The sequence below is a fragment of the Bacteroidales bacterium genome, from assembly GCA_014860575.1.
In the GTDB taxonomy this organism is placed as follows: Bacteria; Bacteroidota; Bacteroidia; order Bacteroidales; family JAAYJT01; genus JAAYJT01.
In genome coordinates, this window is sequence record JACZJK010000028.1 from 57,672 (window position 1) to 115,342 (window position 57,671).

Consider the following 57,671-nt stretch of genomic DNA (forward strand, 5'->3'; position numbering starts at 1 on the left):
CGCCACCGCTGGCATTTACAGTCCAGATATCACCTGCATAAACGAATGCGATAAGATTTTGGTTGATGTCAGGGAAACGGAGCAGGCGGGCGTCATCCATAGCCTGCAGCATCATTGTAAGGCCGAAGAACAAAGCAACAGCCAGTAGTTTCTTAAATGGTTTTTGCATGATGAATTAGATTTTTAAAAACTGGGTGCAAAATAGGAAGAATAAATGATATGGCGGATTTTTCAAGTAAGTCATCAGCGAATGGACGTATTTTTCAGCTCACTGTTACAAGCAATCAACATCGGAAAAGCAAGGAGATTTTAAGATTTAATTCATGGTTTGGTTGCAATCACCATCACCGGCCAGTGATCGGAAGGCAAAATGCCTTTGTACGATTCCATCAACACCCTGTATTGCTGAACCTTTAAAGTAGGGTCAAGCAAAATATAGTCAATACGCTCACTTTGATGTGCATAATTGAACGCATTATAAGTACCAACCGGGCCTGTCCTGTGTTCGGCTTCATAAAACGGATCGGACAACAAATCTTGCTCCATCAGCCATTTGTAAGGCTCATCATCAGGCCCGGTATTCAGGTCGCCCATCAGGATAAGGTGTTTGTGGGCAGCGCGTTGTTCACGTAGAAAATTAGCGAGTAATTTAATACTGTTCAGTCTTGCAGTTTTTCCGATGTGATCAAAATGGGTATTGATCACAAGCAACAATTCCTGCGTTGTGCGATCCGTCATTGTTGCCCAGGTTGCGATGCGCGGCAAAGCTGCATCCCAACCAACTGATATTTGTTCAGGCGTATCTGATAGCCAGAATGTGCCGGATTCGGAAAGAGAAAACCGGTCAGTCCTGAAAAACAATGGCGAATATTCCCCTGCTATTTTCCCATCGTCCCTTCCAACACCAATCCGCGTGTAGGTGGGCAAATCTTTTTCAAGATCCAACACCTGCTGATGCAATACTTCCTGAAATCCGATAATATCCGGATCAAGCTCAAAAATCTGATTAATCACCAAAGGATTCCGGGCCGGCCATGTATGAGGCGCATCGGCGGGATTGGCAAAGCGGATGTTGTAAGTCATCAGCTTTAACTCCTGGGCATCTGAACTAACAATTTGTAAGATGCCAGCAAGCAATAGTATAAGTTTTCTGAAGTGTTTCATGTGAACCTTTTTGCTTACAAAAATCATAAATGTTTTCCATTAAGTCTAAATTTGCCCAAAGCTTTCAAATATGGAATTAAGAGTTAAAGCGGTTGCTTTCCGGAATGCCCCACCCGAGTTTATTGAAAATGGCTGTAAGACACTAAAGGAAACCTTTCCCGAAATTGCTATCCGCTTTGTCAGCGATAGTCCGGATGTAATATGGTTCTTGAGTGGCGGTTCGGAGCAGGATGCCATTAAATCAATGGCTTCAGGAAAGTATTATTTGTTACTGTCAGATTTTCAAAACAATGCCTACGCTGCTGCAACCGAAGTAAAAGCATGGGCTGATTCCGTACAATTGACGGCTCAGCTGGTTTCAATAAAGGAAGCTAAAAAGGATTACCTGCTCCGAACATATCACACGATTTGCACTGCATACCGCAGCTTGCAAGGCAGACAAGCCGGGCTTATTGGCAATGTTTCGCACTGGCTGGTAGCATCTGCATTTCCGCATATCCTTGCAAAAGAGCGGTTCGGAATTAACATCATTCACTTTCTCTTGGAAAAATTGCCTGATTATCTCGGTTTTGAACCAGATGCAGATTTTCTGAAAGTGTTTAAACACAGCGAATATATAAATCTGGAAAAGGAAGCAAGGGTTTATAGTTTTCTGCAAACAATTATCAAAGAAAATCAACTCAGCGGGTTTACGTTGGAGTGTTTTGATATGGTGAACGACCGAAGTGTCACGTCTTGCCTGGCGCTGGCTTTGCTGAACAGCCGTGGCATAGCGGCAGGCTGCGAGGGCGATCTCGTAAGTCTTGCGGGTATGATGCTGGTGCAGGCGCTTACCGGAACAATTCCCTGGATGGCCAACATAGCAAGCATTAATGAAAATACTGTACTGTTTGCTCATTGTACCGCACCATTGAATCTGCTCTCCAATTTTGAAGTCCGCACGCATTTTGAAACTGATAAATCGGCTGCTGTGCAAGGTAACCTTAACATGGAAGAGGTAACGGTTTTTCGTCTGAACCAACAACTCAATAAGGCATTTATAAGTGAAGGGAAAATTGTTTCGAAACCGCGTCATAATTTTGCCTGCCGAACACAAACGGAAATAGAATTACCTGGCGGTGATTTAGAAAAATTAAAGCGTCGCCCACTGGGCAACCATCATCTTATCATTTCCGGTAAACACAGAAACTTACTGGAATTGGCCTGCAGGTATAAACAGATAGAAATAATGCGATAGAGAAAACCAAGCCCTAATGCCGATGTAGGGTTTAAAGGATATTTAAAATACGGTTCAAAGGAATGACAGAATTTACAAGGGATAATTTTATCTGTAATGGCCTCATCAAGGCTGGCGCTGAATTTGAGGAGTGTTTCGGCCAGCATTCAAAATATATTTACGAAGTCTTCAGGGTGCAAGCAGGAATTCCTGTTTTTATAGAAGATCATTTAGACAGGCTGTGGAAAACTGTAGAATTAGAAAATATTAAGCTACCATTTTCCCGAAATACAATGCTGGCGGATATCGTCACACTAATTCAGGCCAATCCAACTGGCGAAGGGAACATAAAAATATTTATCAGTTTGCCAGTCCACAGCCCTATCATCAGACTGGTGTATTTTACCCCGCATCAATATCCATCAACGGAGCAATTTAACACTGGTGTGGCTGTGAGCCTTTTTCGCGCAGAAAGGGGAAATCCCAATGCCAAGGTGATGGACGTTGCACTTCGGAGCGCAACAGACGTGGCGAAAAAGGAAGAAGCTGTTTATGAGGTCTTATTGGTTGACCGTGATGGCTTTATTACTGAAGGCAGCCGCTCAAATGTTTTTTTTATTCAGAACAACCGGCTGATTACCCCGCCCATTGAGTCGGTTCTGCAAGGAATAACCCGAAAACAGATAATGCAGATTTGTGATGAAGAAAGCATTCCTGTTTCAGAGCAAAAAGTTCATTACAACGAATTGAATGTTATGGATGCTGCTTTTATTTCCGGAACATCAAGAAGGGTGCTTCCCGTTGGTCGGATTGCCGGCCTGGCTTTCAACTCTTCCAATCAAGTTATCAGACAGTTGCAACAACTGTTCGAGTTGCGTGTTACAAAATACTTATTGTTGCATAAAAATGATTTTTCAAGCGATCTTTCATCTTCTGGCAATCAATTTCGAACATCCTGGTTCAATGGTATCAAAATGTTTTAAATTTGATGAATTATAAATTACGCAGGACTTCAGTTAACCAGGCTAGGGTCATGATTAATACCATTTAAAATCCATTTTATGAAAACCCGGTATCATTTATTATTGGTGCTGTTCATGTTCACAACAGCATTTGTTTCACAGGGGCAGGTTGTTATCAACGAATATTCAGTTTCTAACCTTCATCAGTTTGCTGATAATTACAGCCATCACGAAGATTGGATCGAATTACATAACACTGGAACCGTAGCTATCAATATTGGTGGCTACTATCTGAGCGATCAGGAAGACAACCCCACCAAATGGCAATTTCCTGCCTTCACTTTGATCCCGGCAAACGGCTACCTGCTTATTTGGGCTTCAGGAAGAAATGAATCTGAAAACGGGCATTTTCATACTAATTTCCGGCTCAGCCAAACGAAAGCCAATCCAGAACATATTGTTTTCTCAGATCCCTCAGGAAGCGTACTTGAAATACAACAATTACAACTTACACAGCTTGGCCATTCAAGAGGAAGGATCACCAATGGTGGTAATATCTGGGGTGTTTTCACCAATCCTACTCCGGGGAGTTCAAACAATATGGCTACACATTTTGAAGGCTATGCATCAAGACCCCAGATGAATTATGAAGCCGGCTTTTATGAAGTCAGTCTTGTTGTAGAGTTAACTACTGAAGAACCTAATGCCGTAATTCGCTACACAACCAACGGAAACACGCCTGTTTCCACATCTCCGCTTTATCTGATGCCGCTTTCGGTGGCATCAACAAGCATTGTGCAGGCTCGGGTATTCAGCAATAATCCTGCAATCTTACCATCGCTGATTGAGTTCAACACATACTTTATCAATGAATCGCACGAATTGGTTGTACTTTCGGTGTCAGCCAATGAGATTTTGTTGTTGCTCAACGGAGATGCCAGCCTTGAGCCTCAAGGAACAATTGAATATTTTAACACGGATGGATTGCGCACCAATGCTGGTTATGGGGAGTTTAACAAACATGGACAAGATTCCTGGGTGCATCCGCAAAGAAGTATTGATTTTGTGATGCGTGATGAAATGGGATACAATCACGCCCTGCAGGAAAAACTGTTCACCCTCTCTGAGCGCGAAGAATTCCAGCGTATAATCATAAGGGCGGAAGGCGATGACAACTACCCGGGCATTGACACATCTGCGCATATGCGGGATGTGCTGATACAAAATCTGGCTCAAAAATCTGGTATGAACCTCGACGTAAGGAAAGGGTCAAAAGCTGTTGTGTATGCCAACGGGCAATATTGGGGAGTTTATTCCATCCGCGAAAAGGTTGATGATCACGATTTCACCAACTATTATTATAATCAGGACAAATTCAACATTCAATTTCTAAAATACTGGGGTTCGCTTTGGGCAGAATACGGCGGCGACAAAGCCCTGGATGACTGGTTCGAGTTCAGGAATCTGATGTTGAGCGGAGATGTGAATAATCCGCTTACTTTCGGTTTTATCAAAGCAAATTACGATTATACAAGCCTGGTAGATTATGTGATCATTAACTCATTTGTAGTATGTTCCGACTGGCTTAATTGGAATGTTGGCTGGTGGCGTGGATTAAGCCCTGATGGATCGCACCATAAATGGGCCTATATTCTTTGGGATGAAGATGCAACATTTGGTCACTATATAAATTATACCGGAATTCCCGGGCAGCATCCTTACGTTTCGCCTTGCTATCCCGAGTACCTTTCCAGTTGGTCCGATCCCCAAAAACACATTGAAATTCTAAATAAGCTCAGGCAAAATCCGGAAGTAGAACAATACTACATTTCACGCTACCTTGACTTGAAAAATACAGCTTTTGTCAAGGAAGATCTTTTGCAGTATGTTGACAGTATGGCTGCCCTTGTGTCGCCAGAAATGACCAGGCATGCCACAAGGTGGGGTGGGAGCTTCCAGCAATGGGAAGACAATGTGCAGAAATTGAGAAATTTCATAGCCAACCGTTGCGATTATCTTGGATCAGGCCTGATGAGTTGCTATGATCTTGATGGCCCTTTCGATTTTACGATTAATGCCGAACCAGCAGGTGTTGGAATGGTTAAACTGAATTCTCTGATGCTGGAAAACTTTCCGTGGAGCGGCGAGTACTATGGCGGGGTGGATATGAAACTTACAGCCATCGCTACAAATACTAGTTATGAATTCGACTACTGGGAACTGGTCAATCATTCCGCTTCACCCGACACCACTGCTGAAGCAATCACAATCAGCCCATCAAACTGGGAAAACATTGTTGCACATTTTAAGCCTAAGTCATTTGCAGATTCTTTGGTAATTAATGAAATCAACTACAGATCATCAAGCAGTTTTGATTCAGAAGATTGGGTTGAATTTTATAATCCTCAGGAATATACGCTTGACATAAGCGGTTGGGTTTTCAAAGATGATGATGATGCCCACTCATTTATTTTTCCGGCATCAACATTTATTGAACCGTTTGGCTACCTCGTGCTTTGCCGCGATACAATCAAATTCAAAGACAGGTATCCGCAAGTAAGTAATTATATTGGAGATATGGGTTTTGGTTTCAGCAGCGATGGAGAACTGATCAGGTTGTATAACCAAGACCAGGTTATTATAGACACGGTTCATTATTTGAATTATATTCCCTGGCCACCGGAAGCAAATGGCGGCGGTTTCACACTTGAGCTGATCCATCCTTCGCTTGACAATGCCCTGCCCGAAAGCTGGATGGCATCACCTTTGCAAGGAACACCCGGCGCAATGAACAGCTTCTTGACTTACGTACCCAATCAACCCGAACCATTTAAAAAAGCATCTTTTGCAGTGATACCAAATCCGGCAACAGACAAGGCTGTTATCTTGATCGAAGCTGACGAACCGATTATACGGGGAAGCCTGAAGTTAATCAACTCTCAGGGTGTTGAAGTACTGCAAATAGATAATATAAGCACGCAGCTAGTTCATATCAACGCCCACAATCTTGCCAGGGGATTATATCTTTTCAGGTTCGTTGACGAACACAGTAAACTGATTGGAAACGGGAAAATAGTATTTCATTAGAAGCCTGGCAAAAGCCTGTCTTAAGCTTGCTTATACTGCGATCACAAGGAAATAATTCTTTTTCCCTTTCTGAACCAACAGATAGCGATTGCTAAGCAGCCCATCTGTGGAAATCATGTGCTGTTCTGAAACTTTTTCCTTGTTGATCATCACACCGCCATCTTTCACCATTCTACGTGCTTCGCCACGGGATGGGAAAATTCCGGTTTTGTCAGCCAGAAACTCAAGTACCTGCACACCGGATTCAATTTCTGATTTCTGAACCTCGCAGGTAGGAACACCTTCAAATACCGATAACAGTGTCTTTTCATCCAGGTTCCTAAGCGTTTCAGTGGTGCCTTTCCCGAAAAGGATTTCAGATGCTTCCACAGCTGCATTGTAGTCTGCTTCGGAATGAACCCTGATGGTGAGATCACGGGCGAGTTCCTTTTGCAGGAAGCGCAAGTGTGGCGCTTCAAGATGTCTTGCGGTCATGGTTTCCACTTCTTCCTTGCTGAAAAGGGTGAAAATTTTCATATACTTTGCCGCATCGGCATCGGAAGTGTTGAGCCAGAATTGGTAAAACTGATACGGAGAAGTTTTTTCCGGATCGAGCCAAACATTGCCGCTTTCGGTTTTTCCGAACTTTCCACCGTCAGCTTTGGTAATCAGCGGACAGGTAAGCGCAAAGGCTTCGCCTCCATCAATGCGGCGGATAAGTTCGGTGCCTGTTGTAATATTGCCCCATTGGTCGCTGCCGCCCATTTGCAAATGGCAGTTTTTAGAGCGGGACAAGTATAGAAAGTCGTATCCCTGAACCAGTTGATACGTGAACTCCGTAAATGATAAACCCGTTGCAGCCTCACCTTCCACGCGCTTTTTAACAGAATCTTTGGCCAGCATGTAGTTGATGGTAATGTGCTTGCCAATATCACGGATAAAATCCAGGAAAGTATAATCCTTCATCCAATCGTAGTTGTTCACCATTTCAGCGCTGTTGGGAAGGCTGGGGTCGAAATCAAGGAATTTCTTCAACTGGTTTTTCAGGCATTCCTGGTTATGGCGCAGTGCGGCTTCGTCAAGCAGGTTGCGTTCCTGCGATTTACCTGATGGATCGCCAATCATGCCCGTTGCGCCACCCACCAGTGCAAGCGGTTTATGGCCGCAGCGCTGAAAATGTTTTAACATCATCACACCCACCAAATGCCCGATATGAAGGGAATCGGCTGTGGGGTCAATGCCCACATAAGCAGTTCCCACCGCTTTTGAAAGGTATTCTTCGGTTCCCGGCATCATGTCGTGGATCATGCCACGCCAGCGTAGTTCTTCAACAAAGTTCATAGAGAAAATTTTTGCAAAGATAGAATTTGAATTTACGATTGACGATTTTGGATTTACGATTTATCCGAACCTGCCACTAACATCTTTACATTCACACTTTCCTATCTTTGTGCTCACAAAAAATTGAATTATGATCCTTGTTACTGGTGGTACCGGCCTTGTTGGAATCCGATTATTGTTTGATCTTGTTGCAGGTCGAAAACAGGTGAGGGCTATAAAAAGAAAATCTTCTTCACTAGTTATGCTTGAGAAGATATTTCATGTGCTAAGCGATCGCGCCGATGAGATGCTTCAACAAATCGAATGGGTGAATGGTGATGTGCAGGATTACCTTTCGCTTGAAGCTGCCTTGCAGGGCGTTGAACAGGTGTATCATTGCGCGGCGGTGGTTTCTTTCGACCCGAAGGACAAGCCCATGATGATGGGCATCAATGTAGGTGGAACTGCCAACGTCGTAAATGCTTCTCTTGCTGCCGGAATTGAGAAATTGGTTTTTGTTAGCTCAGTTGCTGCCCTGGGCCGTGCTGAAGAAAACATCATGATTGACGAAAATGGCGATTGGAGTGATTCAAAAGAAAACTCAGCCTACGCAAAAAGCAAATATGCTGCCGAGCGTGAAGTATGGCGGGGTATGGCCGAAGGTCTTAATGTAGTTATTGTAAACCCTTCCATCATACTAGGACCGGGTGATCCTCATAAAAGCTCGGCAAAACTTCTTTCGACTGCTATAAAGGGCAACCTATTTTATACCGAAGGTGTGAATGCTTTTGTGGATGTACGCGATGTGAGTCGTGCGATGATAGCGTTAATGGAAAGTAATCTTGCGAACGAGCGCTTCATCATCAACCAGGGTAATTATTCGTACCGCCACATTTTCAACCTCATGGCAGAAGGTTTCGGGAAAAAGCATCCCCGCATCGAAGTTAAACCCTGGATGTTTGAAATACTTTGGCGAGTGGATAAATTTCGAAGTGTGATTTCCGGAACATCTCCTTTGATTACCCGCGAAACAGCCCGAACTTCAAGCAAAAAGTATCTTTACAGCAATGAGAAAATACGCAAGGCGCTGAATTTTAGCTTCATTTCTATTGAAGAAAGCATTAGAGAAAATTGCAACTGGTTCAGACAAATCAGTTCCTGATTGCTGTGCGGTAGTGCCCGTAACGGTTCAGAATTTCTGTTACATATTTATATGGTTCCTCGCCTCGGCAATAGCCATACTGAACCACCTCGTCAAGATAATATTCCGGTTTTGATTTGTTCCGCAAGTAATAATCAACATTATTCTCCCAAATGTTGGGATTTTTGTTGTTCTTAATGGCCAGGCGACGGGCATCAAATACGTGGGCAATACCTGCATTGTATGCGGCCAGCACAAACTTCTGCCTTTCAACAGGATCGGAAATATCCTCTATGAATTGCTTATCAAGCCATCGGAGGTATTTGACGCCTGCTGCAATATGCTCAATGGCGGTTGAGGCTGAATCAATGCCCAATTCAATTGCCGTTGCAGGCATCATCTGCATGATACCAAAAGCTCCGGCATGAGAAGTTACTTCATGGCTAAATTTTGATTCCTGGTAGATCAGCGAAGCAAGTAAACGCCAGTCCCACTCTAATAATTTGCTGTATTTTCGGATAACATCGTCATAATGAGAAATGCGCCCGCCTTTGCGGGAATGAAATTCAAGCTGGCCGGCATGCAATCCGAGCGGATTGTTGAAATAGCGTTCGTACAGCAAACTGGCGTGTGCACTTTTTGCAAATTCAGCCCACCATGCATTGAGTGTATCCAAAAGGTCGTCGTTCGCTCGTCTAACGGCCCATCCGGTATTTTGCGAAAGCCCCAGCGGTGTTTGAACATCCAGGTCGGGATAATATTTGCCACTTACCATTGCAAGATTCTCGTTGCTCATTGTGTATTCGATCTCGCCCCTTGCCACCATTGCAACAAGGTCTTCGGTGTCTTTGTCAGCAACTTCTATCACATTGATATGAATGCCAATTTCTTTTTGCAAATTGACGAGGCGGTCATAAAATGCAGTATTCCGCTGTAAATAAATGGTTTTGCCATCAAGGTCAATGGGGCTGCGGATAAGTTCTTTTTCAACTGCCTCCCAGGTGCGCATTTGCCGCCAGTTGGCAGGTTTGCGCTGCACCAGAACCTGGCGGGTTTCCATCATTGGGTCGGAAAATGCTACCTTATCTTTGCGATCGTGAGTTACAAATAAACTTTTGGCCACCAAATCATACTGCCCTGCATTGAGCTTCTGAATTGAGATTTCGGGATCACTTTCCACGTGTATTTCAAGCTCAACACCCAAATGCCTTGCAAAAGATTGCAGCAACTCATATTGGTAGCCCATTGGCTCGCCCCGGTAAATAAAATAACTGGTTGACCCTAAATCAGTAACAGCAATTAGCTTACCTCTTTCAAGGATAGCGCTAAGTCCAGATTTTTCAACAACAAGGGCAGGGTTTGTATTCCGGGAATTATTTGAGCAGGAAAGTAGGATCACAAAGGTGAGTAAGATACTCAGAAATGTTGTCCTGCCTGATTTCCATTTTTCAATCATTATTTTGTTTTTGGTTCAACAATGCTTACCGGATTTGATCGATCTTTACTGTTATCTGTCTGTGTTTCGATCCGATAAGCCTGAACTGACTCTAACTAACAACATGTATTTGTTAATGTTCACAATGTTTTCAGTAGGTCAGAAAAACGGCTGCAAAGGTACAACTATTATATTTAATGCAATTTTTATGCTTATCCACTCATTACCAGGCTGATATAAAAGATTGAATTTTTTAGTCCTGAATAAATTAGTATGTTGAACAAAAATAATCAGGGGCGATGAAGCAGAAAACTGCTTCATCGCCCCTGACTGTCTGAGTGCTTTGATGCTCTATTTTCTCAAATCTGCTTCCTTTGTCCAATAAACTGTTTTACCGAGCCCCATCCATGAACTGCCTATATAACCTCTCACTTTAAGTTTGCCGTCGGGTTCGAACGACATGTAGCATTTATAGGTTTTACCGGTTTTGGGGCTGTAAATCGTTCCGCCACTCCACTCGTTGTCACCTTTGTCGTAAGTAAAATCATTCAGTATGCGAAGCCCCATAATTTTGCGGGTGTGCATTTTTGTATCGGGGTTTTTATCATCAACTTTTTGAGTACCGTCGTCGTTCAAAGGATCTTTTAACCAGACAATTTCTCCATAATACTTTCCATTGGATGATTTGAAGATTTTTACCTGCGAATTTGGATTGTCTTCATCATCAACTGCAAGGTAGATGCCAACAATTTTGTCGGCCTGTGCTTTAACTTCTGTGGCCACTGCGAACAGCATTGCCAAGGCGATGAGGGTGATTGCTTTTTTCATTTTAAGTCGGTTTTGTTAGAGGACGAAAGTAATGAACTTTTCAATGCGGGCGAACAATAATGACTAAATCAATTCTTTGCAGGTTCGTAAGTGTAAATAATGGCTTCAAGCTGTCGTACGAGATCGCGTTTTCTCTCATTGGGGGCGTATACATAGGCATCAAGTGCCACAATTTTGTTTCCTGCTTCGTTCACTAAAGTGTAGTTGATGAATGGCCCACCCATAAAATCGCCTTTGATTTCCCAAAGGCCACGGGTTTCGACTGCGAAACGGCCATTAAAATCAATTCGCTGTGAAACCGGAACGATAAAATCTCCGGCAACGGACATATAAGTTCCTTCAAAAGTGCCCGGCACATGTTGTTTGGTAAAAAAGTCTCGAGTGCCCAGAACCGGCCTCTGCTTAAAATCAGCCGTGTCTTTATAGTCGTAGGTATAAATGAGCAGTGCCTGGCTAAACTCTAAGGTTTCCCGTCGGATCCACATAAAATCCTGCGACTTTTTGGCAATATAAAACCCCGATGGAACAGTGAGTGAAAATCCAAAATTTTCAACCATCTCATTCTTGATGGTATGTTCAGTAACCGAACTGTAAGCCTTTTGTATGCGCTCCCTCTCGGCCTGATCGTACAATTTCAGGAAAGAATTTTTGTGTTCGTGAAACAAGCGCAAAAAAGCCGAATCGGAGGCGGCATTTATTTTTATGACCCGCTGTGGTTTTGCCCACAGGTCGCGTTTGGTTTCAATATAAGGTTGGGTGTGTTCAGGCCGGATGCTTGCGATAAAAATATTGCGGTGTACCTGAAAGATGGAAGAAAAATCGGCTTCCGGAATAGTGTAAAAATTAAACAAGGCTTCGGGTTGGGGAAGGCCTTCCATATCTTGTCCAAAAAAAGCCTTTATTTCGTTTCCAACGGCCCCGTTCCAATGTTGTTTTTCGATCACAACAAGCATTTCTGACGATTTGCCTGTTGAGTTAGCAATGATCCGTTCTTCTGAATTGCACGAAGACAAAACCAGAAAAGTGATAAAAATGAAAGGAATATTCTTGATCCGCTTCATCATTTCAGCATATTTGGTGACTCGTAAAGAAACTGCTACCCGGCAATGCCAACTTTGATTTTCTGACCGGGTTTCAAGCGATGGGCATTGGTGATATTATTCCAGGATTTAATTTGCTCAACCGTAACACCATCATACTTTTTTGCAATATCCCATAATGTATCACCTTGCTGCACCGTGTAATAAACGAATTTAGCATTTTGACCCGGGTTGTTTTTTGCAATTACTTCAGTTTGCCGTGCTTTTCCTGGATCTGAAACAATCAATTTCTGGTTTACATGAATTGTATTGCTTTTTAGGTTATTCCAACTCTTCAAATCAGTGATGGAACATTTATATTTTCCTGCTATCAAACCAAGATTTTCACCACGTTTTACGGTATGATAAGCCGCCCCTTCTGACGAATTGGCCGCCGTTTCCGTTTTGGCAGAAGGCGCCTTATAATTACTTCCGGTATAAACCATTAGCCGTTGTCCTGGATGGATCGTATTATTTTTTAGATTGTTCCAGGTTTTAAGATTGTTTACTGAAACCTTATAACGGCTGGCAATTCCACCGAGGGTCTCACCACTTTTTACACGGTGGTATTGTTCTTCTTTTATATTGGCCATTTTAGCTACGAGGCTTTCGCGCTCAATGCCTTTTTGGGTCTTATACGTATAAAGAGCTTGTTCATGGTTGAAAAACTCAGTAATGTATCGCTTTGGTAGTCGTAACACATAATCCTTTCCGGTAGTTGCTGGTATAATTCCATGACGGTAAGCAGGGTTCAGGAAGCTAAGCTGTTCCATTGGGATCGCAAGTTTTTCTGAAATTTGCTCAAAAGAAAGAACATCCTTAACCATTACAGTGTCAATATCATAATGCATAAAAGCAGGGGTAACCGGGTAAAGGTTATGCTCAGCAGCATGGTTCATGACATATACTACGGCAATAAATGCAGGAACATAACCACGTGTTTCGCGTGGCAGGTAAGGGCTGATTTCCCAGAAATTCATTTTGCCACCTGAACGGCGTATAGCTCGGTTTACATTGCCGGCTCCACTATTGTATGCTGCCAGCGCAAGCAGCCAGTCGTTGTAAAGTTTATACAGATCCCGCAGATGCTCTGCTGCCGCCACAGTTGATTTGTAAGGATCGCTGCGATCGTCAACAAAAGAGCTTACATTAAGGCCATACATTTTCCCGGTTCCGTACATGAATTGCCAAAGGCCGGTGGCTCCGGCACGGGAGCGGGCATTGGGTATAAGCGCAGACTCAACGACAGCCAGGTATTTCAGCTCTAGCGGCAGGTTCAAACGGTCAAGGTGCTCCTCAAACAAAGGAAAGTAAAGTTCTGCCAGGCCAAGAATTCTCGAACTGAGTTCCCTTCTGTTAACGGCATACAGGTTGATGAAGTTTTTGACATGCCAGTTGAACGTTAACTCAATAGGCGTAAGGGCATTCAACCTGCTGATACGGTCAAAATAAACAGAGTCGGGATATGTTGGGACTTCGTTTGCTTTGAAGCCGTATATATTCAGTGCAGCGGTATCGGCAGTGAAACCATTTCCGGCAAACAGAATTGAATGAAACAAACTGTCGAGCATATCAAGGATAGGCCCGTCTTTTAATAATTCAGCATTTGGAATAGTGTCGGGAAAAGTAAGGGTATCGGTACTAAAAGCTTCATCAGCTGATAAGAACTCTGCCTCAAATTCACTTACGCCTTTCAAAGTATCATTAACTGGTTCAATTTCCTGGCCTTTTGCGACTGTAAAACCAAGTAGGAATATAAGGACTAGAAGTTTGAATTTGCACATAACCGATCAAAATAAAATTAAAAGCGATGTTCTAATAACTGCGATTCTCTCCGCAATGTTGTATAAATATCTGCAAAAATAAGTCATTTAAACCTGAATGTTTGACCGCATGAACAGAATTCATCAACAGAGCCATGTTAATTATTCATAACCAAAATAGTATGAGGTGCCGTAACCTATTGCCAGTGCGATCATCAGAAAAGCGGCGCCCTACATTTTTTTAGGATTGCAGACAATTGGTAAATGCCTGATCAAGAATTCAAAACATTGTAAGAGTTTCTATTGTTAATTACCAGAGTTAAACCTAAACAAAAGCAAAATGAAAAAAATTGGAATCCTTGGATCTGGTGATGTTGCCAAGGCGCTGGCAGCCGGATTTATAAAGTATGGTTATGATGTGATGCTTGGTTCGCGAGATGCCTCTAAATTGGATGAATGGCAGAAGCAAAGCGGTGGTAAAACAGGTACTTTTGCTGATGCTGCTGCATTTGCGAATATCCTTGTTCTTGCGGTAAAGGGCGGGGCTGCGATTTCAGCGCTTCAACTTGCCGGATCGGACAATCTGAAACGTAAAACCATTATTGATGCCACCAATCCTATTGCCGATGCAGCTCCGGTAAATGGTGTATTGCAGTTTAGTACTTCTTTGTCTGAATCGCTGATGGAAAAGTTGCAGCAAAGTTTCCCGGAAGCAAATTTTGTGAAAGCCTTTAACAGCGTCGGTAGTCACTTAATGGTGAACCCAAACTTTCCCGGAATAATGCCAAGCATGTTTATCTGTGGCAACAATGCACAGGCAAAAGAAGATGTAACGTCAATACTAGACCTCTTTGGCTGGGAAACAGAAGACATGGGTACGGTTGAAGCAGCGCGTGCAATTGAACCGCTATGCATGCTTTGGTGCATTCCGGGTTTTAACCGGAACCAATGGATTCATGCATTCAAACTATTAAAAGCCTGATTACTTTACACACAAAATATTGAGATTATGAAAACTTATGTGATAACTGGCGCTACCGGAAATACCGGAAAGCACATAGCAATGGGATTATTGGAAAAAGGGCAAAAAGTTCGCATCATCAGCCGCAATGCCGAAAAAGCTAAAGAGCTCACGGATCAAGGTGCTGAATTGTTCCTGGGCGACACAACCAACAAGGAATTGCTTTTAAAAGCGTTCAAAGGTGCTGATGCTGTTTATGCCATGATCCCTTTTGACATGAACGCAATAGATTATACGGAAATGCAATTGAGTCATGGCAGAACTATTGCCGAAGCAATCAAAGAAGCCGGAGTTAAGTACGTTGTGTTCCTGAGCAGTGTTGGGGCGCACCTGATTGAGGGCGCAGGTGTTGTGCAAGGTCTGGAGCGAACCGAAAGATTGCTCAACTCCATCACCGGATTGAATACAATGCATTTACGTGCTGCATATTTTATGGAAAATACAATGGCACAAATTGGAGCGATAAAATATATGGGAATGATGGCCTCACCGGTGCCTGGTGATCTGGAAGTTCCAATGGTTGCCACCAAAGATATTGCACAGGTGGCATTGAATCATTTGCTGAATCTTGATTTTAAAGGAACTAATCATAAGTATGTGCTCGGACAACGTGATGTTTCCTACGACGAAGTAGCCCGGCTGTTTGGCAATGCCATTGGCATGCCCGATCTGAAATATAATGCCGTAAGCATTGCTGAAGGAAAAGCGGCAATGATGCAAATGGGTATGGGCGAAAGTGCAACAGACAGTCTCCTGGAATTTGTTTCAGCCCTGAATGATGGCCGGGTTCTGGAAGATGCCAGACGCGATGAGCACAATACAACCCCCACTTCAATCGAAGATTTTGCCCACACTTTTGCTTATGTATACAATATGAAGCAGGAATAAAATCCTGGCATTAGCAAAAATATTTATGATAAAATAAAAGCAGTACAACCCGTTGAGGATGTACTGCTTTATATTTTCTGAACGCCGTAAGCTGATTACTCCTTCGTTCTTGTTTCCTTCTCTTCTTCGTCGGGGTTGTTCATGCCTTCTTTGAAGTTGCGGATGCCTTTTCCAAGACCTTTCATCAATTCAGGGATTTTTTTTCCGCCGAATAATAGCAACACAATGGCAAGGATCAAAACAATTTGCCAGGGGCCTAACACTCCAAGAAATATTAATCCGTTCATAAAGTTCAATTATCTGTTTAGAACACAAAGATATTAAAAACGTCGGATCAGTACATCAAATTCACGGAATGACTTTCACACAAGTCAAAAATGGGTTCACATCTCTATCATTGTAACGCGGAACTCTTTGCGATCCAAAATTCCGGGTTTTGAAGTTCTTTTCCTTTCCAGATTTCAAAGTGGAGTCTGGTACGGGCTTCGTTTGTATCGGTATGAATTACTCCCAGGCGTTGCCTGAGCGCTATTTTATCGCCAGGTTTTACAAAAAGCTGATCGAGGTTGGAGTAAACGGTAAGGAATTCGCCATGCTTTATGATCACTACATTGTTAAGGCTCGGAATGCTAAGCACATTGCTTACAACACCCTCAAAAACTGCCCTGGCTTCCGCTCCTTCGTGGGTAATTATATCAATTCCATTGTTGCGGGTTTTGATCCCTTTGAGCACAGGATGTGGATGCTCGCCAAAGGTTCCCGCAATGATTCCCCTTTCAGATGGCCAGGGAAGCTTACCCTGATTGGCGGCAAAATTATTTGAGATCAAAACTTCTTCGGGTGTGAGCGCAAAACTTTCGGGAGCTGTTTTGCCTTCTTTTTTGGCGGCTTCACGAGCAAGCCGGATCTCCTCTGCAATGATATCTTCAATGGCTTTTTGCAGGCGATTTAAGGCGCGCTCATTTTCACGCAGGGTTGCAAGCAGTTCTTTCTCCTTTTTTGACAGGTTCTGAACGCTTTGGTTCTGCTTGCTATGTTGTTGTGAAAGTTCATTTTTTTCACGCTCCGAGGCAATTCGGAGGTTTAGTTTCTCGGCTCTTTGCAATTCGAGCTGGGTAACTTTTTGGGTCAGCTCAAGCTGTGTCTGTTGAATTTTATCGGCTTGTGCCCTTCGATATGCACTGTATTGCTGAAGGTATTTGATCCGCTTGTAAGCCTGGTTAAAGTCGTTGGACGAAAAAACAAACATAAGCTTCTGCTGCGCATTGCTGTGCTTGTGGGCAGCAACAATCATGCGGGCATATTCATTTTTAAAACGTTGCAATTCGTTTTTGAGAAACTTGATTGTATCACTTGATTGATTGATTTGCTTTTCGAGGTTGGCTACCGTTGCATCAATGTTTCCCAGCAGTTCTTCACGTTGCCTGATTTGCTTGTTCAGCAAGGTTAGCTGGTTTAAAGATGTTTGCCTTGTTTGTTGTGTTTCAGACAATAATTTGTTGGTGTACTCTATTTCCTGTTCAATCCTAATTTTATCTCTTTGAAGCCGTTCTTTTTCGCTTTGCTGGGCTCCAAGATTGAATGGGAGCAGGATTGCTAGCAGAACGCAAATAAGTCCTGTCCCTGCTATTTGTCTAATGCGAGTTTTTGTGATTGGTGCAACTGATCTGTTTATGGACATTTGCTACTTGATTGAAACGTATTTCTCAGGAATTGTGAACGGGAAACTGCTTGTTTCAGGTGTATCAGTCCGGCTAAATGTGATGTTTAGGTTAAGTTTGTTGCCTCCGCCCTGGATATCGTAATGCTGTTGAGAAGCGAATAAAGATGAATTCATCTCAACAAACCGCTGGTAATTAACATCTATCTTGGCATCCTTGTCTTGCAAATCCCTGATTGAAAACTTTGTTATACGAAAGCTTAGCGGGTCAAGCCAAATGCTTTGCATTGGAATAGCTTCCGGAATATCATCTTCCTTTAGTTGCCGTTTAAGGTTGCGGCGATGCGAAACTGTGAGTTTGTATTCCCGGTTGTCAATATTGCTTTTGAACTGGGTGTTGTCGTATAAGGTGAGATCGTTACCAAGTATAAGTGATTGCAGCAGATCAAACTCCAGCAACGGATGGACCATACCAGCCAGATGTTCAGTTGTAGAGATCAGAAAATTATTTTCCAGACGGTTCATCCATTTTATTGAATCGTTTGTAATAACAAGGCGCCCCATTTCAATGCCAAGTGCAGGGGAGAGGGTCATCCAGATGATGCTGTCTTTTTTAACCCGGATTTGCCCATTAAATAACATTTTTTCCTTGTTTTTTGTAAGCTCGGCGGAGAATCTCGCGGTGAAGTAACCAGCCCTGATTTCCTTTGCCTTCATTTGCTCAAGCAGGTAATCAGTTCCATGAGCTTTCATGGGTTCTTTGATGGTTTTGCGATACGATGTACATGAGGTAATTGCCAGAACCAGCATCAATATGATTATCATATTGAAAGCCTGTGTAGGATTGTGTTGTGGAAGTACGAACATTTTGCTGAAATTGATCATTCCCTATTCGTAAAGAATACCATCCGTTACTTTCTTTTCAAGAAATTCAGTGATTTCGCCACCCAGATCAAGCGCTTGTTTCCAGTACCTGAGAGCATCGTCTTTCATACCAAGTTTATAATAAACATCGCCAAGGTGTTCCAGTACTACTGCATCTTCGGTGGCGTTGTTTTCCAGCGCCTTTTCTATCCAAACCCTGGCTTCTTCATAATTTCCCATTTGATAAAGGATCCAACCATAAGTGTCGAGATAATGTTTGTTGCCTGGAGAGATTTCAAGCGATTTGGCCGACATTTCTTTTGCCTTTTCCAGCTGCTCTTTTCTCAGAGATAGGTAGTAGCTGTAATTGTTAAGCACATAAGGGTTTTCGGCATCCAGGTCCAGGGCCTGATCAAAAGCAGCGTCCGATGATTCATGCTGTTTCATTTTTGAGTAGGAGTCTCCTAAGTGCATGTAAAACTCAACAAGAAGCTCATCATCATCAACCACAAGGTCTTTGCCGGCGTAAAACATTTTAATTGCTTCATCGTAATTGCCCAACTGGTAATAAGCCAGACCAGCAAATTGATATGGCAATGGCTGGAGGGGAAAGAGCTGTATTGCTTCCAAACTTTCGGTAATCAATGCTTCATTGTCCTGTAACATAGCATCAAGCCTGAGCAGGGTTTCCCAGAAAAAATACTGGCTGTTGTCAATTTCAAGTACCTGGCGGAATATTTGGCGTGCTTCTTCATATTTCTCTTCTCTTATCAGAAGATCTGCTTTCAACGAAAGAGGCCGGGCATCGGTTGGATGAGCTATGATAAGAATTTCAGAAAGTTCAGTTACCTGGTCTTCATAGTCGTTATGAATGTCTTCGTCAGTGTAATACGTGAACAAAACCTGGAATTTAATTTCAACATCCAGGTTGGGATTGGCAAATCCTTGCTTTAGCTCGGTATAAGCCTGTCCACGATCTCCTGTTTTAAAATAATATTCGGCCAGGGTGATATGGATGTAAGGGTTTTGAGGATCAAGCTCGCGGATTTTTTCAAGGCTCTCGATGGCTTTGGGATAGTTGTCCATATCGAGATAGAGTTCGGAAAGGAGCGCATAATAACGGCTCTCGCCGGGATACATGGCAATTAACTTTTCTATTTCGGCTACAGCTTTATCCGGCTCATTATTCATCAGATAAAGTTTTTGTTTCTGCATCAGAATATCTTCATCGGAGCCTGTTATGTTTTCAATTTTATCATACACCTTAATGGCATCGGCTAACCTGTTTTCTTTCAGGTAAAGCATTGCCGTTTGGTGCAGAAATTCAATTTCGTTAGGTTTTGCCGACTGCAGACGCTCAAAGATTAAGATGGCCTTTGGCACCTGACCCGATTGTTCATACAATGAAGCCAGCATCAGATTGTACCATTTGTTATCAGGATCAATTTCCACTGATTTCTCAGAAAAACCAAGGGCTTCATTAAAATTGCCCTGCATGCGGAATAGCCTGGCCATTTCATACATTGATGGTGCATGGTTTGGATCAATACTCAGGCATTGCTGGTACAAAGTCATCGCTTGCCTGAAGTTGCCAAGTAATTTTTCTTTGTTGGCATCAATAAAAATTGCTGTGACCTTTTCCGCCTGGCGCGGATCGGTTATGGCGGATTGCGTTTTGGGTTCAACAACTGAAGTCTTTGAGGCTCCACATGCTGAAAGCATCAGGATGCCGAAAAGCAAAAGTATATATTGGGTTCTGCTCATTAAGGTTTTAATTTGATTTTATGCTTTGATGAGGACATGTTAAATCAAAACGGTAAAAATCCTCATTTGTTGAAGAATAAGATGTTTATAAAATTATTTAACGCCTGTGTGGCCAAAACCGCCACTTCCCCTTTTTGTTACGGCCAATTGATCAACCTGCTCCCATTGGGCTTGTTCATGCCTGCTGATGATCATTTGTGCGATCCTGTCGCCGTCAACAATTTCCTGAACTTCTCCGGATAAATTAATTACGATCACTTTTACTTCGCCACGATAATCGCTGTCAATGGTTCCCGGGGAATTCAACACCGTAATTCCCTTTTTAATGGCCAATCCACTTCTGGACCTAACCTGTGCTTCGTAGCCTTGTGGAATTTCAATAAATACTCCTGTTGGGATCAAAGCCCGCTCAAGAGGGTTTAAAACAATACCTTGTGATAAAAAGGCGCGTATGTCCATTCCCGCTGAGTAATCTGTTTCATAAGCCGGTAGGGGATGATGAGAGTGGTTTACTATTTTAACCTTCATTGGTAAATGATTTGCGCCAAAATTAGTTAAAAATTTTGAGGCTGAGGCTGAGGCTAAGACTGAGGCTAAGGTTAAGGAGAGGAAGGTCAGGATAATTGGAGATCAGATTTGGAGCTGGTCATCCAAGCTTCTGTTCAAAGTACTTTTTTTTGATCTGGTGAATGGGGTACCAAACTGCCGGCAAACCGATTCCGATCACCATAAGTAAAACATAAACAAAGTCAATAAATTGGAGTTCAACCGGGTAAGCCTCTACCACAAATGAACCTCCTCCTGAATGCAATGGCACAACTCCAAATTGGATTTGAACCCAGCAAATCAGTGCGCCGAGAATCATACCCAGGATGGCGCCTGAAAAAGTAATTAAAAATCCCTCGGCGAAAAAGATTCGTTTTATCAGCGTTTCGTTTGCTCCCATGCTGTGCAACACTGCAATATCCTTTTTTTTGTCGAGGATAAGCATGGATAAAGTCCCAATAATATTAAACGTGGCGATAAAAAGAATGAAACCAAGGATCACGAAAATGGCCAGTTTTTCCGATTTCATGATCTTATAAAGCATTTCCTGTTGTTCGTAACGATCTTTGACGCTGAAACGATTGCCGGCAATTTTTTTTATTTCTTCTTTGATCCGCGCAATATTCGCATTCTCTTGCAAGGTAATTTCCACGGCTGTAGTTTCGGATTCGAACCCAAAAAGGTTTTGGGCAAATCGTATTGGTACAATTACATAACGTGTATCAAAATCCTGCTGGACAGAAAAAATGCCCGATGGAAAAATTGTTTTGCTGATAAAAGCCTGTTCGGGCAAGGTGCCGGTAAAACCACTACGTTTTGGTGCATACATGGCAATGGGGTTCAGAAAATCATTCAGGTTTGCCCCTAATTGAAAAGCCACACCATAACCCAGAATAATATAATCCAGTTCATCGCGCTGCAAAGTGAAGCTTCCACTTACAATCATCGAGTCCAGGCCACTGAAATCCTCAAAGTATTCAGCAACGCCTTTGACAGTAACCAGCGCTTGGCGATCCATGTATTTCAACAAAGCGGTTTCTTCAAGCACCCCGGTGTATTGTATCACTCCTTGTAGATTTCTGATCTGGTCTCCTGAAAGATCATCAGGCAAAAAGGTTTTTCCTTCCACCAATGTAATTTTCAGATCCGGGTCAAAAGTGTTGAACAAGGATTTAACCAACGTTTCAAAACCATTAAACACTGAAAGCACAATTACCATAGCCATAGTTCCAACCAAAACACCCACCACCGAAATGATTGAGATGATATTAACAATGTTATGGCTCTTTTTCGAAACCAGGTATCGCTTGGCTATGTAAAGGGAAAGGTTCATGGGTTGTGATGCAGTGATGCCGTATGTTCTTGATGCTTGATTCTTGTTGCTGGTTTCTAGTTGCTGGTCTCTTCGTCCCTCGTCCCAGTTTCTTACCTCATGTCTCTTGATTCTTGTGTCTTGTCTCTTGTTTCTTGTCTCTTAAAACCTCCCTACTTCCACGCCTTAACTATCAGTCCTGTCCCAGTTTTATGATTCATTCTTACATCGGCAAAGTTAAGTATGAAGCAAAAAGGAAAGACCAGCAGGTAGTAAAACGGCAACAAGACGAAGAACAATTTAGAAGCACCTAACATTTTGATTGGGTATTTCATCGAAAGTCTCCATGAGATTTTTCCTGGTAAGCCATATTGATATTTAGCTGCGGTATACTTAAACCCCGCATTTGCTAATTTTTCCTGGATTTCCAGCTTATTATATCCATCCCTCACATGCTCTTCAATAAACGATGCGTCGTCCTTGCCATGTACATCCGAACCACCCTGATCAGAAGGAGTGGATATCAGCAACAAGCCTCCTGGTTTCAATGAATTATAGAAATTGCGGAAAACAGCATTGTCGTCTTCTATATGTTCCATCACATCAACCGACAGAATGAGATCGAAAGTATCGGGATCATTGTATTGCGTGAGATCACCAACTTCAAACTGTGCATTCTTCCTTCCGGCCTTCGAAAAAAAGGCGTTGCAATCATCAACCTGTTCTTTTTTTACATCAATGCCTGTTATTGACCAGCTTTTGAATTTCCGCGCCAACCAATAGGAATATTGTCCGAACCCGGAGCCTGCATCCAATGCCTTAAGAATTGGCTGCTGGTTTTGAGACCATTTTTTTAGTTCATGTTTAATGTGCCAGGTTCGTAAAAGAAGCAGATCCAGTGTGAAGTAAAATAGCTTCCGGGCAAAAAGCTTCCGGCCAATTACACTGCCAAGGGATTTTTTAATGGGGTCGTAATGCATGCTGAATCAGTAGGTAGGAAGCAACTAATCGTTCAACAACTCTTCAATGTGGTCAATATAATCCAGCGAATCATCCATGTAAAAGTGCAATTCAGGAATAATCCTAACCTGGTTTTTGATCCGTATGGCGAGGTAATGCCTTATTTCCTTAACCTGTGATGAAATCCTCTTCAATTGTGCTTCTTTGTTTTTTGAAGCAAAGATGCTCAGATATATCCTTGCAGTTGAAAGGTCGGGGCTGACACGCACTTTGGTAACGGTAATCATGGCGCCTTCAAGAAAATGGCGGGCTTCGTTGATAAAGATATCACCCAGGTCTCGTTGCAGCAGCCGGGCTACCTTGCTTTGTCGTAGAGTTTCCATGTGGCAAAGGTACGATTAATAAGAACAATTGATTCAATAGAGAGAGTTTTGAGTAAAGAGGCCAATTGGCAGAAAATACAATAGCAGTCAACGCACTGATCGAAAAAGCCTAAAACAGTCAATGCATTGATTGAAATTCCCCAGAAGTATTCAATGCGGTTAAAGAATATTTCTACAAACTGTCAATACGGTGAAGACATCGGTGATACTGCTATAATTCAATCCCTACAGGATTGAGGTGTAGGAGTCACTTTCACTAACTACAATAACTTATGCCTTACAGGCATATGGGATCCCACAAAAGTCACTGTAATTCTGATCCCTATCACCCCAGCTAATTTTCCGCTTGACGGGTACATCTTGGATGCAATTCTGGCACGATTTACTTCAACAGGTTTTCCGCGTAGCGGATATATTATTGTAGAACAACCCGGTAATGACGAACCAAATCCCTGTAGGGGATTCATTTAAAGCAGGTTTGTGCCAAGTTATAATTCAATCCCTACAGGATTGTGATTTATCCGCCCATTTCATTAGCTACAATAGTTGATGCCCTATAGGCATATGGATTCACATAAAGTCTATGCTATTCTGATCCACATTGTACTCCATCAGGTATTCCGCGTATCGGATACATTATGTAGTACCTAGATTATCGTTCAAATATCTTCAATTATTCCACTATGGTAATTAATCCCTAATTTTGTTACCGCTTCTAACGCTTAAACAGCAAACGAAACACCTTATGCACCAACTCAGAAGTAAAACTTTAAACCTTGCCCGTGAAATCCATGCTAAGATAGTAGAATATCGCCGCCATTTTCATGCCCACCCCGAACTTTCCATGCAGGAATTTGAAACTGCATCCTACATTGCAGAAAGGTTGAAAGAATGGAATATTCCGTTCAAGAGTGGGATCGCAAAAACAGGGATTGTGGCTACCATTAAGGGTAAAAATCCCGGCAAAGATCTGATTGCCCTGCGGGCCGATATGGATGCATTACCTATAAAAGAGGTCAGCCCTGTGCCATACAAATCGCAAAACGAAGGTGTGATGCATGCATGCGGCCATGATGTGCATATGGCTTCTTTGCTTGGCACAGTGTATATTTTGAACCAACTTAAAGACGAGTGGGAGGGAAGCGTCCGTGTTATTTTTCAGCCATCCGAAGAAGCTTATCCCGGTGGTGCTTCATTGATGATCAAAGAAGGCGTGCTTGAAAACCCACAACCGCGTTGCATTTTCGGGCAGCATGTTTTTCCGAACCTTGATACTGGCATGTTTGGGTTCAGACCAGGGCCTTCTATGGCATCAACTGATGAAGTTTACATTACTGTAAAAGGCAAAGGCGGCCACGGTGCTACCCCGGAACTGAACATTGATCCGGTTGTGGCGGCAGCGAACATACTCATTGCTTTGCAGCAACTTGTAAGCCGTAACGCGCCCCCACTTGTTCCTACTGTGCTATCATTTGGCCGATTCATTGCCGACGGTAAAATGAACATCATTCCCAACGAGGTAACACTGGATGGAACCATCAGAACTTACGATGAAGAATGGCGAAAAGCGGCTCACGAGAAAATCACACAAATTGCTGAAAAAACCGCTGAGGCCCATGGTGCGACCTGTGATGTTCGCATTGTACATGGCTATCCAAGCTTGCTGAACGATAAAGAAGTAACCGAACGGGCTATGAAACATGCCGCGGAGTTATTGGGTCAGGAAATGGTTCAGGAAATTGAACCCCGCATGACCGCCGAAGATTTTGCTTATTACTCCCGCATAGTGCCTGCATGTTTTTATCGCATTGGGATCCAAAATACAGAACAAGGTATCACGGCCAACCTTCACACCCCAGATTTTGATATTGATGAAAACGCTTTGCTCACAGGCCCGGCTTTGATGGCCTGGCTGGCGATCAGGGAATTGCAAAACGGCATTTAGTGTAATTATAAAGTTGGCTACCATATAAACACGCACATAATGGCACGAGAATCAATAACAGCGATTTTGATAATTTTAACTCTACTTGGATGTTCCTATAGTTCGGGGTCCCACTCAAATGCAAATAAATCAGACACGACAGAAATAAATAGTATTAATTTCAGAGACTTTGTTGAAAATATGCCCAGTAAAAACTTACCATTGACTATTGAGTGTGGCTTTCAAACTGCATTAAATGAAAAGGACTTCAATAAGACGTATCAACAATTTATTCCTGAAGGTTTTGAAGTTGTAGGAAACCTTAATGTAAACAAAGACATGAGTCTTATTTTATTTGCAAGAATTGGAGATATCCTTTATCCATATTTGTTTTCGTATGATAATGACGGTCAAAAAATCGACTCAATTTATTTACATATAAGTACATGTGCTGGAGACCCTTACCTTGAATTATCAACATGGTCTGTTATTGACAAAAACATCACTATAAACATGACCGATACAGCCAAATTCTTTTATTATCATGAAAATGAAACTGAATATTTTAGAAGGTTGGACTCAACGATTGTAACGAAAAGGATTATGCAAATGGATAATACAGGAAGATTTATCAAGATAACTGAAAAAAAGAAAAAGAATGAAATAGTCGCCAAAATGGTATAGCCAACGATAACGAGGCTTGGTGGTCGTTTTGCGGTCGCTGCTCCGCTTAGGCTTTTGTAGCGGTGGATACTGACTAAACCCGTAAATCAGCTAATGTGGATATATCAGGAACGTTATAGTCGTTGTTAAAACGGCGTTATTGGGATGAATTGAACAGTTAAAGAAATAATCCTGTGCATGTAACCCCCGTCGCAAACCTGCGTCAAACTCACAGGTATGGCTCAAATGGATGATAATATGATTATCGCCAGGATTCTTGAAGGAGAAACGGCGGCTTTCGAACACCTTGTTAATCGTTACAAAGACATGGCGTTTTCGATTGCACGTCGTGTGTGCGCTAGCTCTGAGGATGCTGAGGAAGTTGCACAGGACGCTTTCTTGAAGGCTTATCAGGCGCTGGATAAATTTAAGCAGGAGTCGAAGTTTTCAACATGGCTTTACAGGATCGTAACCAACACTGCGATTTCTTCGACCCGCAAAAAGAAAATTGCCATGGCATCGTTGGATGAATCATTGGTAGAAAGCTTCTCGGAAGATGAAGTGAAAGAAAACCTGGACCATTTCAGTTCAGAGGAGCAAAGCCGCTATGTGAAAGAAGCCATGCAGCAGCTTCACCCAAAGGATGCCTTGCTCATAAACATGTTTTATACCGATGAACTGAGCATAGAAGAGGTATCGGAAGTTACGGGTCTGAGCCAGGCAAATGTGAAAGTAAAGCTGCATAGGATCAGGAAGAAATTATACGTTCTGCTTGACGACATGTTTAAGAAACCAAATCTGTCGGTAGTTCGTTAAAAATATATGTTATGGAAAAAGAACAATTAAAAGATGATTTTTTGGGAAGTCTGTTAAAATCAAGTCAGACAGAGAAACCAAGCTTCAATTTCACTGCAAATGTCATGAGTGACATCCAGCAACTTGAAGCTGAAAAAGCGCGCAATCCTTTATTTTCAATTGGAAATATCCTGCTGGCAATTGGAGGCATCATTGCATTGGTATTGGTTTATTTTGTTGTTTGGCCTTTCCTGGGCGATTTTGGCCTTTTCACACAAGGTTTGAACCCGGAGCGCTACGGCAATTATTTGAATACGATCATGAGTTCTTTCCAGGGCCTGCTGTCGGTGATTGAGTATTTAAAAGGTTCATCAATAACCCTTATTGTATTGTTTGTGATCCCGGCGTTGGTAATTCTCGACAGGGTTCTTAAGCGGGTGACCAGCCGGACATACTTATTCCTCTTTTAACTATTGTTGCCACTGATTCACGGATAAATGTGGAATGATTAGAAACATCCTTGAATCCGCCCCGGCGGACAGGTCCGTGGCAACGTATTTCTCAATCCTATTAACCAATGATCCCGGAACTTCTTCTGTCAGATATCCAGCAAACAATCAATGCAATTACGGGAACCCCGACAAAGGTAATATCCTTAGATGCTGTTTCCGGCGGAGATATCAACCAGGCGTTCCGGGTTCGAACACAAAGCGGTTTATATTTTCTGAAATACAATGACGCGGTTCGCTTTCCCGGCATGTTCGAAACCGAAGCCCTGGGGTTGAAGCTACTGAAAAGACTGAACGCTCCACGCGTTCCGAAAGCGCTGGCACATGGAGAAAGCGAAAATCACAGTTGGCTCTTGCTCGAATTCATTGAACAGGGCAGCTATGGCAAAAATTTCTGGGATGGTTTTGGATTATTGCTGGCGCAACTGCACAAAAACAGCAACGAATCCTTCGGGCTTGATCACGATAATTATATTGGTTCATTGCCGCAATCCAATAAAAAGCATACAACCTGGAACGAGTTTTTCATTGAGGAGCGCCTTGAAAAACAACTGGAAATGGCAAGAAACAAAGGCCTTGTGGATAACAACCTGATGCGAAGTTTCAATAGGCTGTTCAAAGAAATTCCATCCATTTTTCCGTCCGAACCACCAGCGTTGGTGCATGGCGATTTATGGAGTGGCAATTTTATGTGCGATGCCAACGGAAATCCCTGCATCATTGATCCGGCAGTGTATTTCGGCTTTCGCGAAATGGACATTGCCATGAGCAAACTTTTCAGCGGTTTTGAAAGTCATTTTTATGAAGCATATCATGATGCATTTCCAATGGCGCCGGGCTGGCAGTCCCGCATCGAAATCTGCAATCTTTACCCCTTGCTGGTGCATGTAAATCTTTTTGGCGGGGGTTATCTTGGATCGGTTAAGTCTGTAGTAACAAGATATTAAATTTCAGTAAAGCTGCTTCTGGTTTTCATACGATCGAAATTCTTCTCGAAGAGATTTCTGATCTTTTCTTTTGTAAAAGGTTTAGTAATATAATCATCAAAAACATCCTGAAATTTCTCTATCTCCGTTTGTGCTGCATGAGCTGTTTGTGCTATGATGGGGAGTTGAGGTTTGAACTCCCTGATAAGCCTGGCCGCTGCATAGCCATCCATCTTTGGCATTTTAATGTCCATGAGTACAATGTCAACCGGTTCTTTCCTGCATATATCAACGGCGTGTTGTCCGTTTACGGCACGCAATACTTTATAGTTTAGCTTCTTAAGCAAAATTGACAGATACAGAAAATTTGTCTCTTCATCTTCAGCTACAAGTACCGTTGAATTTGTAACCTGCTGACGAAATAGCTTATCAATGTCATCAGTTTGTATTGCCGGATTATATGGAATGGTAAAGTAGAATATTGAGCCATTTCCCGGTTCTGAGTCCACCCAGATTTCTCCACCAATGAGTTCTACAAAACCTTTGCAGATTGAAAGTCCCAAGCCGGTACCACCAAAGTTTTGTCTGATACTGTCATCTGCCTGCGCAAAGCGTTCAAAAATAATCTGCTGTTTGCTTTTATCAATACCCAAACCTGTATCCCTTACATAAAATTCGAGCATATTGTCTTTTAATTGGCATCCAAGTTCTATTTCTCCTTCCCGGGTGAATTTAAGTGCATTGGTAAACAGGTTGTTAAGGATCTGACCGATTTTAGTCTTATCAGTGTAAATCATGGCATCATCTTCACGGAATGGCAAGTTAAATTTAAGCTGAATGCCTTTGGATATAGCCTGCCCAGAAAAAACAGCAAGTTGATCGCGCATCAGTTTGTTGATATTGATCTTGTCAATAAACAATTCCTCCTGTTTTGTTTCCAGGGCCGAAATGGTAAGCACATCATTGATGATAGCTGTAAGTTGCCAACCTCTATCAATAATTATATCCGTAAAGGTTCTTCTGTCCTCAGGAGTAAGTTCCGGATCGTTGATAAATTCAGAGAATCCGATAATTCCATTGAGCGGTGTACGGATTTCATGCGACAGATTCTGAAGGAATGCTGTTTTCAGATTGTTGCTTTCTTCCGCTTTTTCTTTAGCGATAATGAGCTCATCAAGCATCATTTGACGTTCAAGGTAAATCCCTGTTTCGTGGGCAACCATTTCAAATAAGGCGATATTCGATTCATGATATGCATCCGGATTCGTATAGTGCTGTACCACCATCACACCTGCCACTTTATTACGTATAAAGATCGGAACGCCAAGCCAGCATGCTGAATTGGTACCTAAAGCATCAATATTGTGACTTTTACAGAAATCGCACATTTCGTCACCTCTCAGGAAAACAGTTTCACCTGATTTTACCACATGACCCGAAATGGAGTGGGTTGCATCCCATTCGTCGAAACCATCAATTTCATCACGAAATATAAGTTGCTTTAAAGTGTCAGTTTCAGGGTTATATTTGGCTACAAAAAAGTTAGTTGTGTCAAACAGCAGCCCAAGTTCCTGCCTCACGATCTCAAGCAAATTTTCAACGCTGCTGGCATTATGTATGGAGCGTGCAATATTAAACTGGATTTTCTGGGAGGTTTCCGCTTTTTTGCGACGGCTAATATCCCGTGCGGTGGCCAAAAGGCATTCTTTTCCGAAATACGTTGCTTTATTAACGATCACTTCTTTTGGAAAAATTTCACCAGTTTTTCGCACGCCCCAAAACTCTATGCTTTGTGAGACGCCGGTCAGTGAAACTTCCTGATGTACCTTTTCCAAAGCACCAAGATCATTTAGACCGGTTGCCGAAACAGCAGCAGGACTTTTTCTTGTCATTTCCTCTTTCGGGTAACCATACATAAGCTCGGCTCCGCGGTTTATATCTATAAAGTTCCCGCTTTCATCAATCACGTATATTGCTTCCGAAACCGAGTTAAATATGCTCTCGTATGTATCTTTGGTTATCCTGATCTTTTCCTGTGCGTTTTTTCGTTCGGTGATATCAATTACCGTTGACATTGAACCTATTATGTTGCCGTTTCTATCCTTATCAGGAACCGCATGAAACCAAAAAGTTCTCAGTTCGCCAGATTTCATAAAGATATCCATTTCATATTGCTCACTAATGTTTTTACTGCGTTTTGTATCCCGATTTCGCATAATTTCTATATCAGCAGGTTTTAGCAAAATATCATAGCCTGATTTGCCAATAAGCTCATTTGCTGCATAACCCGTTAATTCACAAAGCATGGGATTTACAAATTGAATCACACCCCTGAGGTCGGCAACCACCAGACCTTCCTGCATTTGTTCAACAAGTCTGCGGTGTTTTTCTTCGCTTTCCAGCAATGCACGTTCTGCTTGCTTGCGTTCGGCAATATGCTCTTCAAGCTTAGCCGCATGTTTCGTCAAATCCTCGAAATTGCGATTATTGTCTATAATATGGGCAGTCTGGTTGGCAAATCCCAGAAGCAGGCGTATTTCTTCATCAGTAAAATGATGGGGTTTACCAATTGAAGACAGAATTAGGGTACCAATAGTTTTCTCTCTCAGGCGAATAGGCAAATATAAATTAGACCGTAAGTTCCTTAAACGGATGATTTCCTGTTCCGGAGCTGTGAGATTTACTTTTTGGGTATCGGGCATGATTACATGATTTCCCGTCTTAAAAACCTGTTCTACATGGGGATGGTCACTCAGTGATGTAATCCTGAGTGTTTCAGGAAAACCTTCAGGTAAGGCAGGCGCTGTGGCCGCCAGTTTTATACTTTCCTGATCCTGCAGTAGATAGACGGCGCCGCTTCCTAAACCCAGGATACTTGTTGCATTGTCCACAATCATTTGTATAATCTGTCCCTGCCCTGAGGTTAAAGCCATTTTCTGGCTGATCTGCAGAAAGGATTCAAGCCGGGAATTGCTTTCCTGAAGAGCCAATTCAACACGCTTTCGGCTGCTAATGTCCCGGAGGATGCAAAGAATTCCTTCAGGAACAGGATCCACGTTCGCCTCGTACCATGCTTTGCGGCCATCCTCAAAAGTATATTCATTGGAAACTATATCTGATTCACGGGTTTTCATAACTTTTTTAAAGACCTTGAAAAACTCGGTTTTCTCAACACCCGGAAAGAGGTCAGTGAGTTTGTTCCCCAGCAAATGCTCACGGGTCATGTCTGCAAACCGTGTGGATGCTTCATTGGTCAGGATAATCCTGTAATCTTTATCGAGAACGCTAACACTATCAGAGATGGATTCCAGTAAGGCACTGTATTGTCGTTCAGTCTTATTCAGCGCTTCCTCTGTTTTATGTTTTTTGATGAAAATGCTTACCTGGTTTACAAAAGCCTCAATCAGTTCTGCGTTGAATTCAAGGCTTTTTTGGTCTACTGCAATAGTGATGTTTCCAAATGTCTGTTTGTCCTGCTTAAAGGCAATGCAATACAGCTTTTCAATTGAAAGTAATTTTTTAACAGTTTTTTCTACGGCATCCGAAACCCTGTTGTTGAATAAACCTGGGAAGTCAAACTCCAGTTCTACAAGTTTTCCGCTAATAATTTGATTGTAATATTTTGTGCTGATCTCTCCCTCCAGATTCCTCATATCAAAACCAAAAACCCTGCTTAAACCGCTTATCTTTTTGCCGACACCCTCAATATGTTGCATCTTCCACCTGTTAGCCTCATGATTGTACTCCACAATGGCAACAATGCTCTTATTTTCTAATAAGACATGTAATTTACGGGCCGTATAGGCATACAGATCTTTGATGGAAGTGATTCCAACCAACTCATTGACTGTCTGAGCCAGAAATGCATAACGCTTTTCGCTTTCCTTCAAAACCTGCTCTGCATTCTTGAGGATTGGATCGTTTGTAATATCCATAATGATGGGTTCGAAAATTCTAGTTCATACTGGTGATGGTATGCCCTTGAGGCAGCCTAATAACATTTCGCTGGAAGCCACGAAAATACAAACAATTTTTTCTTAATTTCTAGTGATAAAGTATTGAATGACTATTTTGCATGAAATTTTTACATTTCCTGAAAAGAATCTTGCACAGATTAAGCCCGCTATGTCGTATTTCCGATGTCCACCTGCTGGCATTCATGCATCTAAAACTACAAGCTTTATCATTGATTGATGCAAATATGCTTTTTGAAGGCGATAATCTCATTTCGGTGAAGGCGGGTATTGTATTATTGCAGAACTTTGAATTTTGAACCGCTTGCACTACATGCCCAACAGCCGTTAACCTTGAACCTAAAACACTTCACCATTCCTCTTTTTATCCCCATGCAGGGCTGCCCTTTTGATTGCGTGTTCTGCAACCAGCGGAATATTACCGGGCAACAGCATGTTATGAGTGATGATGAAATTGGTTCAAAAATTGAAAGCCACCTCAGTACTTTACCTAAAGAAAATAGCATCATCGAAATCGGATTTTTTGGCGGAAGCTTTACTGGACTTCCAATTGATGAGCAAAAGCATTATCTGAAGCTGGTTCAACCTTGGATTGAAAGCGGGGAGGTGACGGGAATCCGTTTATCCACACGGCCGGATTATATTAATGCTGAAATACTTGCCATACTGAAAGACAACGGTGTGAAAACCATCGAATTGGGTGTACAAAGCATGGATGATGAGATGCTGAGGAAAGCGGGGCGAGGACATACGGCTGAAGATATACAACAAGCCGCTACCCTGATTAAAGAAAGCGGCTTTTCATTGGGTTTGCAGATGATGATTGGTCTGCCCGGCGATACAATCGAAAAATCAATGCAAACAGCGCAGGAAATCATAAAACTTGAAGCTGATTCCACACGCATTTACCCAACGCTGGTGATCAGACACACAGGGCTTGAATCGCTTCACAAGCAGGGCAAATTTGAACCACTTTCGCTGGAGGAAGCTGTAAATTGGTGTAGCAAGATTGTCCCTCTGTTTGAAGAGGCTGGGGTGAATATCCTACGTTTGGGTTTACACCCATCCGAAGGCATCCTGCGCGGTGATGAACTGGTTGCAGGCCCATTCCATGTTGCGTTTGGTGAAATGGTGTATTCAAAGATCTGGAAAAACATTCTCAGAGAACTGAAATCTGAGCCCAGTGCCGAAATCACGATTTTTATGAACCCCAAGCAGATCAACCATGCCATCGGGCACAAAGGAATGAACAGGAAAATGCTGGAGCTTAGGTTTGGAAAGGTAAATTTCAGGGGAGATGATAATTTGGTGGGTAGACGTTTTGTAAAGACCCAAATTCCAAGCTCCAAATTCCAAGCTCCAAGTCAAAAATCAAAAGCTCAAACAGTAGAATTCCAACCTAACCCAATTAACCTTTTATCAAATTGACTAATCGACATTCCATCACTCCATCACTCCATCACTCCATTACTCCAATTAAACAGCATTACTGTATAACTGCATAACTGCAACACAATAAAAAAGTGATAATCATTGACAAAAAGATGCCTGAAACGGCAAAGGAAAAACTGACAGTTTTCGGTGGGTTGCTGGAACTGGAAACCTCCGGCATAACTTACCCGGCGATTTCGGGGCATCCGGATATTTTCTTTTGCCAAACGCCGGCTGGTTTGATCGTGGCTCCGAATTTGCCAGAAGAATATTTCAGCTTGCCGGATCAGTACAAAATAATCTATAAGAAAGGTGAGAAGGCTGTGGGAAAGACTTATCCGCACACGGCTCCTTACAATGCTGTGGTCACATCAGAATATATCATCCACAACTTGAAATATACGGATCCGATATTGCTGGAAGCTTGCGAAGGATTAACACCAATCCATGTGAACCAGGCTTATACCCGCTGCAATCTGCTTGCGCTGAATGAAAACCTGTTTATTACTTCTGATAAAGGAATTTGTAATTCGCTATTGGATCATGGCTTAAACTGCCATTATTTTCCACCTGACGAAATCAGGCTAGAAGGTTTCCCCAATGGTTTTCTTGGCGGTGCCTGCGGAATATGGGATCAGAAACTATTTATCTGCGGAAGCCTGAGACATCATTCCTGGGGCAATGAGTTCAGGAAAATTGTTGAAGCGGAAGGGTTTGAAATTATTGAGTTGGTGGATGGAACATTAACGGATGTTGGGAGTATTTTTTTTGAATAATAGAAGAATTGAACATTAGAACAATAGAGCAAATGAATTTTGAATTTCCTAATCCTTATATAACACCACGCACGGGCAGATAGCGAAATCTCCGGAGTGAAACTATTCGGTGTCTGCATCACCCCATTACTCCATCACCCCATTACTCCATTACTGCACAGTAACACTGCATCACTGTATAACTGAATCACAACTATAAATTCGTAATAAGCTTAAACCCCGATCCATGTACGTTGATCAGTTCTACCGTTGGGTCTTGCTTCAGGTACTTACGCAATTTGGCGATGTACACGTCCATACTGCGGGCGTTGAAGTAGCTGTCGTCGTTCCAGATTTTATGCAGTGCAATTTTACGGTCGAGTACGTTATTCATGCTGTCGCATAAAAGTTTCAGCAATTCAGTTTCCTTCGATGTAAGTTTCTGGGCTTTATCGGCAAAAGTTAAGGTTTGTCGGTTATAATCAAATGTATATCCGCCTATTTCAAAAGTGGTAATATTCTCCCCTGGCAATGAGCCTTGGATGGAACGGCGCAACACCGCTTTCATCCTCACCAGCAACTCTTCCATACTGAAAGGTTTCGTAATGTAATCATCGGCGCCAAGTTCAAATCCTTTGATCTTGTCTTCCTGTAACGATTTGGCGGTCAGAAAAAGAATAGGAATGTTTTTATTGTCGAGGCGGATTTCCTTGGCCAGGCTGAACCCGTCCATCACGGGCATCATCACATCAATGATACATACATCAAACTTGTTTTTGGCATAAGCCTGAAGCGCTTCTTGTCCGTTCACACACAAAGTGGTTTCATACGTCTTTGCTTCCAGGTATGATTTAAGAATGTTCCCGAGATTCCGGTCGTCCTCAGCCAAAAGGACTCTTAGTTTTTCTTCGTCCATGTTGTATCCCTTCTTGTAAATAGAATGTTAATAAACATATTATCAGTTAATTCATCCCCAGTAACGTAGTGTTGGAGTAATGGTAATTAATACCACAACACTCCATTACTCCATCACTCCAGCTTTATGTTCTGCCAATCACACCATAAATATAAGTTTCGTCAATCACCAAACGGCAATAAAATCCTGAACCTCGTTCCCTGTCCCTGCTCACTCTCTACGGTTATACTACCCTTATGTTTGTCCACAATAAATTTTACATAACTCAGTCCCAACCCATAGCCTTTCACATTATGAATATTACCAGTTGGAACGCGGTATAATTTCTCAAAAACTTTAGTCTGGTTGCTTTTGCTGATGCCTACACCATTGTCAGAAACCGCAATAACAATTCCGTTATCAACATTGCTGGTACTTACTACAATACGTGGTTTGCTGGGAGTGTACTTGTTGGCATTGTCGAGCAGGTTCGTAATTATATTTGTAATGTGAACCTTGTCGGCCATCAATTTGCTTTGTGAGGCTTGCAGATCAGTCAGTATTTGCCCGTCGCGGATTTCCACCTGTATACTCATGGTTTTTACAACATCGCGGATGATATCATGCACATCGAAAAGTTCGGGTCGTAATTTCAACTCGCCTTTTTCTAGAATTGCGGTTTGAAGAATTTTCTCGGCCATTACACCCAAACGGCGATTTTCCTCACTGATGATGCTGATGTAATTTTTATACAAACTTTCTGACTTCTGAATGTCTTTATCGCCCAGGGCTTCGCAGGCAAGTGCAACAGTTGATATTGGCGTTTTGAACTCATGGGTCATATTATTAATGAAATCGGTTTTCATCAGCGATAGTTTTTTCTGCTGAATGATGGTGTGGATCGCATAATAGAAAGCACCAATAAGGATCAATACAATGAGAATGGAAACAGCCAGCATACCCGTAAGCTGGATAAGCATAAAACGCATTTGTTTCGGAAAATACAGCACAAGGTAATCAGAACCCGAAAACAGATTGCCGGGGGCCAGGGGATACACGAAACCTTCGTCAAGCAAGGCCTGAGTGAAATCACTGGTTTTCTCAATCAGCAGGCGATTTTGCATTGAACTGAAAATACCGAATTCATAATCAGTACGCAGACCTGCATGAGATAATTCAACACCAATCATCGAATCAAGACTTGCCTTGTCATAGCGTTCGTGGCTGCGGCCAGGATTTTGGGCAATGATCATTTCCTCAAAAAGCTCACTAAGCATTTCGGTTTGCTGCCGGTAATTACTTTCAATAGAGCTTGGATCTGAACCCGGAGCTTTTTCTGAAAAACTAATTGTATCACGTTGTCTGACGGTTTCCCAATGATCATCTCTAAACACATCCACCTGCTCATATTGCCTTGACCAGGAATACTCTGATGGATTTATCGAATCGTTAAGCTTTTGGGAATAGTATGCATAACTCAATGAATCAAGCGAACGCAGGATCTGGTCGCTGCGCTGACGGAGATTGAAATCCCGCGCCAGTTCCATCTTCTGCAATTTATTGGCGATGTTGCCTGCAACTTCATTTACCCTGCGATGGAAATGGCTTTCCTCCACCTTAATGGCGCTGTTGATCCAATACAATTGTATGGCCACCAATGTAACAAGTGCCACGGTAACAAGAAGGATAATGAGTATTATTCGTCGGCGGTTCACAACAACAAAAGTACTGCAAGGCAAAGGATTACAACAGGAGCTTAACACTTTTTAACGTTTCTTCGGTTTTGTTAACACTTTAAGGCTGTTGACTGTTATATTTTTGCGATATAATTTTTCTCATAACCTCAAACAGATTACTTTTTGGTTTTATGTTAGGTGTGGTAAAAAGCCCTGAAGTAACTTGATTTTTGTTGTTTGTTTTGGAGTGCGGCCGCTAGGCCGCACTTTTTTTATAATTTTACCCATTACGAAATTTAAGACAATACTCACATGAACATGCTGAAAGTAGATATCCGCTCAATTGAGAAATTTATTGATCCTGAAGACATTAAGAAATTAGAAACCGACCTGAAAATCCATCATCACGATCTGGTAAGCGGAACAGGTGCCGGCAGTGAATTTACAGGATGGGTTAGACTTCCCTCTTCCACTTCGAAGGAATTGCTTGACGATATCATGCTGGAAGCCCAACGCCTGAAAGAAAAATCAGAAGTGGTTGTGGTGGTCGGTATAGGCGGTTCATACCTTGGAAGCAGAGCGGTAATCGAAGCTTTGCAGCATCAGTTTGCAGGAATGCTGCCTGCTTTTAAGCGTCCGGGGCCTCTGGTGCTGTTTGCAGGTAATAACATTAGCGAAGATTATCATTCCGATTTGCTTGAGGTGCTTCAAAAAGTGAACTGGTCGCTGATTGTGATCTCAAAGTCGGGAACCACCACAGAGCCTGCCATCGCTTTCAGGATTCTGAAACAACATCTTGTCAGGAAATACAGCGTGGGCGAAGCGCGCAAACGCATCATAGCCATCACGGATAAATCAAAGGGAGCCTTAAAAAGCCTTGCCGATGAAGAAGGATACAAAACTTATATTGTGCCCGATGATGTAGGCGGTCGTTATTCTGTATTAACCCCGGTTGGTTTATTACCAATTGCGGTTGCTGGGTTCGATATACACAAACTTATGCAAGGTGCCGCGGAAATGGAGAATATCACTTTAGCTTCGCACCTGATTGAAAAAAATCCTGCCGCGCTTTATGCTGCTGCCCGTAATGCTTTGTATCGCAAAGGAAAACCGGTTGAGATCATGGTCAATTATCAGCCGAACCTGGTGTTTTTTACCGAATGGTGGAAGCAACTCTATGGTGAAAGTGAAGGCAAAATGCAACGCGGCATTTTCCCCGCAGGCGTGACTTTTACCGCTGATTTGCACAGCATGGGTCAGTACATACAGGAAGGCCTGCGCATTATTTTTGAAACAGTGCTTTCAGTTGAACAAAGCAACAAGGAACTCCATATTCCACTTCTTGACAATGATGCCGATGGGCTGAATTATATTGCAGGCAAACAACTTCATGAAGTGAACCGGATGGCAGAGTTGGGAACCTTGCTTGCACATATTGACGGCGGCGTTCCTAACATCAGGATCAGCATTCCCGCTATTGATGAATACAATATTGGCAGTTTGATCTATTTCTTTGAGTTTGCCTGCGCCCTCAGTGGTTATACCCTTGCTGTGAACCCATTCGATCAGCCAGGCGTTGAAGCGTATAAGAAGAATATGTTTGCATTACTTGGAAAGACTGGTTTTGAGGCGGAAGGGCAGATATTGAAGAAAAGGCTTGGAGATGTTTAAGACTTGGAGAGTTGGAGAATGCGGGACAAGAAGAAAATGGAAATAACATCTAACACTGCGATAAATTGAATTTTAGCGAACTAATAGTAATCCGTCAAAGCGTAAGGCGTTACGAACCACGGCCTGTTGAAAAGGAAAAACTTATGCAATGCCTCGAGGCTGCGCGTCTGGCGCCATCTGCAAGTAATTCTCAGCCCTGGTATTTTGTAGTGGTGGATGAACCTGAACTTAAAGACAAAGTAGCCAGAGCCACTTTTGATTCTGTACTTACATTCAACAAGTTTGCATTGCAGGCTCCTGTCATCATTGTACTGGTGTCTGAAAAAGCAGGCCTGATCACCCGCCTTGCAGCTAAGATAAAGAAAAGAAATTGGAGCCAGGTTGATACAGGAATTGCTGCCGAACACTTCTGCCTGCAGGCTGCTGAACTGGGTTTGGGAACATGCATGTTAGGCTGGTTCTATGAAGACAAGGTGAAAAAACTATTGAACATCCCCAAAGATAAATTCATTGGTTTGCTCATCACCCTGGGATATCCGTCCGAAGACTATCGCCTGCGCGAAAAAACACGCAAACCTTACGATGAGGTAATCGGGTTTAATGGGTATCACAGGAAATAGCCTTATTTTTGCCTGCAACTAACGAGTAGCACTGATAATTTCATGAGAATTGAGAATATTTTTTTTGTTGGATTGCTGATCGGAACATTTCTATCAGGTTCTGACCTCAATGCCCAAACACCGGAACTGAACTTCGAAAAATACCAGGCGTATCGTAAGCGACTGTTGAATGATTTCATGGTTTCCAGCAGTGGCGATGAACTGGGAACCAACATTCCCGCCTCCATCAGGAATAAAAAAACCAGGCAAATTCGGTGGGGTGATGCGACAATAAATCTCAGTAATTATATGGCAGTGTTGGCAACAGAATATGCACTTTTCAAAGCAAACAATATTCCGGTTGATGAAACACTTTTAGAACTCCACAATGCCTTGTTAGCTATGGAAAGACTTGATGTAAGCGCGGGTATTTTCTATTCCGACCGCAATGCTCAGCCTACTCCCAATGGCTTTTTCATCAGGGATGATATACCTGCAAATTTCACAAGGGACTGGGAATGGAAGAATCCATCGTTTGCGGATTATCACTGGGTGAAATCGGATTACATTGATCAGAATATAAGCCTGAATGAAATGAGCCAGGATCAGGTTTGGCACCTTATAGTTGGCCTTGCCCTCATCAGCCACCTGGTTGACGATACTACGGGATGGAGCGTGCCTCAATACCACGGCCCCCTCAGGTTCACTCTTTCACAGCGGGCTATGGTTGCAGGCTACCGGATTATCGAAATCATGCGTAGCAGAAGTTGCCTGATTAACTCAAAAAAAGGCAATGGTTACCTTTTTGTTAATTACTGGCATTTGAAAAATCCTGCAACCGGAAAAAGAGTTAAAAGAGGGGCAAATCCCAATTTCCTGAAATATGGATTTGCAGAATCGGGGAACTTCATATCGCAAATGGCTTTTGGGGACTTGCATTGGGGTAATTCACGACGCGGGGGAATCTGGTACAACCTCTCAAAAACTTTCCAGTACCTGCAGCGGTTCACTGCTTCAGGAAATTTTGAATACCTGTATTACCTGGGTTCAACAGCAACGGTTGGAAATGTGTGGAGCACCCGCGATTTGATCTGCATGTTTAACCGCCACCAAAAACTACCCTTTATCCCGAACCCACAATACGAGCACTTTGCTCTTATTTCCTGCCTGCTGCATGACGATTGCCCAAAGATGCTGCAAAAGGAAAAATCATTGTATGAAACCCTTCTTGACAAAGCCCCTGCGGAGGGTCCGTTTAATTATGGATACGACTCCGACAATCTGTATGAATATGAGTGGTCGTCAATCCATCGTTTTGTATGGCCCGAAAGAAGAGGTTCGGGAACTGGCGAACACCACCAGGGTGATTACAACGGTTTGGACTATATGATGCTGTACAATCTTTATTACTTGGTTTATAACCCTGGCGGTTTAAAAGGGTATGATTTCAAAGGGTTTTAAGTTGTAAAAGGCTGTTAAGTTTGTTCTGGCTCAATCTACAATTACCCGTGGTATAGATTTTGGCAATCGTGCCAGCAATTCATAATTCAATTGTTTGTTAAAGTCGCCAAAGCTTGCAACAGTTATTTCAGCTTCCTGTTGTCGCCCTATCAAGGTTACTTCATCACCGGGCATTACACCGGGAAGTGAGGTAACATCCACCAGGAGCATGTTCATGTTTACCAATCCAATAACTGCAACCCTGCTTCCCTGTATGAGCACCCTTCCCTGATTGCTAAGGCTGCGGCTGAATCCACTGGAATACCCCACCGGGATCACAGCAATGCGCGTATTTTCCTGTGCAAGGTAAGCAGTGCCATAACTTATAAATTCTCCGGCAGGTATATCTTTCAATGTCATTACCTGGCTTTTCCATGAAAGGACCCGGCGAAGCGGATCATTTTTTCTGGCTCTATGGCCTATGTATTGGATAAAAGTTTCACGGGTTGGCCAAAAACCATATTGCAGGATTCCGACCCTCACCATATCCATGCGGGTACGCGGGTAACTTAAGGCGGCTGCAGAACAGGCGGTGTGCCTTGTTTCTGCTTCGATACCTTCCCTGAAGAGTAAAGCGCTTAAATGATCAAACTTCTTGATCTGTCGCTGTATCCGGTAATAATTGGCAATGCTTTCAGCACCTGCATAATGTGTGCATAATCCTTTAATTTCCAGATGTAAGATGTTTTGCCTGATAAAAGCTGAGATCTCCTTGAGTTCCTGCTCAGAAAATCCTGTTCGGTTCAGACCGGTTTCCAGTTCAATGTGAATTTTTGCTTTGATACCAAGGGTAGAAGCTATCTGTGCAGCTTCACGGAGGCGTAGAGAGTCAAAAACATAAAACTCGATTCCATTGCTGATTACCCATTCAAGATCGTTGGGATCAATCCAGCCCATAATCATAATTCTTGATTCCTGGCAACAGACTTCCTTAATCCTTGCTGCCTCGTGCGCGCTGAATACACTGAAATGGTCAATTCCAAACTCTTCAGCCATGGGAACAAAAATCTCAATACCGTGACCATAAGCATTGGCCTTTACTACTGAAGAAATACTGGTTTTACCACCAAAGCATTTTCGCATGAAAGCAATGTTGTTTTTTAATGCGCTTTTGCTAATTTCAATGATAGCCGGGTGTTTAATGTTTATCATTTATTTTTGTTTTCAGGTGGTATTTATGTTTCAAATTAATCTGATTCAGTTACAAAACCCCCGCCTTCCTGCAGATTTCAGTGATCAAACGAACCCCGGTTGGGATCAGTTCATCCGGAAAATCATAATTGGAATTATGCAAGGCAGGATGATCTTCACCCGAACCCAGGCCAATCAATGCACCTTTGAACTTCGAAGTAAAATGCCCGAAATCTTCTGTCCATTTAAATGGTTCCGTTAAGTTATGCACATCCAGTTCTGATGTTTTGGCCGCACTTTTAACAAGATCTGCAGCTTCGGGGTGGTTCACTGTAGCGGGGAAAGATTCGGTGTAAGTTATTTCGAATTCCAGATTTTCGGACCTTGCGATGAGTTCAATAATCTCTTTAGCGGCTACCGAAAGTTTTTTGAGGTCTTCGTCTTCATAAGCCCTGAGTGTTGCCATTACTACGGCATCGCCAGGCGTGGTTCCAAAAGCTACATCACCTATTTTAGTATGAATGATAGTAAGTAAAGAAAATGCTTTGAGGTTTTGCATTTCACCGGGCAAGGCTTCCAGTTTATCAAGGATCTTTGACACTGCTTGCACAGGACTGCGCCCTTTTCCGGGTTCAGCAGCATGTGAGGTGCGACCCTGAAGCCTGAGGATCATTCCGGTGGAAGCAGCAGCAAAACGCTGGTCGCTTGTAATAACCTGGTGCATCGGAAGCCCTGGCAGGTTATGAATTGAAAACACAAAATCCGGCTGAAGGGTAATAAAATTTGGATCGTTGATCGCCTTCAAGGCTCCCATTCCGGTTTCTTCAGCAGGCTGGAACAATAAAACTATTTTCCCTTGTTTCAGACGTTGAACGCTCAGATGTTCAGCCAATCCCAGCAGGAATGTCATATGCCCGTCGTGCCCGCACAGATGTGCAACCTGTGATTCGTTTGATCGGTATTCAAAGATATTGCCTTCTTTCAATGGCAATGCATCCAACTCGGCACGGAACATTATTACCGGTCCTTCAATATTACTGGAATAAATTGCAGCTAGCCCATAGCCTCCCAGGCCGGTAATGATATTGTCAGGTTTATACGGCTTAAGCCATGATAAAATTCGAATGGCCGTTTCCTTTTCTTCTCCGGAAATCTCAGGATGCCGGTGAAGCTCATGACGTATTTTGATCAGGTGCTCTAAACTTTGTTTTTTCATCAGCTTACTACTTTAGTAGACCCCAAGTTACATCTTGGTTCGTAAAGAATTAAAGTACAATTATATACAAAGATAATGTATTTAGTGATAACGATATTTTAAGCCTGATAAGTATTATCCGCCAGCTACTTTGAAAGTCATAATGAGGTTTTCATACACACAAATCAGTCATTTACATAATCAAATCGGCCACTCACCTGTTTTCATTTTTTATATTAATGTAACTATTAGAACCTTTGTTGGTCTAATCTTAAAATCAGGCGCCTTTTTAAAAAAGTGTACAATATCGTTCATAAGCTGTTTAATATCGAACAATTTAGATTTAAACCGGGCGTTTTAATTCATTGACCTTAAAGCCCATGAGAACCTGGCATCAGATATGTTTAGGCATAAAAATCTGACAAGAATAATAGTAAGCAAAAATTCCAGCGATGATACATCTCAATAATATCCACAAAACATACATGACCGGAAGCAACAGCCTGCATGTACTTAAGGGAATAGATTTAGAAATTAAGGCCGGCGAAATGGTTTCTATCATGGGCTCTTCCGGATCCGGTAAATCAACACTTTTAAACATTATCGGCATGCTCGACTCGCATGAGAAAGGCGATTACCATCTGGATGGCAAGCTGATCAGGGATTTGAGTGAAACCAAGGCTGCGATATTGCGTAACCGATACATTGGGTTCGTATTCCAGTCCTTTAATCTGATCTCCTTCAAGAATGCAATGGAGAATGTTGCATTGCCGCTTTATTACCAGAACGTTGGGCGCCGCTTGAGAAATAAAATTGCAATGGAATATCTTGAGAAAATGGGGCTCGCAGAATGGGCAGAACATCACCCCAACGAACTTTCGGGCGGGCAAAAACAACGCCTTGCAATAGCACGCGCCATGATTGCCAAACCTAAAGTGATTCTTGCTGATGAGCCTACCGGCGCCCTCGACAGCACAACATCCATGGAAGTCATGGATCTTTTTGACCAGATCAACAAAGAAGGGATCACAATAATAATCGTTACCCACGAACGCGACATTGCCCAACGCACCCGACGCATCATACGCTTACGTGATGGACTAATCGAAAACGACCACAATAATCATGTTGAGAATGGGTATGGGATGAGTGAGAATCTTAAAACAGAAAAAAATACTGTAAGCAGTGATACCAGATAACAGTAACTTGTATCTAACCAGCAAAAATTAACCTTAAGTACCCCAACGCTTTTAACACATTCAAAATGTTCGACCTCGACAAATGGCAGGAAATCTTCAGTACCATCAAAAAAAACAAGATGCGTACATTTCTCACGGGATTCAGCGTGGCATGGGGGATTTTTATGCTCATCATCCTCTTAGGTTCTGGCAAAGGTTTGCAAAATGGAGTTGAGCAGCAATTTGCATCTTCGGCTACAAATGCAATTTGGTTCTGGACCGGCCAAACCAGTATGCCTTATAAAGGAATGCAGCCGGGTCGTACAGTGAGATTGCGGAACGAAGATTATCAATTGATTGAAAACCGGATTGATAATATTGAATATGGATCTCCACGTTATGATATGTGGAATGTTACAATCAGTTTCAGGAATCAGTCTTCCAATTTCAGGCTGCGGGGCATTTTCCCTGAATTTTTCCAGATTGAGAAGTTAACAATGGTGGATGGACGTTTTGTGAACCAAACAGATTATGATCAATACCGGAAATCTGCGGTGATCAGCACCCTGGTTAGCGAAGCCTTGTTTAAAGACCCGGCAGACGAAGTGCTGGGAAGTTACATCAATGTAAATGGGGTTCCTTTTAAAATTGTTGGCATTTTCACCGACGATAACAGCCGTGACGAAAACATGCGCATGATTTACATCCCCATCAGCACTGCGCAACGCGTTTTTGGTGGAGCAAACCGTATTCACCAGTTTTCAATTACCGTTGATGGCGATGCCGCAACGAGTGTAAATATTGAAAAATCCATTCGTGCTGAGATGGCAAGGGCTCATCGTTTCGATGTGGAGGATAAACGGGCCATGGGAAGTTGGAACACGTTGGAGCAATACACCAAATTTCAGCAGCTTTTTGCAGGAATCAGACTTTTTATCTGGATTATTGGGATCGGAACCATCATTGCCGGCATTGTTGGTGTAAGCAATATCATGATGATAGTAGTAAAGGATCGCACCCGCGAGATTGGTATTCGCAAATCAATGGGAGCTACTCCCTGGTCAATTATTAGTCTCATTTTACAGGAATCAATTTTGATAACCGCTTTTGCAGGATATATTGGACTTGTACTTGGAGTTGGGCTGCTTGAAATGGTATCCGGACAGATAGATTCAGAGTTTTTTAAGAACCCTGAAGCGGATTTTTACACAGCCGTTAGCGCCACGATTGTGCTTGTTGTTTCCGGCGCCATTGCAGGTTTCATTCCCGCACGCAGGGCAGCTGCGATCAAGCCGATCGAGGCATTGAGGGATGAATAACTTGTGGTCAGAACCAGGAAAGAAGGGGAGAACGGGAGATGGGGAGAAATGGTGAAATGGGGAAATGGAGTATTGGAGTAGTGAATGGTTGATAGGTTAAATGGTGAACTTTGAACTTTGAACCCGGAACTTTGAACCCGGAATAATAAACGATTAAATAACAACTTGACAGAGTAAAGCATGTTCGATCTCGATAAATGGCAGGAAATTTTCAGCGCAATTAAAAAGAACAAAATGCGCACTTTTCTCACAGCCTTTGGTGTGTTCTGGGGTATTTTCATGCTGATAATCATGCTTGGTTCGGGAAATGGATTAAAAAACGGGGTGACCAGAGGTTTTGGCGATTTTGCCACAAATAGCATTTTTATGTGGACCCGCAACACAACCGAGCCTTATAAAGGGTTGCCCCGCGGTCGCCGCTGGAATTTCCGCAATGCAGATATTCAGGCGTTGAGAAACAACATCAGCGAAATAGAATACATCGCTCCCCGCATACAGGCCTGGGGTAGCGAAGGCGCAAATAATGTGGTCAGAAACCAAAACACAGGAGCATTCTTCATTTATGGCGATTATCCCGAATGGAACCTGATTGACCCCGTTGAAATGGTGAGTGGCCGCTTCCTCAACCACTCTGACATTGATCAGACCAGAAAGGTGGCAGTGATCGGAACAAGGGTGAGCGAGGTTTTGTTTGAATCTGATGAAGACCCGATTGGACAGTATATTAAAATACAAGATGTTTTCTTTCAGGTTATTGGTGTGTTTAAGCCGCGCAGCACCGAAGTGAACTTTGGAGGTGATAAAACCCAAAGTATACATATCCCCTTTACAACCCTGCAGAGAGTGTATAATTATGGAGATATTGTAGGCTGGTTTGCCTTCACTTCACAACCGGACGTACCGGTTAGCCAGGTAGAAAACAAGGCTATTTCCCTGCTTAAACGGCGGCATACTATTTCACCCGATGATAAGCAAGCCGTTGGGTTTTTCAACATGGAAGAGCAATACAAGAAAATGATGGGATTATTTATGGGCATCAATGTGTTGATCTGGATTGTTGGAACCGGAACCTTATTTGCCGGGGTAATCGGGATCAGCAATATTATGCTCGTTATTGTTAAAGAGCGGACCAGGGAAATTGGAATTCAACGCGCCATCGGAGCTTCGCCCTTCAAAATTGTAAGCCAGATTATTACCGAATCTGTTTTTCTAACAACATTGGCAGGATATATTGGTCTGGTGCTTGGAGTGGCCCTGGTTGAACTCATCAATTTTGCTTTATCACAAGGCGGTGGCGAAGGCAATATGATCCACAACCCACAGGTTGATTTCAATGTAGCCATCAATGCTTTGATCATTTTGGTTGTATCAGGAGCCATTGCCGGATTTATCCCGGCCCGCAAAGCCATTAGTATAAAGCCAATTGATGCACTTAGGTATGAGTGACAAGGAGAAGAGGAGACAAGGGGACGAAGGACGAAGGGAAAAGGAAACCCGAAACGCCGAACACCAAACTTGAAACCTTGAACCTTGAACCCGGAACTTTGAACCCAGAACAACGAAATAAAAACAATAATCCATAAACACAGTAGTCATGAAAGCGTTTTTTAGAATTTTACTCATCGTTATCATTGTAGGAATTTTTGGAGGAACCATTTATTACCTCTACAGCAAATCAAGGCAAAAACCGGTTGTATTTGAAACTACCACGGCGTTTCAAACCGATATCATTAAGAAAACGGTTGCCACTGGGAAAGTAGTTCCCCGCCAGGAAATTGATGTCAAACCCCAGGTTTCTGGAATCATTGAGCAGATTTATGTTGAACCCGGCCAACAGATAAAATCCGGCGATCTGATTGCCAGGGTGAAAATTATTCCCAATATGCTTAATCTTGCCAATGCTGAGTCGCGTGTGAAACGTGCCGAAATAAGTCAGCAGGATACCAAGCGTGCTTTCGAGCGCCAGAAGGATTTGTTTGAAACAGGTGTTGTTGCTGAAGTCGAGTTCCAGCAATACGAAATGGCTTACCTGAATGCACTTGAAGAATTGCAGGCAGCCGAAAACAGTTTGCAGCTCATCCGCGATGGTGTTGCAAAAAGCCAGGGCGAATCTTCGAACACGCTAATTCGTTCAACCATCAGTGGTATGATCCTAAAAGTTCCTGTCGAAGTTGGCAATTCTGTGATTGAAACAAACAATTTCAATGAAGGAACCACCATTGCCACCATTGCCGATATGACTGAAATGATTTTTAAGGGAAAAGTAGATGAATCGGAAGTTGGCAATATACATGAAGGAATGAACCTTATTCTTACAATTGGCGCTATTGATACGATGAAGTTCGATGCCCGGCTTGAGCATATTTCCCCACGTGGTTTGGAAGAAAGCGGCGCGGTTCAGTTTGAAATACGCGCAGCTGTTACGCTGGCTGAAGGAGTTTTCATCAGGGCAGGCTATAGCGCCAATGCCGACATTGTTCTCGACAGCCGTAAGGATGTGCTTGCATTAAAAGAAAGCCTGCTGATTTTTGAGAGCGACAGCGTTTTTGTTGAGGTTGAAAAGGAACCACAGGTTTTTGAACGCCAGGAAGTAAAGCTTGGATTATCCGATGGACTGAATGTGGAAATCCTCTCAGGCCTTACAACTGAAGACAAAGTAAAGGTTCAGAACGGAAAGACTGATGTATAAAGGGAAAGCCTGTGATTTGAAACCAAAAGCCTTTGGCCTAATCACGCTCTCTTTGCCCGCAAGTTAATCAAAGGGCATTTAATAGGGTCGCACGAGAATGCCAACTGTAATTGGCGACATTTCCGGGCCAAAGTTGTCGTCAAACAAATTGGTAAGGCCATAATAGGCTGTAAGATTGATCCATTTGTATCCAATCATGGCATAAGTACCGAGCCGGTAATTCATTATATTCGGGTTATTAAACACTTTCATTTTGACCTCGGTTTCAGCATCACTTGTAAAGTCATTGCCTTTATATTTGGTTTTGTCCGAAATCAGGTATCCGGCTTTTGCGCCCAGGGCAAAAGTAAGATGGCTTTTGGTTTTGTAACTGAATTCAAGGGGTAATTCTACCCAGTTGAGGTTAAGCTTATATTTTTGATGTGTAATTGTATCAAGGATATAACTGAATTCTGAAACCCCAGCAGTGTTGGTTGTCAGCACGGCATTCTTCGTATACATATTTTGCGTAGCCAATACCAGCCCGCTTGAAATTCCGAACCCCGACTCACCAAACTGATGGTAATAAAGAAGGGAAATATTTGCACCCCGGTTGATAGTCCGAAGTTCAAGTTCAGCAGGCGTATTAAGCCAAATGTCGGAATTGAGCTCTAATCCAAAACGGATATTTCTAACTGAATATGGGCTGACACCCTGTGCCATTGTAATTGTTGCAATAAATACCAAGGCTGCAAATACCAATGCTTTTTTCATGAATATTGTATTAAATGAGGGTTCAAAACTACAAAGAAATTTTCTAGTCAAGGAAATTGGTATAAAGGATGTCAATCATGCTACCTTTAATCTCAGCGGTTTTTAGTAGTTACAAGCCGAAGATTGAATGATAACGATGGTGCATAACAATTTGTTTTGTACAAAGTATACTGCTAAAAAAGAAACCCTGACAAATAAGGAATCTGACAGGGTTGATCTTTGTGCGCCCACCTGGACTTGAACCAGGGACCTACTGATTATGAGTCAGTTGCTCTAACCAACTGAGCTATAGGCGCTTGTTTGTGCGATCCTTTAACCAGGTTCGCAAAAACAGGGTTGCAAATTTACATAAATGTGTTAATTAACCAATAAATGCTGTGGCTTTTTGTTTCTGGTTGATGAAAGGCATATCGAAAGGCAAAAGTGGGTTTGAATTAGCAGGTCGTACAAGCGGCTGTTACCAGTTGAAGTTCTTTCCATCATTGTCTCACAAGTTTATATTTGACTTTGTCGAGATGTAAAAGTTCGCCTTCTTCTTCGTTGCCAATAGTGCTATATAAATAAGTAGTATCGTTTTGTATTATGAATGCAAACAACATTGCATTCCTTTCGTTGGCATTAAAAAATATTTCATCCAAGATTGTCTTAGGCCCACCTAAAAAGTCAGTAGCTACATTGTAAGTTTTGAAACCAGAATATCCAGTAATTGTGCCATCGCTTTTCAAAGTAACCTTTGTCCAATTGTTTGTGCTGTCAAGAAGCAAATAGTCACCGGAAAAAAGTTTTTCATTCACCATGTATTGAAGACCCCACGCCGCATCATCGCTATTTTGTTTGTCTGATACTTTAGCAAACATTCTTTTATCAATAAGTTTATCGGAGCTGTTATAACGATAAAGAGCTAATAAAACTTTATTGTTTATTTTTTCGTAGCCAAGTTCGAAATAGTTCGTTTTGACATCAAAGTCTGGAAGATTGGTTTTTAAATTAGTCGTTTCTTGTCCAGATTCAAAAAAAGCCATGAAATTAAAACCTTCATGATTGTTCCAGCTAACTCCAATATCTATACTGTCAGATTGAAATGTTGCGTCAATAACCATTGTCACAACACCTTCTAACCTGTCCGAAGACTTTAAGGGTGACTTAGTTTTTTCAATTTCGTTTATATAGTCTGTCAATACCCAGACACCATTTAAAATTGAAATGAAATTATTATTCAATCTGTCAGTTTGGTTTACTTTATTGTCACCGGCAGAAGTATTGTCATTTGAGCAACTTGTCAAAATGATAAAAGTCAAAAATGTGATTGTTAATTGTCTCATTTCTGGTCATTCCAAGATTAATGGTAACTAAATAACATCTACAACTTTTCCTCCTGCATCATCCTGTAAATAGTGGTTTTGCCAACGCCTAGCTTATCGGCTACAAGGCGAACCTTGTTCTCATATTTCTCAAGGAAGTGTTTTATTATTTTCCGGTTATACTCGTCCAGCGTTGTTTCTTGCTGGAGAAAATCATTCAGCACCCCGGTTGAACTGAATTTTATGTCTATATCAGAAATGGTATCACTGTCAGCCATTACCGCGGCCAGTTCAATAATAGCCTTGAGTTCACGTACATTGCCAGGAAAATGATATTTCCCGAGTTTCTCAAATGCCTCTGGTGATATAGCCAGCTTTTTCATTTTGTTTTTGGCACAAAACTCTTCAACAAAGTGCCTGGCCAATAAAAACACATCGCTTTTTCTGTCGCGTAACGGGGGCAATTCGATGGGTAAACCAAGCAAACGGTAATAAAGGTCTTCGCGGAAATTGCCTTTTTTAACCTCCTCCAACAGATTTTTATGGGTTGCACAAATTACACGCACATCAAGTTTTACAACTGCGTTGCCGCCAATACGTGTGACTTCTTCTTCCTGCAGCACCCGCAATAGCTTGGATTGCATGTTGAGATCCATATCACCGATTTCATCAAGAAAAATAGTTCCTTTTTGCGCCTCTTCAAACTTTCCGATCCTGCGGTTCATAGCTCCTGTAAATGCACCTTTCTCGTGACCAAACATCTCGGCTTCCATCAGTTCTTTCGGAATTGCTGATACATTGACGGCTACAAACGGGTGATGGGATCGCGCAGAATGAAAATGTATAGATTTGGCAACCAATTCCTTTCCTGTTCCGGTTTCGCCGGTAATGGATACGGTAATACCAGTACGAGCCGCTTTTTCAATCAACTGAAAAACACGTTCAATCGCGTTGCTGTTTCCCTTGATTATGTTGCCAAATTCGTATTTTTTAACAACTTCCTGTTCAAGAACCGAGACTTTTTGCTTGAGTTTGTCAGTCTCGCGCAGGTTCTTAATTATATTCCATAAACGATCCTTTGTGTCCTGATCCTTGAGTACATAGTCATAAGCTCCTTTTTTTAACAGCTCTACCGCAGTTGATATTTCCTGTTGTCCTGAAACAATGATAACAGGAAGATCGGGGTTAAACTCCTTGATTTTGGTAAGAATTTCAAGGCCGGTCATTCCCGGAAGGTTGTAATCAAGTGTGATGACCGAAGGATTTCGATAAAGATTGCCAAGTAATTGCTTGCCATTTGCAAAAATCTCGACCTCATAATCAGGGTTCAGAGATAAATGATGCGCAATAATTCTGGCAAAAATTGCCTCATCTTCAACTATAAAAATTTTGTAAGTATCCACTCGCTTATCTTATAGGGTTAACTGTGCGGCTAAAATACAAAGAAAGAAACTCTGACAAAATTAATCTCCTATTCAAGGGAATAAGCGTTTGTAATGGAGCGTATTAAATTGGCGAACACTACTTCAACCTCAGCCAATGAACTGCTTGTTAACAATTGGAGCCTGTGCTCTTTAAAATGTGGCAAAGCTCTGAAATATCCCGAATAATGTTTTCTCATTTCCAGGATGGCTCTTCTCTCACCCTTCAATGCAATTGCATGAAGAAGATGCTCTTTACAAACTGCTATCCGGGTTCTCAAATCTGGGCCTTCAGTGCGAACGCCATCATTAAGGAAATTTCTTATCTGCTCAAACAACCAGGGATTGCCAATGGCTGCCCTGCCTATCATGATGCCATCAACACCATAATTATCAAACATCAGTTTTGCAGTTTCGGGACTACCAATATCACCGTTTCCGATCACAGGGATATGCATCGCCGGATTGTTTTTAACTTCAGCAATCAAAGTCCAGTCGGCTGCTCCTTTATACATTTGAGCCCTTGTACGGCCATGAATGGTTATGGCGGAAATGCCGCAATCCTGCAAGCGTTCTGCAATTTTAACAATATTTTTTGATCCTTCATCCCATCCCAGCCGGGTTTTCACAGTTACCGGCAGTTTTGTAGCATTCACCACGGCTTTCGTAATATTGATCATTCGCGGAACATCCCTTAAAAGATCGGCGCCGCCGCCTTTATTGATAACTTTCCTTACAGGGCATCCGAAGTTGATGTCAATGATTTCAGGATTGGCTTCTTCGGCCAATAAAGCAGCCTGTCGCATAGCTTCAGGATCATGGCCAAAGATTTGAATTGCAATAGGACGTTCAGATTCTTTGAATATGAGTTTATTCTGACTTTTTGCGGCGTCCCGGATCAAACCCTCGGAGGAGATAAACTCCGTAACAACCATGTCGGCGCCAAACTTCTTGCAAACCAGCCGGAAAGCTGAATCTGTAACGTCTTCAAGAGGCGCTAGCACCAGCGGTTTTTCGCCCAGATCAATATTGCCTATTTTCATGGCATCAGATTTAGTAGCGTTTTCAAATCCTGCTCTTCAATAAATTTTTTGATCAATACCGGCATCGGAAAATGAGTGGGATTATTAGTGCTTATATAACCATCGGGGAGGCGGAGTGAATCATTCTTCCCAAGCAAAATCTTAAAAAAGCGGGCATGAATAATTCTATGTGTCAGCAAATGCCTGTACGATCCGGGATAAACATCTGTTACCGGGTCTGAACCGTCAAACAGTTTCATGAATTCGTCATGGCTGCGTAGTTGATCAATGCTTAACAGTTTGTTGGTTTCAATAAGCGGAAAGTCATACAAATGTTTCCAGATGTCGCCATGGTTTCTATGCCTGAGCACAATGCCGGGAAAATCGTTAAAATAATGCTGGACAACCAGGTAATTGAAAAACCTGGCCGTAACCCCGGTTTTCTTTTCTTTATAAGGAATCACAGCAACCTTTTCTTCTTTGTACGCTTTACAATCATTGGCAAAAGGACATTTATTACAATCCGGCTTGACCGGCACACATTGCAAGGCTCCAAATTCCATCATGGCCTGGTTGAATAATCCCGGCGAATCAGCGCTGATCAATTCATTTACGTGACTACTAATATTGTTAATAGTCTTTCCAGAATCTATCGGTTGTGATATTCCCAAATACCGGGAAACAAACCTGAGGACATTGCCATCAACAACTGCCACAGGCTTGTTGAAAGCAATTGAGGCAATAGCGGCTGCAGTATATTTACCTATTCCCTTTAGTTTTTCAAGTTCTTTAAAGTCTTCCGGAAAATTCCCGTTATGGCTCTCAACCAAAAACCTGGCAGTTGCATGCATATTGCGTGCCCTCGAATAATAACCCAGCCCTTCCCACGTTTTCAGCACAAGTTCCTCGGATGCATTTGCAAGACTTTGAATGTCAGGAAAGCGTGAAATAAAGCGGTGATAATAAGCTAAACCCTGGTTCACACGGGTCTGTTGTAATATGATTTCCGAAACCCAAATGGCATAAGGATCGTTAGTCGTCCTCCAAGGGAGTGGACGACAATTTTCTAAATACCAATTTACCAGTGTGTTGCGAAAAAGAATTTCCTCCGTCATGAAGCGCAAAGGTAAATGAAGTTGGGAAATAAAAATTCTTAGAATTTCTCTCGTTTATGAAAATATTATATCTTTGCAGCCCTCATTAAAAAATTTATTATCAAATCATTAAAAACTAAAAGACTATGACAAAGGCAGAAATTGTAGCAGAAATTGCTAATAAAACTGGAATTGAAAAAGTGGCCGTTCAGGCAACAGTTGAAGCTTTCATGGAAGCCGTTAAAAGTTCACTTGCAAACGGAGATAACGTGTATCTGCGCGGTTTCGGTAGCTTTATTGTTAAAAAGAGAGCAGAGAAAACAGGAAGGAACATTTCAAAGAACACTACCATCATTATTCCGGCACACAACATTCCTTCATTCAAACCAGCCAAAACCTTTGTTAGCGAAGTTAAAAACAAGGTTAATTAAGAAACGGTAATTTTTAAACCATACTATTATGCCCAGCGGAAAGAAAAGAAAAAGGCACAAGATGGCGACCCACAAGCGCAAAAAACGCTTGAGAAAGAATCGCCATAAGAAGAAATAAGAGCAAGGAAGTGTGAGTTACAGTTTATTACATACTGTAACTCGCCCCTTTTTTTATTCTTTTCCATCCCTACTCATTTACCGTTTGATTTGTGGAGTTGGTCTGTTCCAATGCAGGTAGATATTAACACACTATATAAGTAGTGAACAAGGAATTAGTTATTGATTCGGAATCGTCCGAGGTCAGCATTGCATTACTTGAGGACAAGGTATTAGTAGAACTCAACAAGGAAAGAAGCAACAACAACTATGCAGTTGGAGATGTGTACCTTGGCCGGGTTCGGAAAATAATGCCTGGCCTCAATGCTGCATTTGTAGATGTTGGCTACGAAAAAGACGCTTTCCTTCATTACCTCGATCTTGGCCCCCAGGTTAACTCCCTTAATAAATTTGTGAAACTTGCACTTTCAGGCAAGGTTCAGGACGGCTCGCTCGCCAAGTTTGAGATGGAGCCGGATATTGATAAAAGCGGCAGGATTTCCGCTGTTCTCAGCCCGAACCAATTGGTTGTGGTTCAGATTGCAAAAGAACCTATTTCAACCAAAGGTCCCCGTATTACTTCTGAACTGGCGTTTGCCGGACGGTACCTTGTTATGGTTCCCTTTTCGACCCGGATTTCGGTATCTCAGAAAATTAAAAGCCCCGAAGAACGCAACAGGCTTAAAAGACTGATTCAAAGCATAAGACCAAAAAATTGCGGCATCATCATCCGAACCGTTGCCGAAAACAAAATGGTTGCCGACCTTGATGCGGATCTCAGGAATTTGACCCAGAAATGGGAAAACACTGCAATTAAATTAAATGGTTCGCAGCCACCGCAAAAAATAATCAGCGAAATTGACCGTACATCGGCCATTCTACGCGATATACTCAGCGAGTCGTTCAACAACATTTATGTAAATGATTCGGTTGTTTACGACGAAACCAGGAATTACATTAAGAAAATATTTCCCGATAAGGTTGATATTGTAAAGCTGTACAAAGGTAAGATCCCGATTTTCGAACATTACGGGATTGATAAACAGATCAAGAATGCTTTTGGGAAAATCGTAACCATAAAAAGTGGTGTGTATCTCATTATTGAACACACCGAAGCGTTGCATGTGATTGATATCAACAGCGGCCACCGGGTTAACTCCGATAATTCGCAGGAAACCAATGCACTTGCTGTAAACAAAGAAGCGGCTATTGAAGTGGCGAGGCAATTACGACTGCGTGATATGGGCGGCATCATCGTGGTGGATTTCATTGATATGCACCAACCGGGGCACCGCCGCGATCTTTTCCAGAAACTAAAGGATGAGATGGCGAAAGACCGTGCCAAGCATGCCATTCTGCCTCCGAGCAAGTTTGGTTTGGTTCAGATCACAAGGCAACGGGTCAGACCCGAAATGACGGTGCAGGTGCTTGAAAAATGCCCTTCATGTGATGGTACCGGTAAGGTGAAATCGAGCATCATGCTTATTGATGAGATCGAAAATAACATTCACTACCTGATAAAGGATCAAAACGAAAAGTTCCTGAAGCTTACCGTTCACCCTTATGTGTATGCTTTTTTGATAAAGGGCATGCCATCCCTGAGGATGAAATGGTACTTCAAATACGGTAAGTGGATAAAACTGAAACCAATGGCTGCTTATCATATTCTTGAATATCACTTTTTTAACAAGAACGACGACGAGATAATCCTATGACAAGTGCTCCGGAAAGGGCACTTTTTTTGTAATTTCGCGCCTCATTTTTAACAATAAATTAAACGATGGATATTGTTGTAAGCGGCATCAGGCCTACCGGAAACCTCCACCTTGGTAATTATTTTGGAGCGGTTCAGAATTTTATAAGGATGCAGGAAGAGCACCAGTGCTATTTTTTCATCGCCGATTATCATTCGCTCACCACTCACCCAACACCTGCCGATTTGCACGGCAATGTTAAAAATGTGCTGGTTAATTTCCTGGCCGCCGGCATGGATCCTGAAAAAGCTATCTTGTACATTCAAAGCGATGTTCCTGAAGTTACAGAGCTTTATCTGCTGCTAAACATGAATGCCTATTTGGGTGAATTGGAAAGGGTGGCGTCATTCAAGGAAAAAGTGCGAACCCAACCCAATAACATCAACGCCGGTTTGCTCACCTATCCCACCTTGATGGCGGCTGATGTTATGATCCACAAAGCTGCCAAGGTTCCCGTAGGAAAAGACCAGGAACAACACCTTGAAATGATGCGCAATTTTGCGAACCGTTTCAATCGTATGTATAATGTGGAATATTTCCCTGCCCCTGTGGCTTTTAACTTCGGAGAGGAACTGATTAAAATTCCCGGGCTGGATGGCAGCACCAAAATGAGCAAATCAGATGGCGATCAAAACGCCATTTATTTATCTGACGAACCCGAAGCCATCCGCAAAAAAGTCATGCGCGCCGTAACCGATGCCGGTCCAACTGAAGAAAACCAGCCCAAACCCCAGCCCATCGAAAATATTTTCCAGTTAATGAAGGCGCTTTCCTCACAGGAGGTTTATGAGCACTACAGCAAGCTTTACAATTCCTGCCAGATCCGATACGGCGATATGAAGAAGCAATTGGCTGAAGATGCTATAGCCTTCACAGCTCCCTTCCGTGAAAAGATCAAGGAATTGAATTCCGACAATAACCATCTGCATAAAGTCGCCAGCCTTGGCGCAGCAAAAGCCCGTGAAAGCGCCTCCCGCACCATCCTCGAAGTGAGGGAGATTATTGGGTTTAAGGCATTTTAGAGGGACGAAGTGACGAGGGACGAAAGGAGGCTTGGTAAATTGAAGATGTTGACATGCTTCAAAAATATGTTTTGCTTTTTGAATCTTATCGCACACTATAATTCTTCTGTGCCAGGTACATTTTTAAATATGAGACGGTTGCAAGTTTTTTATTTATTAGTTTTCATTGCGCTTATCGGATGTAATCATAATCAATATGCAATCATTGTTCTTGAGGGTCATACAAACATTGCTGATACTCTTACAATCCGAGAGATAAGTACAGAAAAAGTCATCGCACAAATACCATTGATCAAAGGACAATCGGAATTCAGGTTTAAGCTTGACGAAATAATTATCGCTTCGATTGAACTGAACGGGGTCGGTAATGAAAATATTTATGTTATTGATCCAAAGATTAAAAAAGTAATCAATATTGATTCTGCCGTATTGATAAAAACAAATTCTGTGGCTGATTCGCTCTTGAAATACTTTTGGCGATCCCAAAACGAAATGTTTGAAAAACATAATGATTTGTTCTGGAATGAGAACAATCCGGAGAAAGTGCTCATTGTGTTTGATAGCTTGATTTCTTT

At 42.4% G+C, this 57,671-nt stretch carries 50 protein-coding genes and 1 tRNA gene (2 of these 51 cut by a window edge); 24 read left to right on the forward strand and 27 right to left on the reverse strand.

What is annotated here, in order from left to right; all coding sequences use genetic code 11:
- Together IH597_07640 and IH597_07645 are read right to left on the reverse strand one after the other, a co-directional pair.
- Window positions 1-115 carry the beginning of a PDZ domain-containing protein gene (locus IH597_07640; GenBank protein ID MBE0662324.1) on the reverse strand. Its footprint begins 3,107 nt before the window's first position, so the window shows 115 of its 3,222 coding nt (coding positions 1-115); its start codon is at window positions 113-115; its stop codon lies off the left edge, out of view.
- Between the two features lie 206 nt (window positions 116-321).
- A complete protein-coding gene (locus tag IH597_07645) occupies window positions 322-1,164 on the reverse strand; it encodes an endonuclease/exonuclease/phosphatase family protein (GenBank protein MBE0662325.1) in 843 nt (280 codons plus the stop codon).
- Between the two features lie 70 nt (window positions 1,165-1,234).
- Between IH597_07645 and IH597_07650 the strand changes: the two genes are divergently transcribed.
- From IH597_07650 to IH597_07660, 3 genes are all read left to right on the forward strand, one after another.
- Window positions 1,235-2,401 (forward strand): hypothetical protein, encoded by a 1,167-nt coding sequence (locus IH597_07650; protein MBE0662326.1) that lies wholly within the window; start codon window positions 1,235-1,237, stop codon window positions 2,399-2,401.
- A gap of 62 nt (window positions 2,402-2,463) precedes the next feature.
- Window positions 2,464-3,363 carry an aminotransferase class IV gene (locus IH597_07655; protein MBE0662327.1) on the forward strand — a complete coding sequence of 300 codons (900 nt, stop codon included), beginning with the start codon at window positions 2,464-2,466 and terminating at the stop codon, window positions 3,361-3,363.
- A 78-nt stretch (window positions 3,364-3,441) separates the two neighbouring features.
- The gene (locus IH597_07660) at window positions 3,442-6,429 is read left to right on the forward strand and encodes a CotH kinase family protein (protein MBE0662328.1); all 2,988 of its coding nucleotides are present in this window, start codon (window positions 3,442-3,444) and stop codon (window positions 6,427-6,429) included.
- A gap of 30 nt (window positions 6,430-6,459) precedes the next feature.
- On the opposite strand, the gene IH597_07665 is transcribed toward IH597_07660, so the two are convergent.
- On the reverse strand, window positions 6,460-7,749 hold the full coding sequence (locus IH597_07665; protein MBE0662329.1) for a tyrosine--tRNA ligase: 1,290 nt from the start codon (window positions 7,747-7,749) through the stop codon (window positions 6,460-6,462).
- Window positions 7,750-7,879: 130 nt separating this feature from the next.
- Here IH597_07665 and IH597_07670 point away from each other — a divergent pair, with 130 nt between their 5' ends.
- Window positions 7,880-8,890 carry an NAD-dependent epimerase/dehydratase family protein gene (locus tag IH597_07670; protein MBE0662330.1) on the forward strand — a complete coding sequence of 337 codons (1,011 nt, stop codon included), beginning with the start codon at window positions 7,880-7,882 and terminating at the stop codon, window positions 8,888-8,890.
- Here IH597_07670 and IH597_07675 read toward each other — a convergent pair.
- The 4 genes from IH597_07675 to IH597_07690 all read right to left on the reverse strand — a co-directional run bounded on the left by IH597_07675 (window position 8,880) and on the right by IH597_07690 (window position 13,995).
- A complete protein-coding gene (locus tag IH597_07675) occupies window positions 8,880-10,325 on the reverse strand; it encodes a transporter substrate-binding domain-containing protein (protein MBE0662331.1) in 1,446 nt (481 codons plus the stop codon). The two genes, IH597_07670 and IH597_07675, sit on opposite strands and share 11 nt — an antisense overlap.
- 330 nt (window positions 10,326-10,655) lie before the next feature.
- A complete protein-coding gene (locus IH597_07680) occupies window positions 10,656-11,132 on the reverse strand; it encodes a DUF2147 domain-containing protein (GenBank protein ID MBE0662332.1) in 477 nt (158 codons plus the stop codon).
- 68 nt (window positions 11,133-11,200) lie between these two features.
- Window positions 11,201-12,196: a DUF4837 family protein gene (locus IH597_07685; protein MBE0662333.1), complete on the reverse strand. Its 996-nt coding sequence runs from the start codon at window positions 12,194-12,196 to the stop codon at window positions 11,201-11,203.
- 32 nt (window positions 12,197-12,228) lie between these two features.
- Window positions 12,229-13,995 (reverse strand): LysM peptidoglycan-binding domain-containing protein, encoded by a 1,767-nt coding sequence (locus IH597_07690; GenBank protein MBE0662334.1) that lies wholly within the window; start codon window positions 13,993-13,995, stop codon window positions 12,229-12,231.
- Window positions 13,996-14,314: 319 nt separating this feature from the next.
- On the opposite strand from IH597_07690, the gene IH597_07695 reads away from it, so the two are divergent.
- Both IH597_07695 and IH597_07700 read left to right on the forward strand, forming a co-directional pair.
- Entirely contained in the window at window positions 14,315-14,956 is a 642-nt protein-coding gene (locus tag IH597_07695) for an NAD(P)-binding domain-containing protein (protein ID MBE0662335.1), read from the forward strand.
- Between the two features lie 27 nt (window positions 14,957-14,983).
- Window positions 14,984-15,883, forward strand: a complete 900-nt coding sequence (locus tag IH597_07700) for an NmrA family NAD(P)-binding protein (protein MBE0662336.1) — start codon at window positions 14,984-14,986, stop codon at window positions 15,881-15,883.
- 95 nt (window positions 15,884-15,978) lie between these two features.
- Here the strand turns inward: IH597_07700 and tatA are convergent, their stop codons facing one another.
- From tatA to rbfA, 8 genes are all read right to left on the reverse strand, one after another.
- Complete coding sequence (gene tatA, locus IH597_07705) at window positions 15,979-16,170, reverse strand: twin-arginine translocase TatA/TatE family subunit (GenBank protein MBE0662337.1); 192 nt, start codon at window positions 16,168-16,170, stop codon at window positions 15,979-15,981.
- Between the two features lie 107 nt (window positions 16,171-16,277).
- Window positions 16,278-17,564: a peptidoglycan DD-metalloendopeptidase family protein gene (locus IH597_07710; GenBank protein MBE0662338.1), complete on the reverse strand. Its 1,287-nt coding sequence runs from the start codon at window positions 17,562-17,564 to the stop codon at window positions 16,278-16,280.
- 3 nt (window positions 17,565-17,567) lie between these two features.
- Window positions 17,568-18,410 (reverse strand): DUF4292 domain-containing protein, encoded by an 843-nt coding sequence (locus IH597_07715; GenBank protein MBE0662339.1) that lies wholly within the window; start codon window positions 18,408-18,410, stop codon window positions 17,568-17,570.
- A gap of 21 nt (window positions 18,411-18,431) precedes the next feature.
- A complete protein-coding gene (locus IH597_07720) occupies window positions 18,432-20,171 on the reverse strand; it encodes a tetratricopeptide repeat protein (GenBank protein MBE0662340.1) in 1,740 nt (579 codons plus the stop codon).
- Window positions 20,172-20,264: 93 nt separating this feature from the next.
- Entirely contained in the window at window positions 20,265-20,699 is a 435-nt protein-coding gene (gene dut, locus IH597_07725; GenBank protein MBE0662341.1) for a dUTP diphosphatase, read from the reverse strand.
- A 118-nt stretch (window positions 20,700-20,817) separates the two neighbouring features.
- Window positions 20,818-22,050: an ABC transporter permease gene (locus tag IH597_07730; protein ID MBE0662342.1), complete on the reverse strand. Its 1,233-nt coding sequence runs from the start codon at window positions 22,048-22,050 to the stop codon at window positions 20,818-20,820.
- 152 nt (window positions 22,051-22,202) lie between these two features.
- Complete coding sequence (locus IH597_07735) at window positions 22,203-23,009, reverse strand: class I SAM-dependent methyltransferase (protein MBE0662343.1); 807 nt, start codon at window positions 23,007-23,009, stop codon at window positions 22,203-22,205.
- A 24-nt stretch (window positions 23,010-23,033) separates the two neighbouring features.
- Window positions 23,034-23,372 carry a 30S ribosome-binding factor RbfA gene (gene rbfA / locus IH597_07740; GenBank protein MBE0662344.1) on the reverse strand — a complete coding sequence of 113 codons (339 nt, stop codon included), beginning with the start codon at window positions 23,370-23,372 and terminating at the stop codon, window positions 23,034-23,036.
- A 745-nt stretch (window positions 23,373-24,117) separates the two neighbouring features.
- Between rbfA and IH597_07745 the strand changes: the two genes are divergently transcribed.
- From IH597_07745 to IH597_07760, 4 genes are all read left to right on the forward strand, one after another.
- On the forward strand, window positions 24,118-25,317 hold the full coding sequence (locus IH597_07745) for an amidohydrolase (protein MBE0662345.1): 1,200 nt from the start codon (window positions 24,118-24,120) through the stop codon (window positions 25,315-25,317).
- Window positions 25,318-25,356: 39 nt separating this feature from the next.
- A complete protein-coding gene (locus IH597_07750; protein MBE0662346.1) occupies window positions 25,357-25,980 on the forward strand; it encodes a hypothetical protein in 624 nt (207 codons plus the stop codon).
- 216 nt (window positions 25,981-26,196) lie between these two features.
- Entirely contained in the window at window positions 26,197-26,775 is a 579-nt protein-coding gene (locus tag IH597_07755; protein ID MBE0662347.1) for an RNA polymerase sigma factor, read from the forward strand.
- A gap of 11 nt (window positions 26,776-26,786) precedes the next feature.
- Entirely contained in the window at window positions 26,787-27,224 is a 438-nt protein-coding gene (locus tag IH597_07760) for a hypothetical protein (protein MBE0662348.1), read from the forward strand.
- Here the strand turns inward: IH597_07760 and IH597_07765 are convergent.
- Window positions 27,184-27,312: an S-layer homology domain-containing protein gene (locus IH597_07765; GenBank protein ID MBE0662349.1), complete on the reverse strand. Its 129-nt coding sequence runs from the start codon at window positions 27,310-27,312 to the stop codon at window positions 27,184-27,186. The two genes, IH597_07760 and IH597_07765, sit on opposite strands and share 41 nt — an antisense overlap.
- Before the next feature lie 19 nt (window positions 27,313-27,331).
- Between IH597_07765 and IH597_07770 the strand changes: the two genes are divergently transcribed.
- Complete coding sequence (locus IH597_07770; GenBank protein MBE0662350.1) at window positions 27,332-28,210, forward strand: fructosamine kinase family protein; 879 nt, start codon at window positions 27,332-27,334, stop codon at window positions 28,208-28,210.
- Here the strand turns inward: IH597_07770 and IH597_07775 are convergent.
- A complete protein-coding gene (locus IH597_07775) occupies window positions 28,207-32,124 on the reverse strand; it encodes a PAS domain S-box protein (protein ID MBE0662351.1) in 3,918 nt (1,305 codons plus the stop codon). The two genes, IH597_07770 and IH597_07775, sit on opposite strands and share 4 nt — an antisense overlap.
- Window positions 32,125-32,496: 372 nt before the next feature.
- On the opposite strand from IH597_07775, the gene IH597_07780 reads away from it, so the two are divergent.
- Both IH597_07780 and IH597_07785 read left to right on the forward strand, forming a co-directional pair.
- A complete protein-coding gene (locus IH597_07780) occupies window positions 32,497-33,591 on the forward strand; it encodes a radical SAM protein (GenBank protein MBE0662352.1) in 1,095 nt (364 codons plus the stop codon).
- Between the two features lie 116 nt (window positions 33,592-33,707).
- Window positions 33,708-34,370 carry a hypothetical protein gene (locus tag IH597_07785; protein MBE0662353.1) on the forward strand — a complete coding sequence of 221 codons (663 nt, stop codon included), beginning with the start codon at window positions 33,708-33,710 and terminating at the stop codon, window positions 34,368-34,370.
- A 193-nt stretch (window positions 34,371-34,563) separates the two neighbouring features.
- Here the strand turns inward: IH597_07785 and IH597_07790 are convergent, their stop codons facing one another.
- Window positions 34,564-35,265, reverse strand: coding sequence for a response regulator transcription factor (locus IH597_07790; protein ID MBE0662354.1), 702 nt, complete (start codon window positions 35,263-35,265; stop codon window positions 34,564-34,566).
- A 161-nt stretch (window positions 35,266-35,426) separates the two neighbouring features.
- Window positions 35,427-36,959, reverse strand: coding sequence for a HAMP domain-containing histidine kinase (locus tag IH597_07795; protein ID MBE0662355.1), 1,533 nt, complete (start codon window positions 36,957-36,959; stop codon window positions 35,427-35,429).
- 273 nt (window positions 36,960-37,232) lie between these two features.
- On the opposite strand from IH597_07795, the gene IH597_07800 reads away from it, so the two are divergent.
- The 3 genes from IH597_07800 to IH597_07810 all read left to right on the forward strand — a co-directional run bounded on the left by IH597_07800 (window position 37,233) and on the right by IH597_07810 (window position 40,651).
- A complete protein-coding gene (locus IH597_07800; GenBank protein ID MBE0662356.1) occupies window positions 37,233-38,591 on the forward strand; it encodes a glucose-6-phosphate isomerase in 1,359 nt (452 codons plus the stop codon).
- Window positions 38,592-38,656: 65 nt separating this feature from the next.
- A complete protein-coding gene (locus tag IH597_07805) occupies window positions 38,657-39,211 on the forward strand; it encodes a nitroreductase family protein (GenBank protein MBE0662357.1) in 555 nt (184 codons plus the stop codon).
- 42 nt (window positions 39,212-39,253) lie between these two features.
- The gene (locus tag IH597_07810; GenBank protein ID MBE0662358.1) at window positions 39,254-40,651 is read left to right on the forward strand and encodes a hypothetical protein; all 1,398 of its coding nucleotides are present in this window, start codon (window positions 39,254-39,256) and stop codon (window positions 40,649-40,651) included.
- Between the two features lie 30 nt (window positions 40,652-40,681).
- On the opposite strand, the gene alr is transcribed toward IH597_07810, so the two are convergent.
- Entirely contained in the window at window positions 40,682-41,833 is a 1,152-nt protein-coding gene (gene alr / locus IH597_07815; GenBank protein MBE0662359.1) for an alanine racemase, read from the reverse strand.
- A gap of 58 nt (window positions 41,834-41,891) precedes the next feature.
- Window positions 41,892-43,037 carry an amidohydrolase gene (locus IH597_07820; protein ID MBE0662360.1) on the reverse strand — a complete coding sequence of 382 codons (1,146 nt, stop codon included), beginning with the start codon at window positions 43,035-43,037 and terminating at the stop codon, window positions 41,892-41,894.
- Between the two features lie 431 nt (window positions 43,038-43,468).
- Between IH597_07820 and IH597_07825 the strand changes: the two genes are divergently transcribed.
- From IH597_07825 to IH597_07840, 4 genes are all read left to right on the forward strand, one after another.
- Window positions 43,469-44,215: an ABC transporter ATP-binding protein gene (locus IH597_07825; GenBank protein MBE0662361.1), complete on the forward strand. Its 747-nt coding sequence runs from the start codon at window positions 43,469-43,471 to the stop codon at window positions 44,213-44,215.
- A 65-nt stretch (window positions 44,216-44,280) separates the two neighbouring features.
- The gene (locus IH597_07830; protein MBE0662362.1) at window positions 44,281-45,513 is read left to right on the forward strand and encodes an ABC transporter permease; all 1,233 of its coding nucleotides are present in this window, start codon (window positions 44,281-44,283) and stop codon (window positions 45,511-45,513) included.
- Window positions 45,514-45,693: 180 nt separating this feature from the next.
- Window positions 45,694-46,959, forward strand: coding sequence for an ABC transporter permease (locus tag IH597_07835; protein ID MBE0662363.1), 1,266 nt, complete (start codon window positions 45,694-45,696; stop codon window positions 46,957-46,959).
- A 148-nt stretch (window positions 46,960-47,107) separates the two neighbouring features.
- Entirely contained in the window at window positions 47,108-48,202 is a 1,095-nt protein-coding gene (locus IH597_07840) for an efflux RND transporter periplasmic adaptor subunit (GenBank protein MBE0662364.1), read from the forward strand.
- A gap of 78 nt (window positions 48,203-48,280) precedes the next feature.
- On the opposite strand, the gene IH597_07845 is transcribed toward IH597_07840, so the two are convergent.
- From IH597_07845 to mutY, 6 genes are all read right to left on the reverse strand, one after another.
- A complete protein-coding gene (locus tag IH597_07845) occupies window positions 48,281-48,955 on the reverse strand; it encodes an outer membrane beta-barrel protein (GenBank protein ID MBE0662365.1) in 675 nt (224 codons plus the stop codon).
- Window positions 48,956-49,177: 222 nt separating this feature from the next.
- Window positions 49,178-49,251 (reverse strand) — tRNA-Ile (locus tag IH597_07850).
- Between the two features lie 183 nt (window positions 49,252-49,434).
- Window positions 49,435-50,277: a hypothetical protein gene (locus IH597_07855; protein ID MBE0662366.1), complete on the reverse strand. Its 843-nt coding sequence runs from the start codon at window positions 50,275-50,277 to the stop codon at window positions 49,435-49,437.
- 38 nt (window positions 50,278-50,315) lie between these two features.
- Entirely contained in the window at window positions 50,316-51,659 is a 1,344-nt protein-coding gene (locus IH597_07860; protein MBE0662367.1) for a sigma-54-dependent Fis family transcriptional regulator, read from the reverse strand.
- A gap of 68 nt (window positions 51,660-51,727) precedes the next feature.
- A complete protein-coding gene (gene dusB / locus IH597_07865) occupies window positions 51,728-52,720 on the reverse strand; it encodes a tRNA dihydrouridine synthase DusB (protein ID MBE0662368.1) in 993 nt (330 codons plus the stop codon).
- Entirely contained in the window at window positions 52,717-53,802 is a 1,086-nt protein-coding gene (gene mutY, locus IH597_07870) for an A/G-specific adenine glycosylase (protein ID MBE0662369.1), read from the reverse strand. The genes dusB and mutY overlap by 4 nt, the downstream gene beginning before the upstream one ends.
- Window positions 53,803-53,939: 137 nt before the next feature.
- Here mutY and IH597_07875 point away from each other — a divergent pair, with 137 nt between their 5' ends.
- From IH597_07875 to IH597_07890, 4 genes are all read left to right on the forward strand, one after another.
- Window positions 53,940-54,224 carry an integration host factor subunit beta gene (locus tag IH597_07875; GenBank protein MBE0662370.1) on the forward strand — a complete coding sequence of 95 codons (285 nt, stop codon included), beginning with the start codon at window positions 53,940-53,942 and terminating at the stop codon, window positions 54,222-54,224.
- A gap of 260 nt (window positions 54,225-54,484) precedes the next feature.
- Window positions 54,485-56,035, forward strand: coding sequence for an Rne/Rng family ribonuclease (locus IH597_07880; GenBank protein ID MBE0662371.1), 1,551 nt, complete (start codon window positions 54,485-54,487; stop codon window positions 56,033-56,035).
- Between the two features lie 65 nt (window positions 56,036-56,100).
- A complete protein-coding gene (trpS, locus tag IH597_07885; protein ID MBE0662372.1) occupies window positions 56,101-57,096 on the forward strand; it encodes a tryptophan--tRNA ligase in 996 nt (331 codons plus the stop codon).
- Window positions 57,097-57,225: 129 nt separating this feature from the next.
- Window positions 57,226-57,671 carry the 5' portion of a TlpA family protein disulfide reductase gene (locus IH597_07890; GenBank protein ID MBE0662373.1) on the forward strand. Its footprint extends 961 nt past the window's final position, so only the first 446 of its 1,407 coding nucleotides appear in the window; the start codon lies at window positions 57,226-57,228; its stop codon lies beyond the right edge, outside the window.

Coding starts and splice junctions, on each gene's coding strand:
- IH597_07645 (MBE0662325.1), bottom strand. CDS start 1,164: ATGAAACACTTCAGAAAACTTATACTATTGCTTGCTGGCATCTTACAA.
- IH597_07650 (MBE0662326.1), top strand. CDS start 1,235: ATGGAATTAAGAGTTAAAGCGGTTGCTTTCCGGAATGCCCCACCCGAG.
- IH597_07655 (MBE0662327.1), top strand. CDS start 2,464: ATGACAGAATTTACAAGGGATAATTTTATCTGTAATGGCCTCATCAAG.
- IH597_07660 (MBE0662328.1), top strand. CDS start 3,442: ATGAAAACCCGGTATCATTTATTATTGGTGCTGTTCATGTTCACAACA.
- IH597_07665 (MBE0662329.1), bottom strand. CDS start 7,749: ATGAACTTTGTTGAAGAACTACGCTGGCGTGGCATGATCCACGACATG.
- IH597_07670 (MBE0662330.1), top strand. CDS start 7,880: ATGATCCTTGTTACTGGTGGTACCGGCCTTGTTGGAATCCGATTATTG.
- IH597_07675 (MBE0662331.1), bottom strand. CDS start 10,325: ATGATTGAAAAATGGAAATCAGGCAGGACAACATTTCTGAGTATCTTA.
- IH597_07680 (MBE0662332.1), bottom strand. CDS start 11,132: ATGAAAAAAGCAATCACCCTCATCGCCTTGGCAATGCTGTTCGCAGTG.
- IH597_07685 (MBE0662333.1), bottom strand. CDS start 12,196: ATGATGAAGCGGATCAAGAATATTCCTTTCATTTTTATCACTTTTCTG.
- IH597_07690 (MBE0662334.1), bottom strand. CDS start 13,995: ATGTGCAAATTCAAACTTCTAGTCCTTATATTCCTACTTGGTTTTACA.
- IH597_07695 (MBE0662335.1), top strand. CDS start 14,315: ATGAAAAAAATTGGAATCCTTGGATCTGGTGATGTTGCCAAGGCGCTG.
- IH597_07700 (MBE0662336.1), top strand. CDS start 14,984: ATGAAAACTTATGTGATAACTGGCGCTACCGGAAATACCGGAAAGCAC.
- tatA (MBE0662337.1), bottom strand. CDS start 16,170: ATGAACGGATTAATATTTCTTGGAGTGTTAGGCCCCTGGCAAATTGTT.
- IH597_07710 (MBE0662338.1), bottom strand. CDS start 17,564: ATGTCCATAAACAGATCAGTTGCACCAATCACAAAAACTCGCATTAGA.
- IH597_07715 (MBE0662339.1), bottom strand. CDS start 18,410: ATGTTCGTACTTCCACAACACAATCCTACACAGGCTTTCAATATGATA.
- IH597_07720 (MBE0662340.1), bottom strand. CDS start 20,171: ATGAGCAGAACCCAATATATACTTTTGCTTTTCGGCATCCTGATGCTT.
- dut (MBE0662341.1), bottom strand. CDS start 20,699: ATGAAGGTTAAAATAGTAAACCACTCTCATCATCCCCTACCGGCTTAT.
- IH597_07730 (MBE0662342.1), bottom strand. CDS start 22,050: ATGAACCTTTCCCTTTACATAGCCAAGCGATACCTGGTTTCGAAAAAG.
- IH597_07735 (MBE0662343.1), bottom strand. CDS start 23,009: ATGCATTACGACCCCATTAAAAAATCCCTTGGCAGTGTAATTGGCCGG.
- rbfA (MBE0662344.1), bottom strand. CDS start 23,372: ATGGAAACTCTACGACAAAGCAAGGTAGCCCGGCTGCTGCAACGAGAC.
- IH597_07745 (MBE0662345.1), top strand. CDS start 24,118: ATGCACCAACTCAGAAGTAAAACTTTAAACCTTGCCCGTGAAATCCAT.
- IH597_07750 (MBE0662346.1), top strand. CDS start 25,357: ATGGCACGAGAATCAATAACAGCGATTTTGATAATTTTAACTCTACTT.
- IH597_07755 (MBE0662347.1), top strand. CDS start 26,197: ATGGCTCAAATGGATGATAATATGATTATCGCCAGGATTCTTGAAGGA.
- IH597_07760 (MBE0662348.1), top strand. CDS start 26,787: ATGGAAAAAGAACAATTAAAAGATGATTTTTTGGGAAGTCTGTTAAAA.
- IH597_07770 (MBE0662350.1), top strand. CDS start 27,332: ATGATCCCGGAACTTCTTCTGTCAGATATCCAGCAAACAATCAATGCA.
- IH597_07775 (MBE0662351.1), bottom strand. CDS start 32,124: ATGGATATTACAAACGATCCAATCCTCAAGAATGCAGAGCAGGTTTTG.
- IH597_07785 (MBE0662353.1), top strand. CDS start 33,708: ATGCCTGAAACGGCAAAGGAAAAACTGACAGTTTTCGGTGGGTTGCTG.
- IH597_07790 (MBE0662354.1), bottom strand. CDS start 35,265: ATGGACGAAGAAAAACTAAGAGTCCTTTTGGCTGAGGACGACCGGAAT.
- IH597_07800 (MBE0662356.1), top strand. CDS start 37,233: ATGAACATGCTGAAAGTAGATATCCGCTCAATTGAGAAATTTATTGAT.
- IH597_07810 (MBE0662358.1), top strand. CDS start 39,254: ATGAGAATTGAGAATATTTTTTTTGTTGGATTGCTGATCGGAACATTT.
- IH597_07820 (MBE0662360.1), bottom strand. CDS start 43,037: ATGAAAAAACAAAGTTTAGAGCACCTGATCAAAATACGTCATGAGCTT.
- IH597_07825 (MBE0662361.1), top strand. CDS start 43,469: ATGATACATCTCAATAATATCCACAAAACATACATGACCGGAAGCAAC.
- IH597_07830 (MBE0662362.1), top strand. CDS start 44,281: ATGTTCGACCTCGACAAATGGCAGGAAATCTTCAGTACCATCAAAAAA.
- IH597_07835 (MBE0662363.1), top strand. CDS start 45,694: ATGTTCGATCTCGATAAATGGCAGGAAATTTTCAGCGCAATTAAAAAG.
- IH597_07840 (MBE0662364.1), top strand. CDS start 47,108: ATGAAAGCGTTTTTTAGAATTTTACTCATCGTTATCATTGTAGGAATT.
- IH597_07845 (MBE0662365.1), bottom strand. CDS start 48,955: ATGAAAAAAGCATTGGTATTTGCAGCCTTGGTATTTATTGCAACAATT.
- IH597_07855 (MBE0662366.1), bottom strand. CDS start 50,277: ATGAGACAATTAACAATCACATTTTTGACTTTTATCATTTTGACAAGT.
- dusB (MBE0662368.1), bottom strand. CDS start 52,720: ATGAAAATAGGCAATATTGATCTGGGCGAAAAACCGCTGGTGCTAGCG.
- IH597_07875 (MBE0662370.1), top strand. CDS start 53,940: ATGACAAAGGCAGAAATTGTAGCAGAAATTGCTAATAAAACTGGAATT.
- trpS (MBE0662372.1), top strand. CDS start 56,101: ATGGATATTGTTGTAAGCGGCATCAGGCCTACCGGAAACCTCCACCTT.